A 57,671-nucleotide genomic window follows, 5' to 3' on the forward strand; every position below is an offset into this window, starting at 1 on the left:
AATTTGTCCCCGATGGCTGATTTCATCTTCCATGACATGAAACCAGAGGTAGTAAGGATTGTATTTCACTCCGTTCGGCCAGGAGCGTTCCTCAAACAGCCAATCATCGTCTTTTTCTTTCAAGTATTCAAGCGTCATATCTCTCGTCGTCTCCAGGAGATCCAAATAGTCGTCCACCGTTAAAGAATGGAATTTCGCGCGGGCCCTGCTCCCCAGTTCAAGTGCCGCTCCCCATTCTTCCTCTTCATCCGAAGTTAAATCTCTCTCTTCAAAACCGATGACTTGATGGACAAACTCAATCGCTGCCATATGGGAGAGAAGCATACCAATGGAGTTTCCATCGGTTTCGCACTCATCAAGTTCTTCCTGCGTGAGGTCCGCTACTTCCTGGATCGTCACCGCACGTGCGTGTTCAAGCATACATACGAGTTCCCCGATCTTTTCAGAAAAACCTTTTTCTGATTGAACTTGATAAGAAATCATGAAAACTTCCTCCTCTTCTTTTTTACATTTTCTCAGGTTTTGAGCCCACTTTCTTTGTTTTTTTACAGGCTCCTTAAACATATTCGACACTTTTATGCCTGAACCTTCTTCAAAACTTGGAGACCCTCGAATATTGTAGATATTTTTGTTGTTTAATCTTGTTTAAATGACGGTATATGCTAAGTATGAACAAAGCGGTGATGTCTGTTCGTCAATAACTTGCTAGCTCCATTAAATTCTGAGGAGGAAACAAAAAATGAACATTAAAGTGGGCATTTGGAACAAGTTGACAAACCAAGACAAGATGATCCTATTAAAAGCCGTAAGCCAACACTCTCTTACAAAAAAATCAGCGTAAATATACACAGCCTTCCACAAAACTCTCTTCATTCCATCGCCATACTTTCCATTACAACCCGAAAGCAGCCTCTATAACCTTCTGACAAAACCTGCATAGGCAGGTTTTTTGTCGTTCTCTTCTTTTGTCAATCTCATGTAAAGTTGTGTTCCATTCTACCCTCTCCTGCATAAACCCTTTTTCCAGCGAATAGATAAGTACCGAAGGACAGGGAGCAACGTTTTTCGGTTAAAGGGGGAATGGAACATGAAAGTAGCGATTTTCACAGATACGTATGTACCACAAGTCAATGGAGTCGCTCGTACATTACAACGGTGGACCGGATATCTTGAAAAGAAACGCATCCCTTACAGGGTGTATGCTCCAGACATGAGAAGTAAAGAGGAGTATATCGATCATATCCACAGATTTAACAGCGTCCCATTCTGGCTATACCCAGAATGCCGTCTTGCCCTTCCTAATCTAATCAAAATCAAAAGAGACCTTGAAGTTTTCCGGCCCGACCTGATCCATATCGCCACTCCTTTCAACATCGGACTTGCGGGACTGCATTTCGGTAAGAAGATGGGCATTCCACTCGTGGGTTCTTATCATACGCATTTTGATCAATATTTAGACTATTATAAATTATCTTTCCTCTCCTCTTTTGTCTGGAAATATATGCAATGGTTTCATCAGCCCTTCAAAAAAACCCTTGTCCCTTCCCTTCATACGAAAAGAGAATTAGAGCTTCACGGCCTTCATAATATCGGACTATGGCAGAGGGGTGTGGACCATCAACTCTTTTCTCCCAATCACAATGATGGCAGCGTAAGAAATCAGTTTAAAATCGATGCGCCTATTCTATTAACCTATGTCGGACGCCTTGCGCCGGAAAAAGGATTGGATACCCTCATGAATGTAGCCAAAACCCTCCCCCATCACATGAATAAAAACATTCACTGGCTCATCGTAGGAGACGGACCCTTAAAGAATCACCTTCAATCGGTGGCCCCACAGAACATGACGTTCGCGGGCTATCAGGATGGAGAAAGCCTTGCCCGCATTTACGCATCTTCTACGTTATTCATTTTTCCTTCAGCAACGGAAACATTCGGTAACGTCGTTCTTGAATCCCTCTCCTCCGGAACACCTGTAGTCGCGGCAAACGCAGGTGGAGTGAAAGAAATTGTGAGCCACGGAAAGACAGGCTTATTATGTACACCTTACAATCATCACTCTTTCACTCAAGGAATCTTAGATCTTCTATCTGATCCAGAAAAACTGGCATCGATGAGGAAACAGGCGCGGCAAGAGGCGCTCGATAGATCATGGGAAGAAATCTTCGAACAACTGATCAGAGATTACAAAGATGCGATCGGCGAAGTGAAGCTCGCCTCTTTCGCTTAGGGACAGGAGAAGATGAATATGAAAAAAATCGCTGTCATCGGTACAGGTTACGTCGGATTGGTCACTGGAACGTGCCTTGCGAGTCTCGGTCATAAAGTCACTTGCGTGGATATTGATGAAAAAAGAATATCCTCCTTACAAGATGGACATTGTCCTCTCCATGAGCCCGGCCTCTCACATTTATTGCAATCCAACCTCCTTGAAAACCGCCTGCAATTCTCGACGGTCCTGAAAGAAGCCGTTCAAGGTGCAGAAGCTGTTTTCATCGCCGTCGGAACACCGGAGAACAATGACGGGTCGGCAGATCTCTCTTATGTAAAGAATGCCGTCGAAAACCTCTCCCTCTATATCAACGATGGAACACTGATCATCATCAAAAGTACGGTCCCTCCTGGAACCAATCAAAAAGTACAGTCATGGATGCAGTCTCGTTCTGAACGAACGTTCCATGTCGTCTCCAACCCAGAGTTTCTTAGAGAAGGATCTGCTCTTAATGATTTCTTTTATGGAGACCGCATTGTCATCGGCTCTACAGACTTGAAAGCAGGACAATTCCTTGAAGAGATCTACAGAAAACTCAAAACTCCCCGATTGCTGACAGACCCTTTAAGTGCGGAAATGATCAAATATGCGTCTAATGCTTTTTTAGCGACGAAAATCAGTTTCATTAATGAAATATCTTCTATTTGTGAAAAGTTAGGCGGTGATATAGAGCAAGTAGCACAAGGAATGGGAATGGACAGCCGCATAGGAGAACAATTCCTGCGTGCAGGAATCGGATTTGGCGGATCATGTTTTCCAAAAGACACGAAAGCACTGGTCCAGGTCGCAAAGGAAACCGGTCATCCCTTTAAGCTCCTGTCTACGGTCATGGATGTGAATGAAAGGCAAAAGAACCTTTTAGTTGAAAAAGCATTAAAACGTTATGGAAGCTTGAAAGGGAAGAACGTGGCGGTCCTTGGACTTGCTTTTAAACCGAATACCGATGATATCCGTGAATCTCCGGCCGTTTCGCTGATCCAACGTCTCCAAAAACTCGAAGCCAATCCAACCGCTTATGACCCTGTCGTCAAAAGCATCCCCTTCTGTCCTGTCAGTGATTCAATCCATGAGGTCTTAACAGGTGCCGACATTGCGATGATCTGCACCGAGTGGTCTTCGATTTGTGACTTATCTTTAGACGTATATGAAACGACCATGAAGGAAGCTGTCCTATTTGATGGTCGCAATTGTTACGCACCGGAGGACTTCGAGGGTAGAAACATCGAGTACCATTCTGTAGGGCGGCAAGCGTATGAGGGACTCCGGGAAAATAAACAGACACACAGGCATTAAGCTCTTTTGAGGTCGCTCTTTCTACTCTCTTTCATGCTTGTCTATTTCAGCAATAAGATGTGACTTATTCTAAATGACTTCTGCAAGCATCTTAAAAAATAAGGAAAACCTCAATGGATGTGCTCTTCCATTGGGGTTTTCCTTATTAGATTGCCTCGAAGATGATACTGGATAAGCCTATTCTCTCCCTTATCCAAACATTGTTTTTCCTGAGATGTAACGTAGAAAAGCAATCATTAAGTTTACATAATATTAAACCAGTAAACTGAGTTGGATGAGTTGTCCTCTTATCATAGCGAGGAGTATAATGTTATATTAGTTGATTCATAGGAGGACGACATTATGACATCCAAAGGTACCAACAAAGTGCTGATGGCAGCCCTTTTACTGGCTGGTTCCTTTATTACGATATTAAATCAGACGCTAATGATTACAGCCATTCCTCCCATCATGGATGAGATGAATGTGACAGCGAACTCAGCCCAGTGGCTGACTACCGTATTCATGCTCGTGAACGGTGTGATGATCCCTGTCAGTGCTTTTCTTATTGAACGATTTACAACGAGGCAGCTTTTCATATCTGCCATGAGTGTCTTTGCATTCGGAACGATTCTTGGTGGATTGGCATTGAACTTCCCCCTTCTTCTTTTAGGGAGGGTCGTACAGTCTGCTGGAGCAGGTGTGATGCTTCCATTGATGCAGACGGTCTTTCTCATGATTTTCCCCGTCCATAAACGCGGGGCGGCAATGGGATACATCGGACTTGTCATATCATTTGCACCTGCGATTGGACCGGCACTCAGCGGTTACATTACATCCGCCTACACGTGGAGATATCTATTCTGGATGATTTTACCTTTGGCCATTTTAATTATTATTCTCGCCTACTTCGTCCTGAAAAATGTAACCGAACTATCCTATCCTAAAGTCGATCCGGTTTCCATCATCCTTTCTTCCATAGGTTTCGGAGGACTTTTATACGGTTTCACACTAGCTGGAAACCAGGGATGGACGAGCATCGACACGGTCACCGTTTTGATCATCGGTGCAGTCACGTTGACCTTGTTCATTCGAAGACAGTTACGGATGCACCACCCGATGCTTGAGTTCCGTGTTTTCAAGTACCCGGTTTTTGCGATCACGACCGTCATCGCGATGATTACTTTCTTAGGGTTGATCGGAGCAGAAACTTTGATTCCTTTATACATGCAGGACATGCGTGATTTCTCTGCCTTCGAATCCGGACTCGCCTTGCTTCCGGGAGCGGTCATCACAGCATTCATGTCACCGATCACCGGTCGTATTTTTGATAAAATAGGCGCGCGTCTGCTTGCCGTTGTCGGACTCACGATTATTACAGGGGCTTCGCTCGCCTTTTCATTCTTGAATATCGAAACAACATTCACAGCGATCACTGTCTTATACGCGATCCGGATGTTCGGGTTATCCATGGTCATGATGCCTGTGACGACGGCGGGATTGAACCAACTGCCTAAGAAACTTATTCCACACGGGGCTGCGATGAGCAACACGATGCGGATGGTAGCGGCATCAGTAGGTACAGCGATCCTTGTCACAGTGATGACGACAACCGCTCAATCCGCCGAAAGCAATCCGTCGATCGATCACCCTTCGATTTACGGAGTGAATATCGCATTCTTCATCGTCACGGCTTTGTCCCTTGCCGGTTTGGTTCTCGCTTTCTTCGTCAAACGGACCTATCCTCCTGATGAAGAGCAAGTCAATGAACCTGAAGTAAAAAATGACAATCAAAAAGCAGCAAACCACTAATAAGCAGTGGTCTCTATTCGAGCACTTTCTTTAATAGTGAGGAACTTCTTTTAAAAAAGGAGAACTAAATACACAAAAAGGTTCCCTCATTCGATGAGGGAACCTTTTTGTGTTTAATTGAACAAATGATCTGCTGTATAGTTGGTAAAATCGAGTTCGGTATCTTCCTCTAACAAGTACTTTGAAAGCTCAGATCCAATATAAGGACCGCTTGTCAGACCAGAAGCTCCTAAACCGTTGGCCACCACTACGTTTTCATGACCCGGGACCTTTCCAATGACCGGGGTTGAACCTGGAGTGAAAGGCCGGAATCCGACATTTGTTTTGACATAAGTGGCATCCGCAAGTCCAGGCGCTACACGAAGAGCTTTATCCATCAACTGATGGACAGAACCCGCGGTGACTCTGGTGTCATGCGCCTTTTCTTTCGTCGCGCCAATGACGATCCGCCCTTTCCCGAAAGTGAGAATATAGTGGTTGAACGGCGGAAGCATCACAGGCCAATTCTCCGTGTCGTAGTTTTCCATATCCACATGAACGATCTGCGCTTTTTCAAAGGTCACATGGGGACTCATCCCAATCGGATCGAACAACGTTTTCGTCCATGCCCCGTTAGCAACAACCACCCGGTCAGAAAAGATCTTTTCTCCATGAACATAAACGCCTTCGACACGCTTGTTCTCATAAAGAAATGCAGCATCTCCGTTTATAAAAGTTGCTCCACTTTTCTTGGCTGCCCTTAGTAAAGAGGATGTCACTTCTGCTCCGTTCACTCGAGCTCCTCCTGAAATGTGAAGGGCTCGGTAGTGTTCAGCTACAGGCGGAAACATCTCTTTCGTTTCTTCTGGGGAAAGGCAGGAGATCTCCCCCATTTCCGGGGCCTGCTCTTTTCTTTCAAGCGCAACCTTTCGTTTCTTTTCCAATTTTTCTTCCGTATCGAATATATTGATGGCTCCTACCTGCTTATAGCCGGTTTGTGTTTCGCCAGCCTCTGCAAGCTCCTCCATCAGTGCCGGGTAATATTTCGCCCCACCTGTGACGAGAGGGTACCACACTTTATTGCTTCGGTTTGTAAGCCACGGGCATACGATACCTGCTGCATTCCGAGTCGCCTGTTCCGGATCATTCCGGTCGATGACGATCACTTCTTCCCCTTTTTTCGCGAGATGGTATGCCGTCGAAGCCCCTAATATTCCTGCTCCAATAATAATTGTTTTCAAAGTAACACCTTCTATCCCTGTCATTTCATCTGTTGTTATTGTACATGAACAAAAAGACAGGGTACAGAAAATAACGACTTACTTGATCCCTGTACCCTTTTTTGACAGGTGAAGCTTCAGGTCATGCTTCATCCTGAGCGTGATTAATGGTTCGGGATTGACAGGGTAAGCCTCTGGAGAACGATCAAACTTGAACGATTTAATGAGAGATGAGAGGATGACAAGCATTTCAAGCATGGCGAAGTGCTGGCCGATGCATACGCGGGGCCCGCCACCGAATGGGAGGTACAGATAATCAGGCCCCCCAAGAAGTCGTCCATCCTCAAAGCGTTCTGGAAGGAATTCCTCCGGATAATCAATATACCTCCTGTGCCGGTGCATCAGATAAGGACTGACCATAACGGTCGCCCCTTTTTTAATGAACGTGGATCCAATGTTCACATCTTCTTTGGCACGCCTGCCAAACATCCATGCCGGAGGGTACAAGCGCATACTTTCGAGAATCACTTTTTTCGTATACAAAAGGTTCCCCGTTTCTTCCACGGAAGGCGTATCACTTGAAAGATTTTGTTCGATTTCACTTTCCACTTTCTGATAACAATCGGGGTGCTCCATGAGTAAGTGGAGAGTCCATGTCAATGCCGAGGCTGTCGTTTCATGTCCGGCCAGAAATACGGTCATCACTTCATCGCGAAGCTGCCTGTCATCCATTTTCTTCCCGTTTGCATCTTCAGCGTCCTTCATGACGCTGAGAAGGTGCTCCCCGGAGACCTGAGGCTGATGGATAATGGAATAAACCACCTCGTCCAACTTATCGACTGCATCATCGAACAGCTTGTTCCGAACCGTTTTCCATAAACGTGGCGACTTAAAAACACTACGGATCCTTTCGGTGGCGATTTCCATCGCGGTATCCAGCTGCTGACCCACTTGATCATGATCTGCTCTCACTTCTGTACCGAACATCGTCTCTGTGATGATCTGGAGCGTAAGCCCTCTGATATCTTCGGAAATCAGTCGGTCTCCGTTTTTCCAGAGAGAGGTATGGTCCGTAACGACTCTCCCCATCGTGTCACAATAGCGCTGGATATGCTTCGGAGTAAAGAAAGGCTGGATTTTTCGTCGCTGCCGTTTATGATGCTGCCCTTCGCTTAATAAAAGCCCTTTACCTAAAAGTGGTTCTAACTCCTGAAAAGGCTTCGATTTGTAAAAAGAGTCCGCTTTTCTTACGAGTACTTCTTGAATCAGAGCCGGATGCATCAACATGAACACAGGTCTATGAGCAAACCTGAACCTTGCCACAGGCTTCTGTGTCTCTTCCATTTCCATAAGAAATGCGAGTGGATCCTTTTTGAATGCCGGCAATTGACCAAGTGGTGAACGACTCTTCCATTTATGCATAACGTACCCCCTTCAACCTTCTATTAGAGCGTACTAGAGTCCACCTCATTTTATTCATTCCTTTAAGAAACATAGGAAACTTTCATTGTAGACTGATTCAGCATTATGGGAGGATTCTTGAAGTCTTGATTTCGAGGCGTTTGTGAAATTTTAGGAGGCTACGGGGAAAGGTTCGCTTTCCATGGGGCGGGCGCTGAGCCTCCTTGGACTTCGTCCTGCGGGGTCTCATCTGTCCCGCACACCCCATAGGAGTCTCACCGTTTCCCTCCGCCCCTTTACCATATGTGGTTCTCGAAATCCTTCTTAAATTAAACGACCGTGATTGAATGAAGACCTGATAAACCACACCGATATAGTAGTTTCAACCATAGCAACTGCACGAATAAGGTGAGGGAACAGGGTCTGGGAAACGTCCGCATGAAAAGCGCAGGGAGGCACAAACGTGTATGTTTTTCTACGAACTGATTCAAAACACCGCAAATCGTCGTTTCCCTGACCCCGTATCCATGGCAAGGAATCCATCATTCATTATTTCGACCAAGCAAGGCTTTCTTCAGGGGTTTTCTGAAGGGGCTGCTTGCACTCCCACGGAAAGCGAACTGTTTCCCTGAGCCCCTAAACTCCCACAAACATCTCGAAACGGATTCTTCCACAATCGGAAGCTTTTTCACAAAAGATCGTGGTAGATTTTATGGGGATGGATAGGAAAAGTCGATGGAAGGTTCCATCGACTTTTCAGGGAATGTTTTTGACATAGGTTTGAGCAAGCAGGTCGTGAATGGCTCGTTTGTCTTTTCTAAAACCGATCATAAAAGCACTCACCACAGAAGCGATTCCGAATGTAATCACTCCGAGGAGAAATTTACCGATGACTTCTCTAATAAACATCTGGAATAGACCTACAGGCTGATCTCCTTCTTTCCTGATTTTGATTGTAAGTATTCTTTTCCCTACGACATACCCGCTCCATATCACGGGAAGTACTGTTAAATAACTCACGTAAATGACCTGCCATAACCATCCGTCCGTTACATCCGTGCTCCAATCTCCCTGATACCAAGACCATAAAAGATTCATAGGTACGGTAATGATCAATCCATCCAAAATCAAGGCGAAAAACCGGCTCCAAAATCCAGCTCGTTCCATCAATCCTCCTCCTTTCCATCAGGAAGAATCCTGATCATTTCTATGATGAAATAGCCGATGAGAAAACAGAAAACAAAGGACAGATCAAAAGCTTGTTCAGAGAACAGCGAAACGACGAATACACCCAGGACGACGCCATTGCCTGTCCGTGTTAGATTCTCAAGCGCCTTATGTAACATCAGAATAAGTTTTCGAGCCCTTGGGCCCTTTTCATTGAAGAAATGGTGCCTTGATGGAGCCCTTCATGCCAGATCGTGAAATTCAACACTTCATCCAACGTTCGAAAAACGATTCCCCCACCAAGGTCAAAGGGCTTTCCCCTTCTTCGGATAAGCGTCCTTGGTATGTTTGAATCAAACGATGGATATATCCTTCAGGCATATGCGCTTCTTCCCCTGTAAACCTTGCCAATAAGTTTTCCTGGGAAACGAAGATATGACCGAAATTCCAACGGATGTTATTCAAAAACCCTTCCGGCTTCGCATCCGCTACCTCTTCTGTCGTCACATCGAGCGCTGCAAGGCTCCTTTTTCTGACAAAACGCATCTGTTGAAATAAGCTTTCTTCTTTCACTTTTCCACCACCTTGATAAATTCAGAAAAATCAATCACCTTTACTATAGCATGAACCAAAACAACTATGTATGTTAATCTAGTATAGAAAGAAAGGGAGGAAATCCTATGAATCAAGAGATGAAAATAGGAATTGCACTGATTAGCAGCTTTTTAATATTCATGGTCGGCATATTCCGGCTATTTACAGCTGAACTTCAAGATATACCACTTTTTGTAGCTTACATACTTACAATAACCGGCTTAGTTGGGATCATCACAAATGGTTGGAAGTGGAAAAAACGGGAGAATTAATTCTCCCGTTTTTTAATGTCGATGACCGTAGATCGTTTTGTTGGATTGGTAACGGGTCCGTCAATTTTCATCATCTTTTCTTACCCACAGCTTCCTCGTATTCTCTTTCTACGTAGGTAACGATCGACTCCACAATGGAGGAAGCGGATTGGCTGGTGCTCAGCCTGGGGCTCTGCCCTGACCAAAGCGACATATACTCGGGTCGGTTCTGGCTGGCCGCTTCTTTACGAATCTCTTTCGTCAACATATTTTGTAGGGGATAAGCTAAAAGGTGATGGCCGTCCCCTTTCTCCATTTCTTCGATAAACGAATTCCGAATGCCTCGTGCCGGTTTACCACTGAAGACCGAAGTGACAACGGTGTCGGTTTCCTTTGTATTCAAAATCGCATCTTTATGCTGAGCTTTCGCCCCACTTTCCCGGCAAGTGACAAAGGCCGTTCCCAGCTGGGCGCCTTGTGCTCCCAGGGCAAGAGCGGCCCTAACCCCACGGCCATCCATCATTCCACCGGCCGCAATGACAGGTATCTTCACGTGATCGACCACCTGAGGCACGAGCGACATTGTTCCGATCATGGCTTGATCAAAAGCTCCGGAAAAAGTCCCTCTATGACCGCCCGCTTCACTTCCTTGCGCGACAACCATATCCATTCCATGTTCTTCGTTGATTATTGCTTCTTCCACCGTGGTAGCCGTTCCGATCACAACACGACCCTCTTTTTTCAAGTCCTTGATCACTTCACGCGGCGGTACCCCGAATGTGAAACTGACGACAGGAACTTGTTCTGTCATCAGTACTTCGATTTGTTTTTCAAAAAGAGAAAGGTCCTGCTTCAGAGTCGGTTCTTGTTCAATTCTTAGCTCGGCGCGGTATGGTTCCAACCACTTATTCGCCCCGGCTGTTTCTTCCTCTGTCGCTTGTGGGTATTGAGGGACAAAAACGTTCACACCAAACGTTCGACTTGTGAATCGCTTAATTTCCTTGATGGTATCAACCATAGCTTCGGGGGCCATGTAACCCGCTCCTAAATTCCCTAGCCCTCCAGCATTCGAGACCGCTGAGGCGAGTTCAGACGTCGTCACTCCCCCTGCCATGCCGGCCTGAATGATCGGATAATCGATGTTCAACCGATCAATGACTGTGTTTCCCTTCCACATAGGTTCAACTCCTTTCAAGATAAAAGACGAAACTTCAATCACTTTTACTCTTATCATCTTAACTACTCAAAAAAGGTCATCGTCGAAAACGGTGACCTTTTTATGTTTACTTCACTTTCTCCCATCCGAGCTCATGGGAAGACTTCAAATCAATCGTTGCCGTTTCACTCCAAAAGTTCGTTAACGTATGTTGTGTATGCTCGATAATCTGATCAGCTGTCAAATGCTCATTGGAACATGTGGTATGGGCATCTGATATCAATGTAACACGGTAGCCATGATCAAAAGCGCCTCGGGAAGTAGAGTCAACACAATAATCCGTCTGCGCCCCACATATAAAGTGATGATCCGCTTCAACTTTATCAAGTGTCTTCTTAAGGGATGTATGCACAAAAGCGTTCGGAACCGTTTTGAAGATGACGGCATCTTGTTCCAACGGCTTCTCCAAATCCGGATGCAGCTGCCACCCCTCTGCGCCCCGTTTCATCGGACCTTCCGGATATTCATGCTGAACGTAGATTACCGGAATCTGCTTTTCTCTCGCCCGATGGATTGCTCGATTCATATTGGTGATTTTCTCTTCACACTGATACGCGTTTTCCATGACGGCCTTTTGCACATCAATGACGATTAGAACTTCTTTCCCCATTCGTTCACATCCTTTTTCGTTTGTCCCTAATACTTTTCTCTAAAAGGGTTCAGAGTTCCTTCATAGGGTGTAAGGAGTGGTAGATAGAAGAAAAAACTAGCAACTAGTATTATTCCTATCTACTAAAGATACTTTTTGAACTCTAATTTTCCAATATCCCTTAGGTGCACCTGGTCAGGCCCATCCACGATTCTTAAGGTGCGAGCATTTGCCCAATGTGCAGCTAGAGGGAAGTCTTCCGTAACTCCTGCTCCTCCAAATACTTGGATCGCCCGGTCGATAACATTAAGAGATATGCGAGGAGCTATAACCTTTATCATTGCAATTTCTTTTCTTGCCGCTTTAGCTCCTTCTTGGTCCATTTTCTGTGCAGCATGAAGCGTTAATAACCTTGCTTGATCAATTTCCATTCGGGATTCTGCAACGATTTCCCGAATTACTCCTTTTTCAGCTAGAGGGGTACCAAACGCTTCACGCTCTGCTGCTCGTCTACAAAGAAGTTCAATCGCCCGTTCCGCTGCACCTATGGCTCGCATGCAGTGATGAATTCGCCCTGGGCCTAATCGGGATTGAGCGATTTCAAATCCTTTGCCTTCTTTATAAATGAGATTGGATACCGGAACTCTTACATCATTAAAATGGATTTCTGCATGACCATGAGGAGCATGGTCATAACCGAAAACCGGTAAATGTCGTTTTATTTCTACCCCGGGAGTATCCATAGGAACTAATACCATGGACTGCTGCTCATGACGTGGTCCGTGTGGATCTGTTTTCCCCATAAAAATAGCAATATCACAGCGTGGGTCCATGGCACCCGATGACCACCATTTCTTAGCATTGATGACATATTCGTCACCTTCACGAACAATATGGCTCTGAATATTCGTCGCATCCGATGAAGCTACATCAGGCTCCGTCATTGTAAAGCAAGAACGAATGCTGCCATCCAATAGTGGGTTGAGCCACTTTTCTTTTTGTTCATCCGTCCCATATTTCATCAATACTTCCATATTCCCCGTATCAGGGGCATTACAATTAAAGACTTCAGGTGCAATCAAAGATCGTCCCATAATCTCACATAAATGAGCATAGTCGTAGTTTGATAGAGTTGTACCGTACCCTTCTTCACGATTGAACAGATTCCAGAGTCCATGTTCTTTGGCTCTTTCTTTCAATTCTTCCATGATTGGCGGAATATTCCACCTTGACTCCATCGCGTTTAACTGTTTTTCATATAATTCTTCATTAGGATAGATATACTCTTCCATAAAGGTGATTAGTTTCCCTTGTAATTCTGATGTCTTATTCGATACCGTTGTTAACATGATTCATCACTCCACTTTCTTTATAGTTGATTCAAACTCGAAGAGGGTTTTCACGTGACTGTTGTGCTTTTTTCATTAGGTTTCTAATGCCGACATCCAGACTGGAGAATCGATCATCTTCTATGCTTCCGTTTTTCCAACGATCGTAAATTTGCTGCAAGATGCCTGCAATTTTGTAAAAAGAAAACACGAGGTAGTAATCAATATGAGATAGATCCCTGCCGCTTTTCTCTTCATATAACTTCAGCATCTGTTCACGTGAAAGAAACCCCGGTTGTTCGGTTACGGATGATAGGCCCGTTTCTTCGTCACCTGGCTCTGTCCAATAAGCTAACGTACTTCCTAAATCCGTCAAAGGATCGCCAACCGTACATAGCTCCCAATCAAACACACCGGTGACTTCTCCTGGGTGAGAGGATGAAAACAGCATATTATTCAACTTAAAGTCATTGTGAACAATAGTGGGCTCTGGAGACGAAGGGATGTTTTCAAGCAGCCAGTCTTCGATCTCTTCAACACCTTCTATTTCAGACGTTTTCGCCCGGTTATACCTTTTTATCCATCCATTTACCTGTCTTTCTAAGAACCCTTCAGGCTTCCCAAGGTCCATCAAGTTATTCTCTTTTATATCAATGGAGTGAAGATGAACGAGAGAGTCAATCACTGCTTCAGAAATGACCGGTCGTATCCCATCCATCTTTTCATAACTATCCGGCAGCGTATCGTCAATGACAATGCCATCTTTCACTTCCATTAAATAAAAATGCTTGTCCATTAAGGAAGAATCTTCTTTATATAAGTAAGGTTCAGGAGCCAGCGAAAAGACAGGGTGGATGTTCATCAATAGCTGAAATTCTCTTTCCATATTATGTGCTTTCGGAGGAATTGAACCAAAGGGAGGCCTTCTCAAAACGGCTTCCCAATCTCCCACCCTGATTTTGTAAGTTAAATTGGAATATCCTGCAGAGAATTTCTCTACTTGAAAATCACCTTGGAGATCAGGAAACTGCTCTCTAACCAGATCTTCAATCCCCGCCCAGTTGATTTGTTCTTTATCCTGCTTCGTTAATTCAGCCATCAGCATACAATCCTCCTTCATTTGTAAGCGTTTTCTGCATTCGACCTAAAAAACAAGGAATACAATGGACATAATGACACCGGTGTATAGGAGCGTGATCGTTGCAAATCCCATCATATCTCGAATTCGTAACCCAGCGATAGCAAGCATCGGGATGGCCCAAAATGGCTGGATCATATTTGTCCAAGCATCTCCCCAAGCCACTGCGGTAACGATTTTGGCTGGGTTCACTCCCATTTCTAAAGCGGCAGGAAGCATAATAGGCGCTTGTACCGCCCATTGTCCCCCTCCAGAAGGGATGAACATATTTAACAAACCAGATGATAAAAAGGCAAAGAACGGAAGGGTTTGTTCATTGGCGACACTTGCAATATTCGTAGATATCCATACGGCTAGACCTGAAGCGGTAAGCATCCCCATAATTCCGGCATAAAACGGATATTGCAGGGCGAACTGCCCGACACTTCCCGAAGCTGATTTAATGCCATTTCCAAGTTCTTTGACGTTACTATACAATAGCAAGGCCGCCGTTAGAAACATGAGATTGACGATATTCAAGTCAAGAGAGAATCCATTTTGATAGAATTGAATGCTTAAATACAAGAGTCCCAGCAAGCCCCCTGCCAAAGTGATGAGCCGACTGTTGTCCATTTTGTCATTCGGGTTCATGTTCTCAACACGAATTTGATCATGGGATACATTCGCATCCTTTAACAAAGAAGGGTCGATCGTAACTCGGTCTTCCGGTCGTTTAGGATGGATCAAGTTCATTACAAATGGTAATGTACCGAAAATGACTAAAACTAAGATGAGATTTGTAAGCGAGAACAAGGTATCCGTCGTAGGGATGATGCCAACCATATCTTGAAAATTATGCCCTTCTGTAGCAACAAATAAAGATGGGGTAGAAGAAAGGCCTCCTTCCCAAATGACAAATCCAGAATAACCAGAAGCAACAAGCACACGGTAGTCGACAGTAGGTACTTTTGCACCTACTAAACGAGCCATGATTCCCGCAATAACAAGACCGAGTGCCCAGCTGATCAATGAAGCAATCAGCGCGGAAAAAGTTACGACTAATATGGCTGAAGTCGGTGTTTTACAAAGACCTGCAGCTTTTTCAAGCATATTGGAAACAGGTTTTGTCAGCGCTAACGCATAACTCATCACAAAGGTTGTAATGATTTGGGCAGTAAAGGTTAATAGTGCCCAAAATCCATCCCCCCAATGAAGCACCATGTCAAACGGAGAGCTGTCTGTAAGAAAAACACCGCTTATAAATGCTATAGTTGTCAGAATAACAGCAAAAACAAATGCATCCGGAAGCCATTTTTCTGTTATCTTCGCAAAAAACATTGCTAAGTTAGAAATCAGGTTATTCGATTGCTTCGGTTCTTCCCAATCCATTTTTTTCGCAGTCGGTTCCATTCACTCATCCCCCTTTTTATTTTGCTGTCCAACCACCATCAACATAAAGCGTTTGTCCTGTTAAATAACTAGATTCATCTGAGGCTAGTAAAGCTAATGGGCCTTCTAAATCTTCGAGATGACCTACTCTTTTAACCATGGTTTGATCAATGATATTCTTCAGACGTTCTTCATCGTTCAACCAGCCTTTTGTCATCGGTGTTTTAATGTAGCCAGGTGCAAGACCATTGACCGTAATCCCCTCTTCAGCAAGTTCATGGGCCCATACTTTCGTAAGCTGGTTCATTCCTCCTTTGCTTGCTGCATAGCTCGATTGGAAAATCCCCCCAACACCACCAAAAATGGAGGATATATTAATGATCCGTCCTCCTTTCTTTTGCTCAATCAATTGTTTGGCAACCGCTTGGCCCACAAGGAATACTCCCTTCAAATTAGTGTCAATGACACGTTCCCAATCCTTTCCTTCTACTTCAACTAACGGCTTACGAATATTTGTACCGGCATTATTGACGAGAATATCAACCTGTCCAAACTCATGAACCACTTTCTCGATCCAGGATTCAACACTCTCTTTGTTTGAAACATCAACGGGAGTAGCCAGCACCTCATAACCTTTCTCGGAGAGTTCCTGGCGGGCATATTCAAGATCTTTTTCTCCTCTGCTTGCAATGGCTAGTTTTGCTCCCAATTTCCCTAGACAATGAGCCATACCAAGACCTATCCCTTTACTTCCACCTGTAATCATGGCAACTTTTCCATCTAATTGAAACATACAAAATTCCTCCTCTATTCAATCATTTCTTTTCTTCGGCGTTCACCAGCTGATTCTTCAATATTTTCCCTCCAGGATTTCGGGGCAGTGAACGGATGATTTCTACATATTCAGGCACCTTATAATCGGCCATTTGCTCTTTCATGTAGTTCTTGATATCAGACGCTGATGGTTCGGCACCATCTCTCGGAACAATAAAAGCTTTCACTCGTTCACCAAAAATGGAATCAGGCACCCCGATAATCGCTGCTTCTAATACATCCGGATGACCATAGAGTACGTTTTCAACATCTGCTGAGAACACCTTCTCTCCACCTCGGTTTATCATGTCTTTTTTTCTATCCATCATATAGAAGAACCCTTCTTCATCCATTACAGCCATATCGCCGGACTTCCAATATCCTTGATCAAAAGAAGTCATGTTGGCTTCATCATTTTCCCAATATCCTTGCACAATCATCGGCCCTTTGATATACAGCTCCCCCACGTCACCAGGAGCGACTTCTTCTCCATATTCATTCACAACTTTTAACTCCCCCGTGGGGACAGGCTGCCCTATGGACGCCATTTTTGAATAACCTTTCATCTTCGGCATAATCGTAGCAGGAGAAGTTGTTTCTGTGGCCCCGTATGCATTGTGGAGACTTAAATCAGGAAGCGCTTTCATTAAAGACTCTATCGTACCTTGAGACATTGGCGCGCCTCCAAAAGCTGCAATATCGAGGGAAGTCATATCGGTTGAATCAAATTTTTCGTGACTCATCATCATGATATAGATGGTTGGGACATTAAATAGAAATGTGATGCGTTCCTTATCAATTTGTTCTAGAAATGGTCCCGTTTGATACTTTTTCATTAATACATTGGTACCGCCAATCAATAACATGTAAAAGAGTTGACCAATCAGTCCTGTGACGTGAAATAATGGGACCGCAATCAATGTTCGAACCGGTTCTTTCGCTTGAAATACTTCACGATAATGTAAAGCACTATGGATGACGTTTACATGGCTCCCGACCGCACCTTTGGGATCTCCTGTTGTTCCTGATGTGAACATGATATAAAAAGGATCCTCTTCTTCAATTTCGGGATAACTTGGAGCACTAGATTCTTTTTTTAAAATATCAGCCATTTCATCATAATCATGATCAGATTTATCCGTTAACAGCACTCGTGCTTTGGGATTTTCAGCCTTCCATTGCTGAATGAAGTTTTCAAAAATCTTTTCCCCACATATCATTTTGGCTCCTGATTTGTTCAACATACTTTTTAGTTCTTCTTCTGAAGAACGGATATTTAATGGAACGACTATGATACCTAAATACGCACAAGCGAGAAAGGTTTGGATAAACTCAGGTCGATTCCCAAGTAACAAAGCAAGTCGGTCTCCCTTTCTCAATGAACAGTTTGTCTGTAAATAATCAGCTAACGTGTGTACCTGTTTCTGTAATTCTATATATGTAATTCTTTCTTCATCGTAGACGATGACTTCCCGAGTGGGATATTTCTTAACGGTTTGTTCAAATAGATTTCTGATGTTAGAAGGACGTTGTTTAACAGTATAAACGTTTCTTCCGTGAATCCGTTCTCTTGTCATCTGTCATTCCTCCCTTTATTAAGGTTGTCATCTTATTACATGCAATAATCATGCCAACTCTCTAAAGGTTTAAACATTCCAAATATTCAGTATTCTGTAATTGAAAACATGCTAAACCCGATTCAATTTCGAATCAATTAGGTAAAAAACGAATCAAAAAAAAGAGACGCGAGCGCGTCTCTTTAATCATGAACATATTCTTGATCGGATAATTGGAACTTATTCATTTTCTTTACAAGAGAGGATTGACTTATCCCTAATGCTTCAGCAGCTTTCCTTGTTGTATGATGTTCCCTTAACGCTTCTTTTATCATATCGATTTCCAGCTTTTGGACCATTTTCTTTAGAGTTTTGCTTTTATGACAACGGTCCATTGTGTTTGTTTTAATAGGAAGATCTGAAGCGGTAATTTCATCTTGATCTGAAGTAACCACTGTTCTTTCTATGACATTTTCAAGTTCTCTTATGTTACCTGGCCAATTGTAATTCTCTAATACTGGTATCACACTAGGATTAAGAGTTTTATTCATTTCATATTTTTCATTGATTTGTTCTAAGAAGTAGTAAGCGATCGGTGCAATATCTGATGTACGTTCTCTCAGAGGGGCAATGTGAATAGGGACAACGTTCAGTCTGTAATACAGGTCTTCACGAAACTTCCTTTGTTCGACTAATTGCTCTAAGTTTTGATTCGTCGCAGCAATTATCCTAATATCAAGGGAGATTTGACGTGTACCTCCCACTCTTTGAATCTCATGCTCCTGCAGCGCCCTTAGAAGTTTTACTTGTAGCTCAAACGGCATTTCTCCAATTTCATCAAGAAAGATTGTTCCTCCGTTCGCTCTCTCAAACAAGCCGATTTTCCCATTATTGGCCGCTCCCGTAAAAGCTCCTTTTTCGTAACCGAAAAGCTCTGCTTCCAATAAAGAGGAAGGGATAGCTCCACAATTCACTTTTACATATGCATGATTTCCACGATGGCTATGATTATGAATAAAGTCAGCAAAAACTTCCTTACCAACACCTGATTCTCCCGTCAACATCACGGTAGAATCTACTTTCGCTACTTTTTTTGCCACCGATATAGCCTTGATTATTTCATCACTATTTGTAATCATCCCTTTAAATGATGCTTCCTCTCTCTCTTCTCCCACCACTTGGTTAAACTCATTTAATATTTCATTTGTGACCTCGTGAGAGGCATTCAATTCAAACTTCAAGTAATTTAAGTCCGATAAATCTCTAATATTTGTAACCACGTGGATGATTGATCCGTTCTCATCATACACAGGGCTTCCTGTAGCTAGTACTTCCACTCCATTGACAGTTTGTACAATCGTAACCGCTTTCTTTTGCTGCAGTACTCTGTACGTAACTGAATCAGAAATGATCCCTTCTTTCATGACTTCCTTTAACTCTCTATGTAGCAACTTACGCTTAGGAATTCCTGTAATTCGAGTGTAAGCGTCATTCATCGTCCAACCGACACCATTTGAATCCGCAACGAAAATTCCATCATAACTGGATTGAATAATCGAATCCAGGAGTTTAAATTGTTGTGGTAGTGACGTGTTCTGTGTTGGTTCAGAAAAGAGAAATGATCTATGCATAATTACCCTCCGACCTTCAATGATATCTTCATTATTTGATAAGGATTGTCATTTGTCAAAGTTTTCTGTCATTTAAAAGGAATCTTCAATAGAAATGATTCACTACAAATTACGTTTGCCGCTGAGTATCAGTAAAGGTGTTAGATATATACGGTACATCAAATGTAAGATTCAACTCATCAAAGTTATTTCAGTATCATGGCTTCAACAAGACGATCTTTCCCTGAAAGTCTCATTTTGAGTGCAAATTTTCCAACTCCCGTAGCCTAGACCTTTAAAGGTAAAAGATTTTCGATTACATTATGGAATAAAAAAAGAACCCGCCTTCAAAAGCAGGTTCATGCCATAATATCTTTTTTCATTGACTTCAACTTCCGTTTCATATCTTCTACCATTTCCTTGTCCGAATTCACAGGATAATGATAATGCTGCTGGTAACTTTCATGGCCTTTACCAGTGATGACAACCCAATCTCCCGCTCCACTGTTCACGATCGCCTCTTCAATCGCGAGCGTCCGGTCCGGGATGATCCTGCCCGACGAGTCGCCATATTCTTTCTGCAGGTCTTCCAGAGTGGATACCATTTCATCAAACGTAGCCGTATTCAAGTCATCAAGCGTGAGGATATAATCGTCTGCTCTTATAGCGGAAGCACCTATCATTTCCCCTCTTTTTGATACGTCCCTGTCCCCACGAAAACCGAAGACATGCGTCAGTGACGCGGCTCCTTGTTGCCTTGCCGTATCCAGCACATGTTCAATGCTGTCTGCCGTATGGGCATAATCGATGACGACGGTCGGGCCATTTTCAAATTCGAAGAGTTCGAAACGTCCCCGGATGCCAGGTAAGGAAGTCATCGCCTTTTCCATGTCAGAAAAAGAGAACCCGAGCTGAAGACCGACAGCAAATGCCTCCAATGTGTTGTAGACGTTATGAGTACCTTTAAGCGGGGAAGTTACTTTCCTGTCTTCTTCGCCGTAATGAATGCAGGCTGCGAAATCATCGGTATCGATATCCTTCAGAATGATTTCATTTTCCAGATGGTGGCCGACCTTACAAACGGAAGAACCTTTTTCTTCTAAAAGGTGTGCCAGCTTTTCACCCCATGGATCATCCGTGTTGATGACAGACTTCCCTCCAGGTTTCAACATATGGAATAGCTTCGATTTCGCTTCGAAATAAGATTCCATTGAGTCATGGTAATCCAAATGGTCTTTATATAAGTTGGTAAATACCGCATAGTCGAACTTTACACCCTCAAGGCGGTACTGAGCCAGTCCATGGGAGGAGACCTCCATCACGACGACATCATCCTTGCTTTCAAAGAGAAGCTTTTGCAGCAATGGGGCGCTCGGTGTCGTTTGAATGCCGGGAACGACTTTGTCATTCACCATATAATCGATGGTTCCGAACATCCCGCATGAATAACCGCTCTTTTCACATAGGTGTTTAATTATATGGGATGTCGTCGTTTTCCCGTTCGTCCCTGTCACACCGATCACGATTTTATCGTCAGAAGGGTTTCCGTAAAAAGCCGTCGCGATCAGCCCAAGCGCTTTCCTGCAGCTTTCCGTTTGCAGACAAACCGCTCCGTCGTGCTCCACCTTTTCTTCTGTGACGACGACAGACGCACCTTTTCTGATCGCTTCTTCAATAAAGTCATGACCGTCTACTTGATAGCCTTTGACAGCTACGAAGACATACCCTTCCTCAACGTCCCGTGAGTCGTCTGTGACACCGGTGATGAGCGATTGGGGATCTATTTTCTTTTTCGTTTTTTGGTTGAGTAGTTGCATAATCTGTTCAACGTTCATCGTCGGTATCTCCTTTGATGTATGTTACGTGTCGCATGTCCTATTTTAATGGAAAATACACCAGCACAGGCGGATGTCGAAGAGATGTAAATGAATCTTAATATAATAGTCAATTACATGGAAATCTCTTTACCTATCCTCTTTTCCCTTGCCCGCGAGCTTCCTCGTCAGCGCCATTTCCTTGCTTGAAATATCTGAAAGAATCATGGGTTAGCGCTTTTAACATATGTATTTGAAGCTCCCTTTCCTAAAGGTGAAAGAACCATCCCAAAACCCTTCCCCATCTTTGATCATTTCAAGCGCCCCATTTTCCTCTTTAATGAAAAAAGTGTGGAAAGATTTTTTCGACTCTATCCGATATGGATCCATCTCATGCTGTAACAAACCACCAAAAATCTATCCTAGAAATCCCTGATCATTATAAGGCTGCCATCAGAAGGAAGGATGCGACCACAGCCGCTTCTTCATGAATATTCTCTCCTTATTTTTAGGCCCCTTGCCTTTCTTTACTCTTCTTTTTGTCATAAACCGTTCTGTAATATTTCCTTTCCTCCATTCTGATATGATAACGCTCGGCAAAATCTTCAAGGTCAGCTAAGACTTCCACCGAGTCAAAGTTCACCACACGAATAGGGAAGCCTCTCTTCTTTTTGATGGTTCCAGCAGGTGTCCCCCAGCCGACATCCTTGAAAACAATCTTATGTAGATCCTCGGGGTTAAATCTTTTCCCCCAAACTCTAAAATGAAAAAAACACACGTGGTATTCGATCGTTCGATCCACCTTTAATTGATAAGAAATACCAAAGATAAGAAGTATTACTGCAAAAGATAAAACCGTAAGTATGGTAATCTCCTGTTCACGTAGGTCCGATATGAAAATGGGGGCAAATAAGGGTATGACCCAACGCGGCGGTCTGGCATGATACAAGGAACTCCCCCCTTTCTAAAAATGGAAAAAGTGCATGGAATTCATTATAACATCCCATAATGAAAGTAAATGATAATTCCACCAAAGTTTGGAAAAGGAGTGTTCACACATGAACGAACAGGCAAAAGAGTACTGGGATTCCTACTGGAAAGGAAAAGAAAAACCGGAGAACGTCAAAGCATGGTCATTCGGAACTGCCCCTGATCGCATGGCAAGACTGGTTATGGACGGAGTCAAGACAGCCACATGCTCGGCGCGTCAAGCTTATGAGGTGGAAAAAGAAGCGCTCCCTGAAGTCGGAGAATATAACATCATTTTAAATGGAGAAGATGAACCTGCAGCCATTATCAGAACGACAGAAGTGGAAGTGGTCCCATTTAACGAGGTAACCGAAGCGTTTGCCAGAGCGGAAGGAGAAGGAGACCTTTCCTATAACCATTGGTTAGAGGTTCATAAAAAGTTTTTTAAAAAGGAATCGGAAGAAATCGGTTATGAATACAGCGAAGATATGGAGCTCGTTTGCGAGAGGTTCCAACTTGTGCACGTGAACCCGGATTGAAGGACGGAAATTGCTTCCGTCCTTTTTTCATCCCATACCTCCGGCTGGAGCGCCATGCGGATGGATAATCCAACTAGTCCGACTAAAAATACAATAATGATAGTAATGATGATGACTCTCAATTTATTTCGACTCAAAGTCCAATCCCTCCTCCCCTTCTCTACCCGTTCCTTCAAGCAACTAAGCTTAGACTTTCGACTCTAAACTTTTATGGACAAGGATCGTTTCCGCAGAAAATAAATGGAGGCATAATAAAAAATACAACCAAATATGAAACCTTACAAACCTTCAATCGTAGAAGAGGTGTTCAGAAATACTTGAAGGTTCATTTCATATCATTCGGACATCTCCATATGGTATGGTTGAATTCTGAACAACAGATGGAAAGGAGTTTACATATGAGCAAAAGAATAACGGCAAGTATCATTGCAGCCACGATTTTAATTCTCGCTCTTGTCGTCCAGCTGATCGGAACGGTTTTCACTGGTGATGAAGCAGAGAATGAGACAATGGGCCTTTTCGCAAGCAATGAGAAATTGGAAGAAAAAGTCGTCGAACGAGGATCAGGAAGCAAACGGATTGTTGAGTTGAACTTGGAAGGAGCCATCATCGACAACCCAGGCACAAACCCGAATCCTTTCGGGGGCGGTGGATATCAGCATAACCGCTTTATGAAAAAATTAGAGGCAATCAAAGAAGATGCCTCCATCAAAGGGGTCCACCTGTATGTCAATTCACCAGGTGGCGGCGTCTATGAAAGTGCTGAAATCCATGACAAACTGCTTGAAGTAAAAGAAGCTGGAAAGACGATATACGTTTCCATGGGGAACATGGCCGCTTCCGGCGGGTATTATGTTTCTGCGCCTGCTGACCGCATTTTTGCAAGTAATGATACATTCACAGGTTCTCTTGGTGTCATTATGGAAAGCATCAATTATCAGGAACTGGCCAATGAATATGGTGTGAAGTTCAATACCATCAAAAGTGGAGAGTTCAAAGATATCATGAGCCCGACGAAGGAAATGACCGAAGCGGATAGAGAGATTCTTCAAACACTTGTCGATGAGTCTTACCAGCAGTTCGTCGATGTCATCGTTGAAGGACGTGATATGCCGGAAAGCCGTGTGAAAGAATTGGCAGACGGCCGGATCTATTCAGGGAAACAAGCGGTGGAAAACGGACTGGTCGATGACATCGGATTCCGTGAAGACACGTTGAAGGCACTGAAAAAAGAAATCGGTGGAGATCCGCAGGTGTTCCAATACAAAAATACAATGGGATCCTTCTTCAACCTGCCGCTCGCTGAAAGTTTGATGCCGAATAGTGAAATCCGCTACATCGAAGAATTGATCAGCCAGCGTCAAGGACCACGCATGATGTATATGTACACAGATTAAGGAGGGAACGGTATGGATTACACCAATCATAACGAAAACGATGGGCAGCTATCATCGTTGATCCATCATCAGAGAAATGACCTCCAAAAACTGTTGTTTGCAGGATTCGGTTCAAGATTCCTTGCCTACATCATCGACTTGATCGTCATTTGGAGCGTCAATACCATTGTGACCCGCCCATTGTTGCGACTTGTGAACCTGGAAGACGCAGAGCTTTGGGTACCCATGTTCAGTGCAGCAAACATTACGACATCGATCATCTTTTTCGCTTACTTCATTTTGATGACTAAGTTTTTCCGGGCTACGCTAGGAAAAATGATCTTAGGTTTGTCAGTCGTTTCATTCAAAGGAGAAGCCTTGTCAAACGGGCAAATCCTATTTCGTGAATGCATCGGCCGTTACATCAGCATGGCGATCCTCGGAATTCCTTATCTGGTTGTTGCGTTCACAAAACGCCATCAGGGGATCCATGATCTTTTTGCAGATACATCCGTCATCAAGAATAAATTCAGGAAGCTAAACGATACGATTGAAGAACGGCCGCAAACGGTATAAAAAAGGAACGCCTGCTTCCCATTGGAAGCAGGCGTTTTTACCGTCCTTAACGGTATGGGTCTTGTTTGCCCGTACCGTTCTTTTCCCCTTTTTCACGACGAAGTGCATTCAGGTCTTTCTTACTTTTGTTTTTCGCTTTTTCACCCATGTCGGAAGACCTCCCTTCTCCCCTATTTTGTGAAGTTTGATGAAAATCCATGTAATGAAATAACATCCACAAAATGAAATAGCAGAAGAAACTCCCTTGCTAAAAGAGTAGCCTTACTCCGCAGGAAGATTGGTTTCTTTTACAGGGATATATCCCGTTTCCTCAATCAGTCTCTGCCCCTGGCTCGACAGCATCCACTCGATGAACGGTTCGACGTGAGGATTTTTCGAGCCATTCGTAATCGCATAAAAGTTCCCCGTCAGAGGATAGTCCCCGCTTTTGATATGATGGACACTTGGTACGATTCCATTGATATTCAACAGCTTGATGTTATGTCCTTCCACCATCTTCGTAGCGAAGAACCGATAACTGAATCCTATGCTGTTGCGATGGTTCCGATAATCCGACGCTTTTTCAATCACCCCACCCATTCCGTCGACCCTCTGGTCTTTGGGCGGGTCCATGATGGGGGTTTCTCCCATCATATTTTCCAGTCCTGTTTGACTTCCGCTTCCTTCCGGCCTTTGAAAGGCGATGATTTTTTGATCTCTCCCGCCCACTTGTTCCCAATTCGTAAGGTCACCGGAATAAATCCCTCTCAGCTCGTTCAATGTTAAAGAATCAACCGGATTATCTTTATGTACAAAAAATACGAAAGCTTCTTTACCTATGGCTGTTTTCTCCATCTGTTTCAAGGCCTGCTGCTGTTCCTCGGAAGGTCCAGCCGTAAAAATGATATCCGTTTGAAACTTGGATAAACGCTGATATGCTCCGTTCGTTTTCGAGACGATGACAGGACTTTCACTCCGATCATCATGAACATATGTACCTTCTGGATAAACGGCTTCAGCAAACGCTGCATAAACAGGGTATAAAGCTGTCGCCCCATCTAACTCAGGAAGATTTTCTTCCAAATGCAAGTCAGCAGGCTCTTCCAGGCGCGCAAGGTCAGAACCTTCCTTGTGCGGTTGATAATTGGATAAATCGACTTCTGCATTCGCAATTTCGATGCTTCGTATATACCAGTCATAACTTCCATAGAGGGCAGAAGGAACAAGGAATACCACAACCACCAGAATCCATGTCCACTTTTTGGTGATTTTCTTATGAATGTTCAAAATAAAGTAGTTGACCGTCAAACCGATGGCGATGCACATAAAACCGATGTAGATGTATTCATTTCCTGAGTACAGAATTCGAGTTAAACCATAAACAAACCATCCGACCAATCCAAAGACTACAGTAAAAATCCATGCCGCTACCTTTCTTTTCCCCATATAGATTCTCCTTTCCTTCTTTATGGCATATGTTACCACATAGTTAAGTGTAAATATACACTAAATGAACAATATTACGTCAGTGTAAATAAAAAACAACTGTACATACTATGAAAAAACAGTCGGGATTCGAGGTGAGCACATGGAACAAACGTTAGACATCGATCAAATCCTTCGCGAAAAACAGAAAAACCACCATGTGACCATCAAGAAACTGGACCTTGAAAATCATCCCGTCCACGTCATCTACATACCTGCCATCACGGATACGAAGCAAATCCAGGACGCGATCCTGCTTCCACTTCAAGAGTGGAAGCACAAAGAGAGTCCTCTTCCTCATGCTTTTTCCGCAGAACCTTTGCTGCAGCTGGAGAAGAAAAACGACGTCGATCGCTACCTGCTCGATGGCTTTACCCTTCTTTTAGAACAAACGACGGTCTATGCCGTTGATACAGCCCGGTTCGCCTATCGTTCCATACAAGAACCTGTATCAGAAATGACACTGCGGGGATCGCGTGATGGTTTCATCGAGTCATTGGAACAAAATGTAGCCCTTTTACGTGTTCACCTGAGGACGACAGATTTGAAATTGGAAGAATTCACTGTCGGCACACGGTCCTTCACGAATATTTCCATCGCTTACGTAGATCGTTCTGTGAATGAGGAATTGTTGAAGGATGTCCGGGCAAGGATCAATGCCGTACAGGAAGATTACATTCCTGATGGCGGAGTGATGGAACAATTGCTGGAAAAGAACAACTACTCCCTTTTTCCAGAGATTCAGGAAACAGAGCGGCCGACGAAAGTATCCAGCGCCCTTGTCGAAGGAAAAGTAGCCATTTTCGTAGAAGGGTCTCCTTCTGTACTGCTTGCGCCTACGACACTGAACAGTTTGTTCCAACAGGCCGACGACTACAATTTCAAATGGATTCCAGCCTCCCTTATTCGATTATTGCGGTTCATGGCTGCTTTATTATCGGTCATGCTTCCATCCGTCTATATCTCTTTGATTTCTTATCACCATGGATTGATCCCCACAGATTTGGCGATATCGATTGCGAAAACCCGTGAAGGTGTACCCATTCCATCATTCATGGAAGCTTTAATTATGCAATTGACGATTGAGACTTTAAGGGAAGCCGGTATCCGCTTACCGAAACCGATCGGCCCTGCCGTAAGTATCGTAGGTGCGATCGTCCTGGGCGAAGCGGCTGTAACCGCCGGCATCGTCAGTCCTTTGATGGTCATAGTCGTTTCATTCGCTGCCATCTGTTCATTTACGATTGCCGATTATGCGTTAAGTCTGGCGCTCAGAACCATCAGCTTTGTCATGCTTTTTGCCGCAGCGTTTCTAGGTATTTATGGATTGATTCTAGCTGTCTTCGTTGTCAGCATCCACCTGATCCATCTGCAAAGCTTCACTATCCCATATATGGAACCTTTTACACCTTTCTACGTGAAACGATGGAAGGATTCCTTGATCCGGTTCAAGTTAAAAAAAGGAGGCGGACGCGTTGAGTGATTTAAAACAATTGACGACCCTCCAGCTTGTCGTCGTATTCATATCGTCGATGATCGGCATCGGTATCATCCTCATGCCTCGCGATCTAGCCAAGGCGGTTGCTTCCCAAGACTTGTGGCTGAGTATCCTTTTCGGTGCGATCGCTGTTTCTGTGGTTACCTGTATCTATGTAGCACTAGCCGTCCGCTATCCTGGCCTCACTTTTTTTGAAATGACTTCGATCATCATGGGGAAATTCATAGGCTACATTTTCAACATTCTGTTCACGATCTACAGTCTCGTCATCGCCGCCTATATTTTGAGGGTGATCGGTGGCATTATAAAAAACTATCTGCTCGATTCGACGCCATTGTATGTAGTCGTCGGCTCTTTTCTCCTCGTCAGCATGTATTTAATTTATAACGGGGCGGGGGATATCGTACGTTTTTTCCAACTGTATTTTCCGATTATGCTGTTTATGTTCATCGTCCTTTGCTTATTAAGCATCAAAAATTTCGACGTCAATAATGTCCGCCCCGTCCTGCAAAACAATCTGCTGGTTACGATGAGTGGAGCGAAGATCACGTTCTTCTCCTTTCTCGGCATGGAGCTGTTATTGATCTTCGCTAAATTGATAAAAAAGAAGAAAGCGAAAAAACTGTTGTTCACCATGTGGACGAGTATTGGCTTGACCGCACTCATCTATGTTGCCTTTCACGTGATTTCCATCGGGGTCCTTGGTGTAGAAGAGTTGAAGGAGATCACGTTCCCGACCATTGAAATGGCAAAAAGCATCGAATTTCAAGGTTTCTTTTTCGAGCGTTTTGAACTGGTTTTTCTTTTCGGCTGGTTGACGACAGCGTTCACATCATTCACGGCCTATATGTATACATTGACGCTGGGTTTGAAAAATATGTTCACGCCAAGCCGCTGGTTTTTACCCATCGCTGGCGGCCTGATTTTTGTTTTAACTTTGGTACCTAAAGGGCTTACAGAGGTCTTCCACTACTCGACCCACATTCAAGTGATTTCCGTCATAGCTATTGTCGTTCTGCCCGCACTATTATTACTTGTATCCTTGATCAGGAGGGATACATATGTGGTATAAAATCATCCTTCCCGGTTTGATCATGCTCTTATTGTTAACCGGATGCTGGGACATCAAAGAAATCGAGGACGTTGGAATCATTACAGGCGTGGGGTTGGACGTCAATGAAGAAAACGATGAATTGACCATGATCAACCAGTATGTCGTGCCTGGGAAGATCCCGACACAGCAGGACAGCTCCCAACAAAGTACACCATTTCAAAACATAGCTCTATCGGGAAAGAGTTTTTTTGAAATTATTCGAAATAATTCTTTAGAAAGCAATAGACCACCTAACTATACACACTTGAAATCAATTGTGACATCGACCACCATGTTAGAAAAAGAACGTGCAGACGAAGTCATAGACCTGTTCATCCGCGATCATGAATTCAGGAGGACAACTCCCGTTTTCCTGACAAGAGAGCCTGTTCTTGACGTCCTTAATACGGAGTCAGAAAAGGAAATTTTCCCAGCTATACAAATCAAGTCTCTCAGTGAAAATTATCAAATCAATAATACCAATCCCAACAACCTGACAATTGGCGACATGTCTCAATCTATTTCTGAAAAGAAAAGTTTTCTCATACCCGGAATTACATTGGAAGAAGGAAGAATCAAATTATCAGGGGCCGGGATTATCGAAGCAGAAAGCTCTAATTACGTGGGATGGATAGATACTAAAGATATAGAAGGCGTTCGATATATCTATAATAAAGTACAAGGTGGTTTTATTTACTTGGATGAAAAAGTGATCGATGATGGACCAGTCGTTCTTGAGATTAAAGATTCCAAGACAAAGTATAAAACAAAAGTTAACAAAGATCAGCTGGAGATGACGGTCCAAGTCCATATATCCAGTGTGCTAGCAGAAGATTGGGGCATTGGGAGAAAGGTTTTTCAAAAAGGATGGAAAAAAGAACTCGAGGAAGCTGCGAACCAAGTGAATGAAGAGAAAATGGAACGCGTGTTAAATCTAGCTCAGCAGGAATATCAAATTGATTTTCTCAACCTATCCAAATGGGTGCAAATCCACGAACCGGCGTATTGGAAAAAGCACGAAAAAGAATGGAGCGAGATTTTCACTGATATGAAAATAAAAGTGGAAGTGAAGACCAAAATCACAGACTTCGGCACCCAGAACTTCAATACAGAATAAAGTGGAGGGCTCCCCTCCACTTTATTTATTTCAAAAATAGTTCTTCGACCCCTTTGATGATCTTGAAAGCCCCCGAACTATGATTGGAACAGACCGTTACCATCCATTGATCCTCTGGATAAACGCATGAATGGAAACTGACACCAGGATCATAGCCCATCACATGATAAACTGTCTTTTTGTTAACATCATCCAACCAAAGTCCATATCCATATGAAAGGCCGTCTTTGACTTTTACGTGTTTGGTTAACAACCGTTCAACTTGATCTTCACCCAAAAGTTTTCCATTCAACAAAGCTCTCCAAAACCCAATCATGTCAGGACCTGTAACGAACGATCCTCCATCTGATCCTCCGACAACAGGAACAGTATACACATTCGTCTTCAGAGAACCATCCTCTTCTATGTATCCAAGAGCGGTGTTGCCAGGCAACTGATCCAAACGATAATAACCAGCATCCTGCATACCTGCAGCCTTAAAGATGTTTTCTGTTACATGTGTTGTAAAAGGCTTGTTTACGACTGCTTCAACGACTAACCCTAAAACGATGAACCCTGCATTATTGTAGTGGAATTTCTCTCCCGGCTCGAACATCTTCTCTTTATCACTGAACATGGGCACAAAATCCTCGAGCTTCTCCATCTTGTACATCGGTTTCTCTTCCCACAGTTCTGCAAAGTCATCCATGACGGATTCATCAAAGTAATCCGGAATTCCTGAAGTGTGCGTCAACAAATGGTGGATGGTTACACGTTCATCAATACAAGGAGGGCACGGCTCCAATAGCTGATGGAGAGGAGTATCGTAAGCAAACTTCTTTTGTTCAACGAGTTGAGCGATGGCGACAGCTGTGAACAACTTGCTTCCAGAAGCTACTCCGAATTTTGTATTCTTTTGATTAGGCAGCTTTTCGACAAGGTTTCTGTAACCAAATCCTTTAGAGTAGACGAGTTCCTTTCCTTGTTTAACAACAACGGACCCTGAAAAACCTTCTTTTTCTACTAATTCCCGAATCTTGGCATCCAATCTTTCCATCTCCTTCTCTATTAGTTCTGGTTAATATACGATCGAGCTGTCTTCTCCTTTTTGTTTTACTTAGCAGGTGTAAGGAAACTAGTATTGTAAAAAGGAGTCATTCTTATGGAAGTACTAGCTGTTGTTTTAATCACTATCGGGGTCATTGCTGTCCGAGTAATCAGCTTTTTTTACCCTGATTGGAAAGCGATAAAAGGGGAACATTTGTCAGAACGTAAACGTTTAGGCTTCAGCGTGTTAGGAATTGCCATCTTACTTCTCATGTATCTACTCAGTCAATTCCTCATCAGAATATAGGCCAGTTGCTTTTATTAAGCAATCGTACCTGTCAATCGAAGAACTCACCCAATTATTCAATCGGAAAAATATACACGAAATAATTTAAATACTTGTCTAAGCCTATATTTTCAGCAATGACATTCGAAGGCTTATTTGTCTCCTCACAATCCCAGTATGGAATCACCCCTTTACTTACACAATCGTTTACAACACAGTGGGCTGTCTTCCGGCCTAATTTATTCCCCTGATGCTCCTCTAGTGTTTCGATATCTATTCCGTGGACATTTCCAGCTACAAATCCTGAAAAACATAAGCTCACAATCTTATTTTGGTAGACAATACCGTAATCCATTCCCTTTTGAAAAAAATGCTTGGGAGAAGACCAGAATTCTAATATTTTCGAGAGTAAAAATTCTATGTGTTCAAGAGAATTGTCCTTATTGTCATAAAGTTCTGATTTGATTTCTGCATATGACGATGGGAGAAGACTCTCTCTATCGTCTTCTCCCATCTTGAATGATTACCAATGGCTATGAAATTATTTAATCTCAGCTTTTTTGCTTCAGGAACAACCACCGTATCAATAAAATCATTGATATGGTGATTAAAGGCCTCATTTTCTTCATCTCAAATAAAGAAAAACCCATCATGATTCCCCAGCCAGATCAGTCCTGTTTTAGGAAAATCGGGATCATCTACAAAAATTCGACCTGGGTTGTTCCCTTCAATGACCGCTTTAACTTCAAGATGACCCTCTTCATTTATTAACTTTTCGCATTTATCGAATTCAGTTTTATTGAGCTCACCAATCATTCTTAACCCTCCGATCGGAAAAATATTATGACTTAATTTCATACCAGCCTTTTTACAACATTTCTGCTTGGCTATCACGACTAGTGTTAACCACATTGCAGCTATTGCCCTCCATTCTGAAAGTTATCTAATTTAGATGACCTTACCGCTTAATTCATTTTAAGTATGAAATTTCTGGACATATAAGTTGTCCTTATAATGCTCTATAAAGTTTCCGCCACTTACTTCGGTAATCAATCCTCTCCAAAAAGCATGTGCAGGTTCATTATTTTCTATCTGGGTAATCTCCCATTCACCAGGAAACATTGTAAACAGTTTCCTCGCAACATCTTTGCCATAACCATTCCCCATATATTTAGCTGAAATAAAGTACTCCTGAATTGTATTAGGACTTGAAAATGTAGCACTTTCTACAAGAGCAAATCCAATTAATTCATCCCTTAGCTTAATAAAATAAGCGTGGAAATTATCATTTGTCCAATACTTTTCTAAATCAAAAGGCTTGTAAGATCCATTGTCTTCTAACTTAATATCTGGTATGTATTTGCTAAATTCGTAAATATAAAATTGCATGATATTATGTAATTTAGTCGCTTCTTCTTCTCGAACTTTTTGTAAAGAAACCATAAGCTTACCCCCCTGGATAAATTCACATACTGTACTCCTTCAATTTTTTGGTGCCTTTTTGGTGCCTGACCCCCACTTCGCTAAAGTGGTAACGTAGTGGGCGGAAGGCACCAAAACCTCCCCTCAAAATATGATAGCTCAGGGATTCTAGTTATCTATTCGGTTGTTAATGGGAAAAGTTTCAAATACATAAAAACACGACAAAACGAGCCTTTCTTTTGTGTATAGAAGACTTGCCTTCAAGGTATTAGTTAGTATGTTCGTGGATATCCAATCACTCTTTTTCCCGGACTTTTCTGCATTGAAGGAGTGTATGCTGTTTCCTGTTTATTTATGGATGTAACAACTTAGCCTTATGAATAAAAAAACTATTTAAACTTCTCTTCCTTCGCATACAAAGGAGTGCAATAGTCCATATAGGAAGGCAGCTGTCCTCGCACAATTAAATTGTAGATTTCTTGAACTTTTGACGTCATGGGACCAACCTGACCTCTCCCAATCACTCTTCGATCAATCTCGACTACAGGCTTAATTCCAATAGCTGTTCCTGTTAAAAACACTTCGTCCGCTTCATATAATTCTACCCTTGTAAAACTTTGCTCACGTACTTGTATGTTCATCTCGTCCATTAAGATTTGTGCTGTTGTATCTCTGGTAATCCCCGGAAGAATGTCATCCGATACAGGAGGAGTGTACACATCCCCGCCACGGATAATGAATATATTTGCTGTAGCTTCCTCACTGACATTCCCTTCTTTCGTTAGAAGGATAGCCCCATCATAGCCATTGGTAGTCGCCTCATCATTCGCCAATGCCGAATTCATGTAGCCTGCTGTGGGTTTGGTTTGGGGAGGAATCATATTACTACCTATTCTAGTCCATGAAGAAATACATACCTTTAAATATGGCTTCGGTTCATATTCTGTATAGTGTGTATAGATAGCCAAATGATTGAAAGGATCATTTAAATCAGGTCGCAACGTATTGGCTCCCTTGAAACAAATGGGTCGAATGTAAACATCTTGAGTGACTTGGTTTAAGAGCAGCAATTGTTTTGTTATGGAAGACAATTGTTCTACAGAATAAGGGATGTTAATGAACAAACTCTTTCCGGATCCGTGCAACCTTTTCATGTGATCTTCTAATCGGAAAATAAATAATTCCTCTTTCTCATCGTTCCAAAAAGCTCTTATCCCATCTATGCAGCCCAATCCATAATTAAGACCTTTATTCTTCACACTGACACTCAACATGCGTTCATCTACGAATCGATCTTTATCAAACATAAAGACCACAGCATTCACACCTTTTCACAGAACTTATAATCGAATGATGGTCATGGATAGCCATCAAACACATAATCTCGTATGGAAGAAAAGGATACCATCGTTACAATTTATTTTTGATCTCTTTCATAAAAGCTTCACCCTGTGTACCTATTGATTGACTCTATAACATATGTCTGTTTTAAACGAATTAATACAATCACTAAAAATCATAAATCCTTGCCCGCCTCTTCTGTCCTCCTTGTAAAAGAAAGCTATATACTTGAAAGCAAATATTTCTATGGATGAATTACCGAACCATCTGATTGACGAATCACTAACCTTTGTAAATCACTCGTTTTTGATGCCTGACCCCCACCTAGCTAAAGTGGTAACGTACTGGGGGTCAGGCACCAAAATAAGGCACCAAAATAAAATGAATCAGAATAAAGTCCAAAACTTTTTCTGAAAATTCCATTGATTCTTCACTCATTTTCCTGTATTGTAAATCGCAAGCGAAATAATAAACGCCTAATTTTCAACATGAATGTTCAGTTTGATCCCTAATCCAGGCATACGTCTTACGTAAAGGGCTCAACTGCTGCTTTTCCAAAAACTACATAATAATAAAACTTATCCAGAGAGGTGTAGGGACTGGCCCTTTGATACCTCAGCAACCAGCCATCGGCACGGTGCTAAATCCAGAAGGTAGTAGTGATACCTTGAAGATAAGGAGACTCTTTATACATAAAGGACCCCCTTATCCAAGGAGGTCCTTTATTTTTTTTTGAAGTAGAAGAATGACCGTGGGGCTCAAAAGGATTGAAACAATTCCAGCCCATACCCATCCAGAAAGTCAGCGTGTCTCTGTAAAAAGGGCATTAGCTTTCTTATAAATGAATGACTCTTAAAAAAAGGAAAGGTTGTGGAATGAAATGAAACGATCATTAGAACAAAGATTACAGGATGGACCCGTTATTTGTGGAGAAGGATACTTATTTGAATTGGAGCGCCGCGGCTATTTACAGGCGGGTTCTTTTGTACCTGAAGTAGCTCTCGATAACCCCCAGGCACTAAAACAGACGTATCGTGACTATATGCTCGCAGGCTCCGACGTCGTCTTAGCCTTTACCTATAACGGCCACCGCGAGAAAATGAGAATCATAGGCAAAGAGGATTTATTAGAGCCTCTTAACCGTCAGGCCATACGTCTAGCCAAAGAGGTTGCCGAGGAGCACCCTGAGGAAGAAGCACTCGTAGCCGGGAACATTTCCAACACGAACCTGTTCAACCCGGATGATCCTGAAGCTGTTGAAAAAACAAGAAGCATGTTTGCGGAGATGATCGGATGGTGTAAGGAAGAAGGCGTAGATTTTGTGAACGGAGAAACCTTCTATTACTATGAAGAAGCGCTGATCGCTCTCGAAGAAATTCAAAAACAAGATCTCCCTGCCGTGATCACATTCGGTTTAATGGGTGAAAATATTCTGCGAGATGGCTACGAAGTAGAAGAAGCCTGCCGCTTATTAAAAGAAAAAGGCGCCCTTGTAGTCGGGATGAACTGCTTCCGCGGACCAGCAACGATGCAGCCGTATGTAGAGAAGATCCGTCATACGGTGGACGGTTATGTAGGTGCTCTTCCCATTCCATACCGCACGACGGAAGAACACCCTACCTTCTTCAACCTGCCGGACGGTGGCTGTGCTTGTACACTACCAACGGAAACAACGTTCCCAACGTCCCTGGATCCGCTCTATACGAACAGGTATGAGCTTGCGGAATGGGCTAAAGAAGCGCACAGCATTGGTGTAAACTACCTGGGACTCTGCTGTGGAGCTTCTCCGGCTATGCTTCGTGAAGTGGCAGAAACCGTCGGCCGTACAGCTGTAAACTCCACGTATTCCCCGGATATGAAGAAACACTTCCTGTTCGGCAGTGACGACACACTGCAGGATCACATTACAAATTACAAGACGAAAGCATAACTCAAACGCCTGTCCCAAAATAGGGACAGGCGTTTTTCATAGATTCATTCTTTTTTGAGCGTGACAGGTATTGGTATCTTTTATTGTAATAATCGAAATTAAGACAAACCAATGATCCCTCTTATACTTTGGATTTAGAGTCATATACAGGGTAGTCACTATACATATGTAATAAAGAGGATTGCTCTTTTATGCAATAGGTAAGTGCTGAAGTTACCGCCGGGCTTTTCGCCTGCTGGAGCCAGTGGAATACTTCTTATTACTCCTACACTATGAACCTAAACTAATCTATGCTCTAGTATTTGGTAAATATCTACATACAATTCAATCAAAATAATGATACGAGGAATTGAGGCAGATTATACAAATTGTTTCAAAATACCGCTTGAAGAGGAAAAGAAGATCATTTTGGAGTATGAGTAGATGAAGAAGAGGATTCGAGAGGAAATCAAATTTTAAAGAAAAAATAAGGATTGGAATAGTATAAATCTATTTAAATCTCTGATTGATACGATCCAATCCTTCTACTTTCGATTTTTCTACATTCAATTCCCTTTTTAATAAAACATTTTCTGCTGTCATCCCTGCTAATATAGAAACTCCAATAAGCGTTCTTAATGCGTCTGGCTCAGAGATTATATAGGTAACGGCGAAAACTGAAGCTGCCGCCCCAATAAGGAAGTCAGCCAGAAATCCTAAATAAATCCCCCTGGGACGTGCTCTTTTTTTAGGGAAGATCAACACTTTTCCATTTCTCATTAAATGAGAGACAATGCCTGTCATCCCTCCAATACACCCAGCAATAATTAGCGTATTCATAAGAAATTTTCCCCCTAGACTAAAAAAGCGGCGGTTGGTAGAAACTTAGAAACATACGCTACTATGCACTAAATCCTCAACCAAGCTCGCCGCTCCGTTTAAGTCTGTTATTTTTTTAAATACAAATGTCCCACTATAATGAACACCTTAGCTACAGTTTACACTATTATTATCAGAAAATAAATACTATTTTTCAAAAAAATGTCTGGAATAACAACTTATGTCAGCTTAGACGATGGATTTTATTTAACCATTCATGGATCTGATCTTCATAATACCTAACTTCCTTTTTCGATGTAGAATCAACTAAATCCTTTCTCAATTGTTGATATTCTTCCAATTGGGGCTTGGTTATGGGAAGCTCATTGGTTGATTGAAGATTGTCTAAGTACATTTGGATTTCTCCAAAATAATAGCGGCTTTCCTCTATCGATTCAGCATTTTTAAAGGAATTCATAAGATCGTCATAGGTTTCTTTTTCTTTTTCGTTCATCATAATCAATCGTCGGCACCTCCTCTGGATTTTACTGAACGGGCGCATAACACTGAAAAGAAAATACCACGAAAAAGCAAGATTCCCTTCTAAAACTAAATGTATTTTGTCATGAACACCGATTTATACTTCATACCCATTATACAAGATTTTCTAACGGATATTGTTAGTCCCTTACAAATTTTCTCACATTTTAAATAAGAAGCTATGTATTCATAAGAATAAAAAAGTACACTTCCCTAACAGAGAAAGTTCACCAGATATAGAATGTAACTTTTGAATGTGTCCCCAGCCTTATCCGTATTTCGTATGTAATGCCGATTCATCATATAAATGACAAGCAATTCAGTGTACAAGGAAAAAACCACTCCCTTGAATGAAAGGAGTGGATTTAATACATGAGAACAACATTTCTTAAACAGTGTAGCAGCATTCCTTATTCAAAAGACTCTGCCACTGTGATCAGATCATCTTTTGATAAGCCGTCTACCTTCCCTTTCCATTCATACATGATCGATCCATCTTTCCACATCAACCGTTGAGTCTCCCCTTCGTTCCCAGCATATTGCCCTGTTTGGTCACCGATCGATACCTCTTCTGTCTCTATGTCCTGAGAGGAGATTTCGCCATCCTTAACAGTCATCAATTCCATCGTTTCATTCGTTTCAGCATGAAAGATGAAGGTTAGTACGGTATCCTTTTGCTCCATAACTCCAGCTTCTATTTCTACACCGTCCACTTCAAAAGGCATGATTGTCGGATACTTAGGCTGATAGGCTTCATCCTCAGTCCGACTCACTAACTTGGAACGGTCGTATTCGAATAGTCCATCCTCTGTTTCAACGGCCGTATCGAAAGCGTGCAATAGTGTTTGAATGTCATTGTAGTGGATTCGAGTAATTTTCCCCTCTTCGTTCGTATTCACTCTTCCACTGACATCCGCTGTTTCACCATTGCTTATAAGGATTTGCATCTCAAAATCATAAGCGGTTTCTGTTTCCTCGCTCTGCTCAACGCTCATATTGCCAATTTCCATCTGAACATCGTTTCCATACGCCTTTTGGTGAAAGCTGCTAAGCAGATTGGTGTCCACCGCCTGAGTCATAAACTCTTCTGTGAAATAAGACTCGAATTGGGCCATGTAGTAGTTAGAAATTCCTTCATAATTATCCTCTTCATACAAACGTTCTAATTCTTTTTCAGGTCCTGAGAATATTTGCTCCAGTACCTTTGTGAGATCACCCTCCGTCGTATTTTCCTCTTCCGTATTTTCACCCGAAGACTGGGTAGATGCGCAGCCGGCTGTAATAAAGAGCGTAATCGCAATAAATAGAAATTTTTTCATCATAAAGATAACCTCCGTTCTGCCTTCTTTACTACAAGTACGATTACGAACGAAGTAAGTTTCAAAAAATGGTAATAAAATAGAAATTACCTGTGAAAAAACTCCTTTTTCGCTATACGTTCTCAAAACTGGGCTTCCATTTCATAAAAATCCATAAATCGAATAAATCCCATATCCCCACTTCGGTTACGAAGATAGCTCCTTGATCACCAAAACTGTAGACTCAAGATATTCCACTTAAAATATTTGTACAGAAAAGTTTTTGTATAAAGACTTATGAAGTTAATTTTGGTGCATGACCCCCACCTGGCTTGGTTACTAAGCCCCCCCCTGGTTGACGGGAAGATCCTTTGTTGGTATACTTAAAATTAATTATTCTTGTTCGTTTACGATTGAAAGCAAAAGTAACTAGTAAGTCACTTTCGTCTGGAATGAATATGCAGAGCAATAATAGTAATACATTGTGGATCAGTTCCACGCAGGAGGTAACAATTTATGTTACAAGGTAATGTTAAATGGTTTAACGAAAGTAAAGGTTTTGGTTTTATTGAAGTAGAAGGGCAAGATGATGTATTCGTTCATTTCTCTGCTATTCAAGGCGAAGGTTTCAAAACATTAGAAGAAAACGAGACAGTTTCCTTTGAAATTGTTGAAGGTAACCGTGGACCACAAGCTGCTAACGTTCAAAAATAATCGTTACTAGTTAAAAAAGAGACTTCCGAATTCGGAAGTCTCTTTTTTTATAGATGGGCTTTGGTTAGGTAAGATTTAGAATTCAATTCAGAACTGGGAATATTATTTCTTTTAGTAAAACTTATATTCCCACCGAGAAGAACAGCTTCAATACCGAATCATCATAAATGCACAAAACTCCCAAGACGCGTTATTCTATAAACGCGCTTCTGCATCTTTGTAAAAATGCTTCTATCGAGGCGTCACGTTGAATTCTTTGGTGCAAAGCCTCTCGAAACAGCTAAGGACTTCACGTTTTTTAGAGGTTTTTTGAAGACACTTGTCTTAATAAGAGTCTTACTCCAGTTTTGCCCCCATTAGCGAAAGGCTTGAATTCATGATAAAAATTAGGTATCTGGCTCTCACCCTTCTAATTCAATTCTTTATACATAATCACATGAGGACCAATTGGAGGATAATCAAAAACGTCACCAAAAGGCTTAAAACCCAGCTTTTCATAATATTTCTGGACAGAAGTTCTTCCTTTACACCAAAGGAGGTCAGCTTTAAGGTTTTTCAAATTCTTCTCAGCGAAATTTACTACTTCTCTTCCCGCCCCCATACCTCTAAACTCTTCCACAGTAGCCATAGCCCTTAATCTGTATTGATTAGAGCTTTGAAATTCAGGATGTGATTCAAGATAAAAAGAAGCCACACTTATCAAGCCCTTATCATTAAACGCCCCGATATGAAAAGCATCATCGTCATGATCTGTATTATATTGACATGCTTCGAACGGTTGATGAGGTCTAAGTATTTTGTGTCTAAGATTATAAATTTGTTCTGCTTTCACTCTTTGTACTTTCAACTTGATTACCTCCTATTAACAGTTGAGTTTTGTATTCTTATATTGGTAAAGAGAATTTTATCCTTGCTACAGAAAAGCCCCCGTTTATGTAAGACTCAGATTCGAGATATCTCTTACTCCTCTATTACTATCGCACCCGTTAACACAACAAGGTAAGATTTAATCTTCATTATTCTCTTCTTTATAGTAGTCACCTTCCGTAAATTTATCATAATTTCCATCATGTTCTCTTTTTACTATAACAACTCTACCATCTTCGTTTGAGGTGTATATTTCTTCACCAACTTCTAAAATATTGGATGAAAAATTATCTTTTGGCACTACTTCTTTATCTACTTTTTTATTAACTTCTCCAATTTTATCTGCGACTGTAAAATTATTATTTTCAATATCACCTTGCCAAGTGTACTGTTTTTCATCAATTATTAAATATCCACTATAAGAACTTTCCGAACTTCCACTATTACAACCAGACAACACAACTAAAACAAAAGTAGGTATTAGTATAGATAGAATAACTTTTCTAAGCATAACAACGCCCCCTTTACTGAATGAGACGATGGAATTTATAATAAGTTTCAAATTAATAGTCCTTGTTGTACTATTCTGCTCCCTCATCATGCTCTGTTCATTACTTACAAAGCGAAGATCGTAGAAGGTGCTATACAAATATTACATAAAGATGAGATAGATGAAATTAAGTGGATAGATATAAATACCGCAAATAAACTAATGCCTTACCATGCTGGCGGGGTAGAAAGTTTGCTTAAATCATATGCTCCGTATACATTCCAAGGTTAAGAGTTCGTTTGATAGTTCGGATATAATATCTTGAAGTCAAGTCTTAAAGAAACAGGGTATTTCTTATATAAGTGAGACATTTAGATGATTGAATTTGAAAGGTGAGTACATAGAAAAGTGAAATTTGAGACCCAAAGGTTAAAGTTTCGTAAGTACAATGATGAGGATTTCGATTACTTATTCTCTTTATTATCAGATCCCAAAATGGTTAGGTATATAGGTGATGGAAATACAAAAGACACCAACAGCACCAATAACTTTTTAAAGAGGATTTATAGCACATATGATGTTGACAACTGGGAGCTGTCTCGATAAGAACGGTACAGGTATTGGTCGGATACCATACTGCTCTTTTGTGCAATTAAGATCAAGTGATGAAATAACTATTAGGTATCACATCGTCGTTCATGTACTGCTATGGTTTTAACATATCCTTTGTAGCGTTCCATTTTTCTTGCAACTCTCTTATTATTGAGGACCATGGCTGCTCTATCGGAACAGGTTGGTCGATTGGTATTTGGTGGTTAATGGACACCTGCGTCCTTCCGATAGTAATCAAAAGACTGCTAAAGTCTATCTTACCTTCTTGAAAATCAAAATAAGGCTTCACTAAACGTGTGTGGATGACCCTAATTGAATCATCAATAGAACGTATCTTATCATAATCCTCTCTTATTAATTCAATAATATATAAGTTGTTGAAATAATAATCATATTCATCCACCCATTTAATCACATCGTCCACCAATGATCCATAATGGAAGAGAAAATAATCTTTATTAAGTTTGTCAACTTGACCAATTGATTTTTCTAAGTGACTAATCGTGACGAGTTGTTTATATAGAGTGGGGACTCCCCTTTCAATGGAACCCAGGGTTTTGTTAAATCCATTCAGCATCTGAATACGTATTAAGGTTTGTTTATGTTTCTGCTCCTCCACTGCGCGTATTTGTTCTTCAAACATACTAGCTTGAATATCGGCGCTTTGCTTTGTAGCCTTCCAAACAAAATAAGTAAAGACCCCAGTCACAGTACCCGCCACCAAAGTTTCAAATAGTGATTGAACTGTAATGACTTCTCTAGTGAGAATTGAAAACAACCCAGATAAGATTAATAAAAAAAACAAAATAGCAGAAAAAAGAGCAGTCAACGAGACAATATCCTTAGAAATCTTACGGGCTTTCATTTACATATTCCTTTCGACAATACGTGATATTTATGTTTTTTTGTTGGTTTGACATCGCTAAATAACACTGTCCTTTTCTCAAAAGTTCGAGACACCTAGAATCGCTCTACTACTACTAAAGTGCTCGTTTGTTTGATTAGTTAATTCCCTTTATTATCCTATAACTCTTCGAATGAAATTAAAAGGAATAAAGAGAATTGGTAGATTCTAAGCAGATAAGGGCGCATAAAACCGGAACGGGAATCCGCTCCGGTTTTTTTTTTTGAAATAACTATTAGGTATCACATCGTCGTTCATCTTGATTATCTGTTGTCACATCGAGAACTTTGTTAAAGAGACTCAGTGTTTCGTGGTTGAATAGAGGACCTATCTCATCTTTGGAGTTGTTATCAGGGGATGCGCTATTCAGTCCCACAGCTCTATGAAAAATTCAACCTCTATCATCTACCGCTTTAGCAATCCAAGCCCCACCGTCATGAGCAGCTTCCCTCCACAGGAATAAGGGTAAACATCTACGTCCACCTCTCGGGGTTCACCAATCAACATAGATGTTGTTTTTGAGGAGATAGCCCCTTCGGAGCGACAACCTAAATAACTAGAAGTTTCTTTGCAAGTCATCCGCGATGGACGCGGCCTTTGCGTGATACCGGTGCGTCTTATTAATTAGGAAAAGCCCCCTTTACTTGAAGACTTGATATCATGATAGCTCATTAAATTTTCTTATTTTCAACCTCGAATTCTTTCATTAAACTTTAATTGGCACAGATATTCGCTTTCTTGCCTCAACTAACCCGCTTTTTACAATATAACATTCTACATAATGGTTACCTTTAAAAGATGTTGGTTCAGAGTGCGTTTTCCCACCCTCGAAGATTTGTCCCCTAATGCTATCTTGTTCTTTCGCAACTTCTCCTTCGTTTTTCACCTTCCAAAAGACTTTATAGGGATCAGGAACATCTGTGTCAGAAATGTAGAATTCTAAAGAGTAGCCTGGTAATAAAAGTTCTCTTCTTCTCAAAATCATACTAAGCACCCCTATCCTCTTCCCTCTATGGGTCACTGCACAGTCAATTTCCAAGCGATATTTTTTTAGGGAACTCCCGAAATAATGAGTGATGAATTCCTCTGTTTCTCGATAGTTTAGACTCTCTTGTGATGAAGTGTAAGACGCATGGGCTTTTTTCAATGCACCAGCTTCACTTAAGGATTCTTTTTGCTCTGTCCAGTATGAATGGTTAAAAAAACCCTCCCATGCTTCTATGGCTTTTACATGTGTGCAATCCGGTTCAAATAGGATGTCTAGTTTTGATAATTGATCAGAAAGGCGATTATACAAATTCGTCATCTTATCGTTATCGCTGCTAACGAGGTTTAAGCTCTTTGAAGAATCTGTAGGGTTTTTGACCTCTTTGTTCCATAGTAATCGATTCTTAATTTCTTTAAGGGAATAATAGAACCGCTCATCTATTCTTTCATATTCCTGGATTTTTTCTTCTGCCAAGACACTTAAAATTAAACCTCCAGGCATTTTCTTCCAATTTCCCGGTCTTGATTTACTAAACATCTTAAGCAAGCGTATGATTTCACGCAACCTATAATTGTGGTTTTTGTTTTGCTGATTGAACCACTTTGTAATGGACCGTGGGTCTCTCTCTCTCCACTCTAGTCCACCACCATGCTCATAAGTATATTCATCCTCTCCCTCTTTTTTAGAGCGTCGGTAAATTGCAAAATCAATATGGTATCCATCGGCATATTCAATACGAACACAATTGGCCTTTGCTTCTGGCTGAACATTAAATTGTGTTGTTTTCTTTTTTAATGCCTCCACAAGAAAGTTCTTTGTAGCGATAGGTCCTGATGGTATTGCGTCCTTTTCAAAGATAATTGCTACATCAATATCATAATCATTGCTTTCGTTTTGAGTTACAGTGAACATAGCGACGCTTCCTTGTACGACAGGTTCTTCTGCCAACTTGTAATCTCTTCCTTTTTCTTCGTTATATTCAATCAGCCCGTCTTTCAACCTTCGCACATTCAAATTTTTCTTTTCAACTAAGTTGGACCGTTCATCATTAGATAAAACTACATGGTTTCTGTAGAAGGTGTTAAATTTAGAGCTTAAATCGTACATAATTTTCTCTCCTTTCAGGTTATTTAAATTTGTATAACTAATTACTTGTTCTATTTGCATTATTTTTAATGGACTTCGTTCCTCAGGATCCTCTCTATTTCTTTTCAGTTTGTATATGTTCTTCCTCACTTTGAGTAAAAATTTGCATATTAATGTTTTCTGAATCACTAGTTTCTTGAATCTTTAATCCCCACGGATATTTAATAGTACGCTCTCGATTAAAATTATAAATTCTCACTTCAGGGTCATTTCTTGTAAGTGTTCCTCCAAAGCTATGTACGAGGGAAGTTTGTGCTGAAATAAAGATATGAATAGTTTTGACCTCGCGATGTTCACTTTTTATGTCATCCAATAACGATCGAAATTCTGCTGTATAATCTGCTAGTTGTTCCTTACATACAATTGCATGTCGCATACATTTTCTTAATTTCAAATGATACATGGGCTTACCATACACTTTAAGTCCTTTTAATTGTTCAGGATAAATCTCTTCAGTTAGTGAAACACAGATAGATATATCGGATGCCTGATTAGCATCCACCTCCAAACTCTTATGAAGTAGCAATGGAGGATACTCGTCAACGGATTGAGGTAATGAGACCCACTTTCGAGTATTTTCGTTCCATTCTGAGAATATTATATCTCGTTTATCTGACAGCTGGTATCCAAGTAAGAAAACAAATGGAATGTGTGCAATACCTTCATAATGCAAAGTCGGTTCATCCCACCTCTCAAGAATATAATTTACATCTTTGATAACACCTTTTTGCTTTAGTAAAGACCTTTTAATCCATTCGATTTCGCTTTCAAAATCCTTTTTTCGTTGATCTAAAACCACATAAGATATACGCTTCGGATTTTTAGAAATTTCGTTTTTTTCGCTTGAGTTTATTGAATATTGTTTTATGATTGCCTTAGTTTTTTCTGTAGCATTTTGTTCAATTCTTACCATATGTTTATTGGCAAGGTACACACCCCAAACTATTAAACATAGTCCCACTAACGTAGCAATTATGGCCTGGCTTTGATCAAGCCAAGTAACTTTTGCTGAAGTTCTTGCCAATAAGCTTATTATGAAAGGTAGCCAGGGAGAACCTATCAGTGCTGCACCAGTTGTAATAGCTATGATTGGAAGTTTCACCCTTGCTCTATTAATTAGGAATATTTGAAAATAAGGTAAGGCTCTATATTTAAAAAATCGTTTAAACTGAATCAATAAACTTCCTCCTTCGAAGAACAGACAACATGGTTTTATATTTCTTATCCACTCTTGAGAATTATCGACTGATAATGGGTTAACTAAATCCATTGAAGAGTAATTCTCTAGATAATAATTTAAATAATTTCTCTTATATGGGTTTGTCCTTGCTAGCTACTACCCAGTTTTTCTGCATAAAGTAATCTTTTCAATCCATAGGAATACGAATCAGTTAAACGAAAAGTTTCAATTTTCGTATTATTATCTCGAAACTGAGTCTTCAACTAAACTGCCCGTTTGCGGAAGACTCAGTTTCAAGATATATAACTCATCTTCCTTTTTATAAACAAAGTATTAATAATCCCTTCCATCAAAAAATAAAAAATCACTAGCTGTTTTTTGTAACTATCTTTATAACAATGATCTAATATTTCCAGGCAATTCCACAGGCAATATGTGATTGAATTTCAAGGCTCAAGTTTCTATGAAAGGCCTGGGTTTGAAGGAGTACAGTAAAATATTCAATAAGCTTACCGGGAATAAAGCGATGTACAGATAAAATGAAACAGGATCACCACCCAGACCAAACTCATCCACGATATACCCACTGCTATAAAGGCAGACACTCCCGATGATCAAGCTCATCGATGTGACGAAGAAGAGCGTCCATCCACTCACCTTCTCTTCCTTCTGGAAAATGAGGAAAATCGTAACAAGAATCGATACAAGCACTAATAATATGAATACGGGCCTCAACATAACAAAAGTTTCCATAAAATCCCTCCCACCATTAGCTTATCAAAGGAATCATCCCAGTGGTAGACGCTATCTTTTGATTTCAAAAACGGAAACTCGTAGACTTGAATGAAGAACAGTTAAAGGAGTGAAGTTCATGGCACAAGAAATCAAAGGAAAAATCGCTTATGTGACCGGAGCTGGTCGCGGCATCGGACGGGCTACGGCTTTGCAGATGGCGAAAGAAGGAGTCCATGTCGGGCTGATCGCAAGGACAGAAAGCCGTCTTGAAGACGTAGCCGAGGAAGCACGTTCCTACGGAGTCCAGGCAGCTGTAGCTACCGCTGACATTTCCGACATCGACCAAGTAGAAAGAGCGATCCAGCAGTTAAAAGAAGAGCTTGGTGAAGCGGACATTCTCATCAACAACGCAGGCATCGGTGTGTACGGAAAATTCCTTGAACTGGAGCCAGAAGAATGGAAACGAACGTTTGAGGTGAATGTATACGGTACATATCATGTCACGAGAGCGGTCCTGCCAATGATGAAGGAAAAGAACCAAGGGGACATCATCAATATTTCATCAAGCAGCGGCCTTAAAGGCACCGCCGGCTCCACGGCTTATAGTGGATCAAAGTTCGCACTTCAAGGCATGATGGAAGCCTTGATGCAGGAAGTGAGAAGGGACAACATCCGCGTCTTCACATTGAATCCGAGTCTCGTCGCTACAGAACTCGCTCTAGGCGAAGACATGGAAGGACAGGATAAAGAGAAGTACATGCAGCCGGAGGACCTTGCTGAATACATGGTCTCTCAATTGAAATTACACCCTCGTATTTTCATCAAGCAGTCTCTTCAATGGGCGACCAATCCTTTTTAAGTTTTATCCTGGCAGCATCAACAACTCTTTTACATTGAAGATAATAAAAAATCAAGGAAACGAAAAACGCTTGGATTTAAATATCCAGGCGTTTTCTTTTTCTACACTTCAACGATAGATCCAGACTGTTCGATTTTAAAAAGTTCAACCAGTAAAATAATCTTTGTAATAAATGATTGTGATGACAAGTGCTACCAGCGTATATCCGATAGCGGTATAAAATACTACTGTGGGGTTGAATTTCTGTTTTTCCTCTTCGATCTTCAATCCAGTCCGGGCCTGGACCCCCAACCTGACCGTATTGGAAGCGAAACCACCTTTTGAATTAAAGAACCACACGATGGTCATGACGACAACGCCAACCAAAAAGGAATACTCAATAAATTCACCACTAAAAAAAGAAGCGACTCCGTAATTGATCAGTACCATGACAAAGACAGTAACGATTGCCCAAATGATATTCTTTCCTATCATCATCCCCTCCAACTATGTATCTTATTGACTGCTTTATTTACTTTACGAAGGAAAAGACGGAAAGTTTTAAATTTTTTCATAAAATCATTGAGGATAATAACCTATCAAAGAAGAAGAAAAGTCAAAACCATAAGTGCTTTACAGTGCCGTATTTTACGATTCATCCCGCCCCATTGAGAAATTACCATAAAAAAAGGCTGACGAATGGACGTCAGCCTTCCTTTCTATTCTTTCATCCACTGTGGTTTCCCGAAACCTTTGAATTCTTCATCGATGATCTTTTCAAACTCCTCTGACTCCACAACTTCTTTAATATCTTTCACAAACTGTGCATCAAGATCTTCCGTCTTCACGGCTACACGGTTACGGTAATCATCAGGCATGTCTTCCAAAGCCAGCGCATTCAGGAGATCCATTCCCGCAGCCAATGCGTAGTTTCCTGGAACCATGGACAAATCTTCGCTATCGACTAGACGCGGCAGTTGACCAGCTTCCACTTCGACAAACTCGATATCCTTTTTATTCTTCGTAATATCATTCAATGATGCGCGTAATGGATCGACACTGTCATCTACCTCAACAAGACCTTCATCCTCAAGCACAATCAATGCACGAGCAAGGTTTGTCGGATCGTTCGGTACTCCCATCGTGCTTCCTTCTTCAATACTTGCGATATCCTCGTATGTATTGGAATAGATCCCCATCGGCGCTGTCGGTACAATGATAACTTCAGATAGATCCAGGTTGTTTTCCTTCGCAAACGACTCTAAATAAATTTTATGCTGAAAAAGGTTTGCATCCAAATCCCCATTGGCAAGGGCTTTGTTGGGCTGGACATAGTCCGTGAATTCCTTGTTCGTCACTTCGTATCCCTTTTCCTCTAATAGTGGAGCAATCGCTTTCGTGACCATATCGCTGTATGGTCCGGCAGTAGCTCCAAATCGGATCGTTTCTTTTCCAGAAGCATCTGCACTTTCTTCTTCCTCCCCGCACGCAGCGAGAAATGCGATCGATAATAAAGTGGCACATAACAAAATGATTTTTTTCATGATGGTTCCTCCTAAATATGATTCAATTCTTTTTCACAGTTTTTGCAATGTAATCGCCGGTGTATTGCACGATTTGGACGAGGACAATAAGCAGGATGACGGTCGTGAACATGACAAAGTTATCGTAGCGGTAGTAACCATATCGAATCGCCAAGTCCCCGATTCCGCCTCCTCCGATAGCTCCTGCCATGGCGGAATATCCAATTAAACTGATAGCTGTGATCGTCAAACCGCTGATCAGCCCGGGCTTAATTTCCGGAAAAATGATATCCTTGATGATCAGCCAAGGGGAAGCTCCGCAGGCAATGGCTGCTTCAATCACCCCTTTGTCAATATCGCGAGCCGATGATTCTACAATTCTTGCGTAAAAAGGAATTGCCGCTACAGAGAGGGCTACGGAAGCCGCAACCGGCCCTGTGGTTGTCCCGATTAATAAGTTTGTAAAAGGAAACAAGAAGACAAGTAGAATAATGAACGGGACCGAACGAATCAAGTTCACCACAACACCCACAATGCTTTTAATGGTTCGATTCTCCAGAAATAAATCACGGTCCGTCACAAACAAGAGCAGCCCGAGCGGAAGACCTGCGATTAAAGCAACGACCAGTCCAATGCCTACCATGATCAGTGTTTCCAGAAAAGATTTATTCAGCTCTGGCCAGAGATTGATCAGCTGATCGATCATCTTGCAGCACCTCCACTTCTCCAAGCTTTTCTTTCAAATCTTGTATGGCACAGTGGACAACTTTTTGTTCTCCTGTCAATTCCATCACAAAGGTACCGAGAGCCTGGTCTTGAATGTAATCGATCTTCCCATGCAGAATATTGGCCCGTACGTTATACCCCTGTAAGAGATCTGACACAATCGATTCGTTGGCCGAGTCCCCTTTGAACGTCATATGTACGATGGTCCCTTTCCTTTCTGAAAGGATCTTATCCGGGATACGGAAATCGATCACCGTTTGGATGAAGCGTTTCGTCAATTCGTTTTCAGGAGCAGCGAAGATTTCGTATGTAGAACCCTGCTCAACAATTTTCCCGTCTTCCATAACGGCGCAACGGTCGCAGATTTCCTTGACGACCTCCATCTCATGGGTGATCAGGACGATGGTAAGGCCGAGTTCACGATTGATCCTTTTCAACAGGTTCAAAATTGATTGCGTCGTATTCGGATCAAGTGCTGAGGTCGCTTCATCACACAAAAGCACCTTAGGATCATTGGCAAGCGCTCTCGCAATGCTCACCCTCTGCTTCTGTCCTCCACTCAACTGGGCCGGATACTGATCAGCTTTATCTGAGAGACCGACAAGCTCCAATAATTCCTGTGCCCTTCTTTTTCTTTCCTGGCGGTTGACGCCGGACGCCTTTAGAGCGAATGCCACATTTTCCAATACGGTTTTCGCCATCGCGAGGTGAAATCCTTGAAAGATCATTCCGATCGATTGTCTGGCCTTCCTCAAGTCCCTGGAATTCAATGTCATGAGATCGATTCCATCGACCATGACCTTCCCTTCTGTCGGGCGTTCCAAAATGTTCATGCATCGTAAAAGGGTGCTCTTCCCAGCCCCGCTGTACCCGACGACTCCAAAAATCTCACCTTTCTTGATATCCAATGAGACGTCATCGACTCCGATCACGGTTTTCCCCTTGGATTGATAGACTTTGCTCAGTTGTTCCAATGAAATCATCGGCTTCCTCCCTGATAATATAAGTTCCAACAAAAAAACTCCCGCCCTTTACGGGAGAGAGTTTCGCATGAAAGACTGCCAAACTCTTATCTCCCAGAATAGGAACATTCTGCAGGATGTAGCACCACTCCATATGGAAGGTTGCTGTGATATCTACGGGCCTTTTCCCTCCATCACTCTCGATAAGAATTTTCGTTTATGTTTTAACACTTTAACGCATGTGAAAGGGTTTGTAAATAATTTTCTCAATTTTTTAAATTATATTTTTTCAACATTGACATTCGATTTTAAGGTATGGATAATAATGGGCATATCTTGAAAGGGGGATTGAGATGGAGTCTATAAATGTTCAAGGATCTCCGAACTTTTACAAGTGTGAACCCGGTATACTGAAAGAATTACCAGAACTTATCAAAGATGAGCCGTTCAAACATGGGACCATCATCCACGGGAAGGATTCATGGGCCATGGCCGAATCATATATGCCGGAATTTCCGTTTAGCATGGGAACCATTTCGTATGACGGGGAATGTACCCATCAGGAAGTGGAAAGGATCAAGGAAAACGTCTCTCCTATTACGAACGTCCTGATCGGCGTCGGAGGCGGAAAAATTCTCGACCTCACTAAAGCGTGCGGCGAGGCGCTTGATCTTCCAGTCATCCTGATCCCTACACTCGTATCCAATTGTGCAGCCTGGACACCGTTGAGTGTGTTTTATGATGAAAATGGCAATTTCATTGAATATACGATATTCAAAAGAAGTACATACATGGTCATCGTAGACCCTGACATGCTCGTTCATGCTCCCGTCGAATATCTCCGTGCGGGAATTGGAGATACGATTGCCAAATGGTATGAAGCTGATGTTTTGACAAGACATATAAAAGAAAAGCCTGTCCCTTTAGAAATGGCACTTCATGCTGCAAAACTGTGTAGAGACATTCTATTCCAGGAAGGAAAAGATGCCGTGCATGCCAATGAAAAAGGTCATTGCACGTCCGCCTTCACACGTGTCGCTGAAACGATCATAATGGCAGGAGGTATGGTCGGAGGATTTGGTGATGGTTACGGAAGAATATCCGGTGCGCACTCCATCCACAATGGGCTGACCAAAGTGCCGGGGACTCATATGTTTTTGCATGGAGAGAAAGTAGCTTACGGCATTCTCGTCCAATTGGCACTCGAAGGAAAAACAGAACAAATAAAGCAGCTGATTCCTTTTTACAAATCCATGCGGCTGCCTTTATCACTGAAGGATCTGGATGCTGATTCAACGGAGGATATAGAGACCATTTCCTACTATTCCACACGTCCAAGTGAATCGATCCACCTTATGGGAATTCATGATCAAACGCAGGTGAGAGAAGCGATCCTAGCCGTTGAAAATAGCTTAGCCTCATTGTAAAAGGCTAAGCTATCATGCGGGCTAAGTAAATTCCGCTCGCGGCCGCTTGAGACAGGGAATGCGTTTCCCCGGAACAGTCCCCGATCAAGTACAAACCTGACAGCTCGGTTTCAAAATGCTCATCCGTAAAAATCTTCGCTTCATAAAATTTACTGTCCACCCCATAAAGGATGGTATCCCGATTGATCTCCTCGCCAAGCAGCCCTTCCAACGCTTCAAAAAACTCAAGCAGTGCCTCTATATAAAGGGGCGGAACTTCTTTGCATAGATCTCCCGCTTCTGCTTCAAGCGAGGGTTGAATAACACCTTCGGAAAGATGGTCCGACGGTTTTCCCTCCAATAAATCTCCTAACTTTTGCGCCACAATCCTGCCCTGCCCTTGATTGATACCGCCAATCACATGATGGGCTTCTGCCATGGCCTCCGCTTGATTTTTAAAGTGCCGCGGAACGAAAAGGGTAAAATTCAAATTATGACTCGGTTCTTCTTCGTTCTGATTCTGTCCATCCGGCATCACCAGACCATGCTGATACTTGCGTATGATTCTTCCATGTGGATTCATGCAGTAAGTGGTCGCGGAGAAGCGTTCGGTTATGTAATGCAGCTTCGTTTCAAACGTTTCCTGAAGGATGGCATTGAGCTGATTGCCGCGCATCTCCACTCGTACCCCTAGATCCAAGCGTGTCTCCCCCGCCTTCAATCCTAATTCTGCTGTCATGGATTTCAGCCAGTCACTCCCACTCATGCCTGTAGCGAAGACAACCTTCCTGCTTTGGAACCGTCCGTGATTTGTATCGATCGAAAACAAACCTTCTTCTTTTGTGACACTTGTAACATCTGCTTCGAAAGTGAAGGTCATCTGTGCATACATATCCTCGTACATGCTTTGAAAAATCCGACGAGCGAGCCGTGTCCCCAAATGCCGCACTTCTGTTGAAAAAACTCGTAAGGAGTGCTCCGCTGCTTTCTTGGAAAGATTTCCATTTTTAGTACTGTATTTCTCTACAAGGCCACCTCCATAGGAGCATAAAAGGTCATCCACTTCGTCCATGAGCGCAAGTGTTGCCTTTTCACCGATCTTCCTTCCGAGCTGTCCACCGAAGTCGTTCGTATAATTGAATTTCCCTTCTGATTTTCCGAGTCCTGCAAATCCTACGTACCGATCGCACGGACCTTCACAAGTGCACGCTTCCTGGTGTAATCCACACGTCCGTTCAGCCAGGGGCTTTCCTTTATCGATTACATGGATGTTCAAATCCGGATGTTCCTTAGCCAACGTATAAGCAAGGAACACACCACTGACGCCGGCACCAATGATCGTCACGTCATACACAGGATCACGCCCCTTTTTCACGGACTTTGGCATAGATGCACGTATCGGTTAATCGCTTTCCATCGACAGAGAGATCGTCGTTGCGAAGGGTTCCTTCCAATTCGAAACCGAGCGATTCCGGAATGGCGCGGCTTCTTTTATTTTCAGATTCGCAGCGGATTTCCACCCGTGCTCCTCCTAAATCATTCAACGCGTACGCCGTCAATGCCTCCACCGCTTCCCGCATGTATCCTTTTCCACTGTGGGCCGTATCCATCCAGTACCCAAGTTCAAACTTCGGCACGTCCCAGTCCATTCGATGAAAACCTGTCGAACCGACGAACGTCCGGTCCTCTTTCAGAAAAACGAGATACCTTAAATTCTGCCGCAGCAAAAATTTCGCATGCGCTTCCCTTGCGTTTGATTCTGTGTCTTCGACGGTCGGCGTTTCCTGAACGAATCCGAGCCATGGTTTCAGTTCATTCACAGATCTTTGAATCGCTGCATTGACCGCTGTTCCATCTCCGGGCTCCGGCATTTTCAGGATCAGCCGTTCTGTTTCTATGTGTGTTTTGACGTCTCGCATTACTGGATTCATAGTCCCATCCCCTTGTGTTTCGATTTCATCCTTACCCTCTATCAAACAAGAATTCCTATTTTTTTGCAACAACTATATTCAAACCTTTCTAAATTTTTGTATAATAGACGGAAATTCACGTATGAAGGAGGGATCGGATGACGAGAAACCGTGCGTTTATCATGATATTTCTTGGCGCATCCCTGTGGGGCATCATCGGTCTGTTTGTAAACGAATTGTACGAGTATGGGTTGTCCCCCATTCAAGTCGTCGCTCTCCGAGTGACTTCGGCGATGATCATGCTGTTCAGCTGCATCCTCGTTTCCAATAGAAAGCTTTTGAAAATAAAACCAGCAGACTCGCGCTATTTTTTCGGAACAGGGGTCATCAGCATCGCCTTGTTCAACTGGTGCCTGTTCAGCGCGATCGAAGCGACTTCGATGTCGATCGCCTTCGTCCTCCTTTATACAGCGCCTGTATTCGTGACTATTTTTTCAAGGATATTCTTCAAAGAAGCTTGGACAGGGCGAAAGCTGATCGCTCTTTTTACAACTTTTATCGGATGTACATTCGTCATCGGATTACTTCCGGAACTTCAAGCCTCCTTGTCACTGGCCGGCCTTTTATTCGGACTTGGCTCCGGACTGTTTTACGCTCTCTACAGCATTTTCGGGAAGGTCGTTTTGAAAAAGTATCCTTCATTGACGGTGACCTTATATACTTTTGTTTTTGCAACCTTTGCGGTGGTTCCTTTCAGCCGTCTATGGAACAATGCGGCTATCCTGACTGACATCCGCGTCTGGCTGCTCGTTCTCGGTTTGGGACTTATCTCGACCGTTTTGCCATTCCTCCTATACACGATAGGCCTCGAGCATGTGGAGTCGAGCCGGGCTTCCATCGTAGCCACCATCGAACCGGTCGTCGCGACGCTCGTTGGTTACTTCGTTTATGCGGAGATCATGACGATCTATCAATATGCAGGGGTCGTGCTCGTCCTTTTATCGGTGATCATTGTGCAGGAGGCGAAAAAGAAGCCTGCGCAGCATAGGGAAAAGTCCGCTTCTTGATCGTTAAGTCCCTTTGAGGTGGCGTTAGGGCACTTTGGCTTATCGTTAGGACACTATCGCCCTCCGTTAAGTCACTTTCGAATACGGATTAAAAAACCAGCTCCTCAGAAAAGGAGCTGGTTTCTCTTTATTTCGTATGAATGACAACCGTCGTCAATGGATCGATGGTAATCCCATCCTTGCTTAGCTCGAAACCGGATGGATCTTTCACTTTTTTACGTCCAGCTTCGTCATTGTCGACGAGCACTTTTCCTTTTTTCAAATCAGCATCAAGCGTCAACGTACGTTCTTTGTCATCGGCGTTGATGAACACGTAGTAGCTACCTTTCGCTTTCTTGCCAGGATCGACCGCTTTATAAGCAAGCATCAAGTCCGTCTCCTGGATTTCAGGTGCATCCAAAAGCGTTACGTTTTCTTCGACCGCTTCTTCAGAGCCGAGGCGGAAAGCATCTGTCCAGCGTCTCAGTTCGATCAAGCCTTTGGTATATTCCATCGTTTCCTGTTGGATACTCGGCTGTGATACAGCCTGCCAGTCGAACTGATTGATCACATCGGTAGAATCGTAGGAATCATGGATGAAGTAAGGATCCTCAAACGGGTTCCCGTTTTCATCGACCATATATGTGGACTTCGCTTCTGGAACGCCATCACCTTTCCACTGCTTCGTGCGGCCGTATTCCTGACCGGCATGAAGGAAGGAGATTCCCTGGCTTGTCAGAATCATAGAATTACCGAGGCGGATCCGCTTTTGGATTTCTTCTTCATGCTTCGCCGGATCTTTTTTAATCGACTGTGCGATGACATCATGAAGCGTCAAGTTGTCATGCGCTGCGATGTACTGCACGATATCGCCCGGGTCATCTTCCGTCACATTTCCAGGCTGTCCTTTGATGTTGTTGAAAATGGTATCAATGTTACGAGCGCCGCCCGTGATGAAACGCGGTTCCCCTTCACTTCCGAAACCGGATTTCAGTTCATTCCTGATTTCATCAGAAAAGACCGCGGCTCCGTCCGTTTCATCCATCCAATCCTGGTCGGCAGGTTGAACACCTTCTCCACCGTTATCACCGGCATATGTTCTCCAACCTTCTCCGAGCATCAGAATGTCAGGGTTTAAAGCTTCCGCGGCATCGTATGCGGCTTGGACACTTTCGGCATCCAAGTCACCCATCAAGTCGAAGCGGAATCCGTCCACTTTGAATTCATCCACCCAGTATTCGATGGAATCGACCATAAGCTTGCGGGACATTTCGTGCGTCGTCCCTACTTTTCCTCCGCCGTAACCTGTTTTGGTATTTCCTTCCTCGTCCATGAAATGATAATAGTTCGGGACAAGGTCTTCCAGAATGCTCACTTTGGCTGTGTGGTTATACACGACATCCAATATGACGCCCATCTTGCGTTTGTGAATTTCCTTGATCAACTGCTTGAACTCTTTGATTCTTTCTTCCGGATCTTCCGGACGCTCGGAATACATGCCGGAAAGAGCGAAGTAGCTGTGAGGGTCATAGCCCCAGTTGTAATTGTTTCCTGAAGAGGAATACTCACGCTCACGTGTGCTGCTGTCGAGCTCGTCACCAAAATAGTACTTCATGACAGGCAGCAATTGGATGTGCGTCACACCAAGTTCTTGCACATAATCGAGCTTTTCTACAAAAGCATCGAACGTGCCGAACTGCGAATTCAATTCCCCTTCGATACTTGGATCAGAAGTGAAGTCGCGTACGTGTGCTTCCCAAATGATCGCATCTTCACGCTTTTCATAGCCTTTGATTTTGGCAAAATCAAGTTTTGGCCCGATGTCAGAAGGATCGACAATCGCCGCTTTTCCTACATCATCGTTATCCTCATTGTTCGAAGCCGCCATGGATTTGGCATAAGGATCGAGAGCAAGCTTTTCTTCGCCATAAGCTTCGATTTTGTATTGATAATAGTAGCTGTTGAGGTCTTTGATTCCTGTATTCGATTCATCCAGCGTCACAGACCAGACGCCATTCTCCCCTTTTTCCATAGCGATGTCATGATTCACGACTTCATACTGATCGTCTTTATCATAAAGGACGACAGAAACGTCGGTTGCGATCGGAGACCAAAGCTTCAGTTCAGCTGTACCATCGTCGTTTAACGTCGCTCCGAGGTCGTCCCCATCATAAGCGAACCTTTCATCCATCAGCTTCCAGTCGACAATCACCTTCGTTTCTTCTTCTCCATACTGGATTGTGTACGTTTGAGTGAGATCGAGAGCTTCTGTCGTTTGAAGGCGAACGTCTTGTCCATCCACCTCAGCAGACGCAATCTCGACACGTTCTCCATCCGCTCCCTTAAGCACAAAATCGGAACGATCCGCACTTTCCTCAACCTGGCTCATCTTCGCTGAAATGAGCGTGTCGTTCTTGATTTTCGCCGACTCTACGTAAGTGGTCAACACGGGTTCTTCCAAATAGACTTCCTCCTTACCTTGGACCAGCCAGAATTCTGTTTCACCTGTCGTTGGAAAACTTCTGTCATTCGGAGTATCTTTCATATCTCCCTTATGTACGATGAAGTTCAATCCGTTCTTGATGTCGATGACCGGGATCTCCACGGACATGCCGAAGTCAGTTTCATTCGTAAACTCCACCGGGTCCGACCAATCCGTCCCTTGTTCAATCGCAGGATTGGAACCGTCCTGATTCCATAAGTGCAAGCCCCATCCTTCATAATTTCCATCTAAACGTTTGTAATGAATGGTAACGGTTTCATTTGTTTCCGCAAAAGTCTTCGTTGAACTGACCGACGAAAAAGATGTCGGAACCGCCAACAAAAACACAAGTACGACGCTGATGACAACTTTCCACCACTGTCTCCTTATCCTCAAATCATTCTCCTCCTTTAATAGGTATCTGAGTGCGATGCACGCTGATTAGTGCAAACGCTTTCACAAACCAATA

At 42.5% G+C, this 57,671-nt stretch carries 51 protein-coding genes, 1 pseudogene and 2 riboswitches (1 of these 54 running past the window's edge); of the genes and pseudogenes, 16 read left to right on the forward strand and 36 right to left on the reverse strand.

The features are described from left to right. A protein-coding gene (locus tag DYE48_RS11530; RefSeq protein ID WP_115823857.1) for a DinB family protein crosses the window boundary here: on the reverse strand, positions 1 to 483 show its 5' portion. It extends 51 nt beyond the left edge of the window; only the first 483 of its 534 coding nucleotides appear in the window; it begins with the start codon at positions 481 to 483; the stop codon falls past the left edge of the window. Positions 484 to 1,087: 604 nt separating this feature from the next. Here DYE48_RS11530 and DYE48_RS11535 point away from each other — a divergent pair. From DYE48_RS11535 to DYE48_RS11545, 3 genes are all read left to right on the forward strand, one after another. Next, the gene (locus DYE48_RS11535) at positions 1,088 to 2,230 is read left to right on the forward strand and encodes a glycosyltransferase family 4 protein (RefSeq protein WP_115823759.1); all 1,143 of its coding nucleotides are present in this window, start codon (positions 1,088 to 1,090) and stop codon (positions 2,228 to 2,230) included. A gap of 18 nt (positions 2,231 to 2,248) precedes the next feature. Next, entirely contained in the window at positions 2,249 to 3,565 is a 1,317-nt protein-coding gene (locus DYE48_RS11540) for a UDP-glucose dehydrogenase family protein (protein ID WP_115823760.1), read from the forward strand. A 342-nt stretch (positions 3,566 to 3,907) separates the two neighbouring features. Then, positions 3,908 to 5,356 carry a DHA2 family efflux MFS transporter permease subunit gene (locus tag DYE48_RS11545; RefSeq protein ID WP_115823761.1) on the forward strand — a complete coding sequence of 483 codons (1,449 nt, stop codon included), beginning with the start codon at positions 3,908 to 3,910 and terminating at the stop codon, positions 5,354 to 5,356. 113 nt (positions 5,357 to 5,469) lie between these two features. On the opposite strand, the gene DYE48_RS11550 is transcribed toward DYE48_RS11545, so the two are convergent. The 4 genes from DYE48_RS11550 to DYE48_RS11570 all read right to left on the reverse strand — a co-directional run bounded on the left by DYE48_RS11550 (position 5,470) and on the right by DYE48_RS11570 (position 9,696). Next, the gene (locus DYE48_RS11550) at positions 5,470 to 6,576 is read right to left on the reverse strand and encodes an NAD(P)/FAD-dependent oxidoreductase (protein WP_208639654.1); all 1,107 of its coding nucleotides are present in this window, start codon (positions 6,574 to 6,576) and stop codon (positions 5,470 to 5,472) included. Positions 6,577 to 6,654: 78 nt separating this feature from the next. After that, positions 6,655 to 7,977, reverse strand: a complete 1,323-nt coding sequence (locus DYE48_RS11555) for a cytochrome P450 (RefSeq protein ID WP_115823763.1) — start codon at positions 7,975 to 7,977, stop codon at positions 6,655 to 6,657. Between the two features lie 735 nt (positions 7,978 to 8,712). Further along, positions 8,713 to 9,123 carry an RDD family protein gene (locus tag DYE48_RS11560; protein WP_115823764.1) on the reverse strand — a complete coding sequence of 137 codons (411 nt, stop codon included), beginning with the start codon at positions 9,121 to 9,123 and terminating at the stop codon, positions 8,713 to 8,715. A 261-nt stretch (positions 9,124 to 9,384) separates the two neighbouring features. Further along, positions 9,385 to 9,696: a DinB family protein gene (locus tag DYE48_RS11570; RefSeq protein WP_115823766.1), complete on the reverse strand. Its 312-nt coding sequence runs from the start codon at positions 9,694 to 9,696 to the stop codon at positions 9,385 to 9,387. 107 nt (positions 9,697 to 9,803) lie between these two features. On the opposite strand from DYE48_RS11570, the gene DYE48_RS11575 reads away from it, so the two are divergent. Next, entirely contained in the window at positions 9,804 to 9,989 is a 186-nt protein-coding gene (locus tag DYE48_RS11575) for a hypothetical protein (RefSeq protein WP_115823767.1), read from the forward strand. Between the two features lie 70 nt (positions 9,990 to 10,059). Here the strand turns inward: DYE48_RS11575 and DYE48_RS11580 are convergent, their stop codons facing one another. From DYE48_RS11580 to DYE48_RS11625, 10 genes are all read right to left on the reverse strand, one after another. Further along, positions 10,060 to 11,145 carry an NAD(P)H-dependent flavin oxidoreductase gene (locus DYE48_RS11580; protein ID WP_115823768.1) on the reverse strand — a complete coding sequence of 362 codons (1,086 nt, stop codon included), beginning with the start codon at positions 11,143 to 11,145 and terminating at the stop codon, positions 10,060 to 10,062. Between the two features lie 106 nt (positions 11,146 to 11,251). Continuing rightward, complete coding sequence (locus DYE48_RS11585) at positions 11,252 to 11,794, reverse strand: cysteine hydrolase family protein (protein ID WP_115823769.1); 543 nt, start codon at positions 11,792 to 11,794, stop codon at positions 11,252 to 11,254. Between the two features lie 122 nt (positions 11,795 to 11,916). Continuing rightward, complete coding sequence (locus DYE48_RS11590; RefSeq protein WP_115823770.1) at positions 11,917 to 13,122, reverse strand: acyl-CoA dehydrogenase family protein; 1,206 nt, start codon at positions 13,120 to 13,122, stop codon at positions 11,917 to 11,919. 31 nt (positions 13,123 to 13,153) lie between these two features. Continuing rightward, positions 13,154 to 14,200 carry a phosphotransferase family protein gene (locus tag DYE48_RS11595; RefSeq protein ID WP_115823858.1) on the reverse strand — a complete coding sequence of 349 codons (1,047 nt, stop codon included), beginning with the start codon at positions 14,198 to 14,200 and terminating at the stop codon, positions 13,154 to 13,156. A 45-nt stretch (positions 14,201 to 14,245) separates the two neighbouring features. After that, complete coding sequence (locus DYE48_RS11600; protein WP_115823771.1) at positions 14,246 to 15,628, reverse strand: short-chain fatty acid transporter; 1,383 nt, start codon at positions 15,626 to 15,628, stop codon at positions 14,246 to 14,248. A 16-nt stretch (positions 15,629 to 15,644) separates the two neighbouring features. Continuing rightward, entirely contained in the window at positions 15,645 to 16,400 is a 756-nt protein-coding gene (locus DYE48_RS11605; protein ID WP_115823772.1) for an SDR family NAD(P)-dependent oxidoreductase, read from the reverse strand. A 22-nt stretch (positions 16,401 to 16,422) separates the two neighbouring features. After that, the gene (locus DYE48_RS11610; protein ID WP_115823773.1) at positions 16,423 to 17,997 is read right to left on the reverse strand and encodes a class I adenylate-forming enzyme family protein; all 1,575 of its coding nucleotides are present in this window, start codon (positions 17,995 to 17,997) and stop codon (positions 16,423 to 16,425) included. Between the two features lie 182 nt (positions 17,998 to 18,179). Next, entirely contained in the window at positions 18,180 to 19,607 is a 1,428-nt protein-coding gene (locus tag DYE48_RS11615) for a sigma-54 interaction domain-containing protein (RefSeq protein WP_115823774.1), read from the reverse strand. A 338-nt stretch (positions 19,608 to 19,945) separates the two neighbouring features. Continuing rightward, the gene (locus DYE48_RS11620) at positions 19,946 to 21,421 is read right to left on the reverse strand and encodes a UDP-N-acetylmuramoyl-L-alanyl-D-glutamate--2,6-diaminopimelate ligase (RefSeq protein ID WP_115823775.1); all 1,476 of its coding nucleotides are present in this window, start codon (positions 21,419 to 21,421) and stop codon (positions 19,946 to 19,948) included. 487 nt (positions 21,422 to 21,908) lie between these two features. Then, complete coding sequence (locus DYE48_RS11625) at positions 21,909 to 22,349, reverse strand: hypothetical protein (protein ID WP_115823776.1); 441 nt, start codon at positions 22,347 to 22,349, stop codon at positions 21,909 to 21,911. Positions 22,350 to 22,458: 109 nt separating this feature from the next. On the opposite strand from DYE48_RS11625, the gene DYE48_RS11630 reads away from it, so the two are divergent. From DYE48_RS11630 to DYE48_RS11640, 3 genes are all read left to right on the forward strand, one after another. Further along, positions 22,459 to 22,908 carry an ASCH domain-containing protein gene (locus DYE48_RS11630; protein ID WP_115823777.1) on the forward strand — a complete coding sequence of 150 codons (450 nt, stop codon included), beginning with the start codon at positions 22,459 to 22,461 and terminating at the stop codon, positions 22,906 to 22,908. A gap of 398 nt (positions 22,909 to 23,306) precedes the next feature. Further along, the gene (sppA, locus tag DYE48_RS11635) at positions 23,307 to 24,305 is read left to right on the forward strand and encodes a signal peptide peptidase SppA (protein WP_115823778.1); all 999 of its coding nucleotides are present in this window, start codon (positions 23,307 to 23,309) and stop codon (positions 24,303 to 24,305) included. Between the two features lie 12 nt (positions 24,306 to 24,317). Further along, a complete protein-coding gene (locus DYE48_RS11640) occupies positions 24,318 to 24,860 on the forward strand; it encodes an RDD family protein (RefSeq protein ID WP_115823779.1) in 543 nt (180 codons plus the stop codon). Positions 24,861 to 25,121: 261 nt separating this feature from the next. Here the strand turns inward: DYE48_RS11640 and DYE48_RS11645 are convergent, their stop codons facing one another. Continuing rightward, a complete protein-coding gene (locus DYE48_RS11645; protein ID WP_115823780.1) occupies positions 25,122 to 26,285 on the reverse strand; it encodes a substrate-binding domain-containing protein in 1,164 nt (387 codons plus the stop codon). Positions 26,286 to 26,427: 142 nt separating this feature from the next. Between DYE48_RS11645 and DYE48_RS11650 the strand changes: the two genes are divergently transcribed. Genes DYE48_RS11650 through DYE48_RS11660 form a run of 3 tightly spaced genes read left to right on the forward strand, consistent with a single transcriptional unit; the run spans position 26,428 to position 30,032 of the window. Further along, positions 26,428 to 27,807, forward strand: coding sequence for a spore germination protein (locus DYE48_RS11650; protein WP_115823781.1), 1,380 nt, complete (start codon positions 26,428 to 26,430; stop codon positions 27,805 to 27,807). After that, positions 27,800 to 28,894: a GerAB/ArcD/ProY family transporter gene (locus DYE48_RS11655; RefSeq protein WP_115823782.1), complete on the forward strand. Its 1,095-nt coding sequence runs from the start codon at positions 27,800 to 27,802 to the stop codon at positions 28,892 to 28,894. The genes DYE48_RS11650 and DYE48_RS11655 overlap by 8 nt, the downstream gene beginning before the upstream one ends. Then, positions 28,884 to 30,032 carry a Ger(x)C family spore germination protein gene (locus tag DYE48_RS11660; protein ID WP_115823783.1) on the forward strand — a complete coding sequence of 383 codons (1,149 nt, stop codon included), beginning with the start codon at positions 28,884 to 28,886 and terminating at the stop codon, positions 30,030 to 30,032. Before DYE48_RS11655 ends, DYE48_RS11660 begins: the two co-directional genes overlap by 11 nt. A 25-nt stretch (positions 30,033 to 30,057) precedes the next feature. On the opposite strand, the gene DYE48_RS11665 is transcribed toward DYE48_RS11660, so the two are convergent. After that, complete coding sequence (locus DYE48_RS11665; protein WP_115823784.1) at positions 30,058 to 31,068, reverse strand: serine hydrolase domain-containing protein; 1,011 nt, start codon at positions 31,066 to 31,068, stop codon at positions 30,058 to 30,060. A 105-nt stretch (positions 31,069 to 31,173) separates the two neighbouring features. Between DYE48_RS11665 and DYE48_RS11670 the strand changes: the two genes are divergently transcribed. After that, positions 31,174 to 31,365, forward strand: a complete 192-nt coding sequence (locus DYE48_RS11670) for a hypothetical protein (RefSeq protein WP_115823785.1) — start codon at positions 31,174 to 31,176, stop codon at positions 31,363 to 31,365. 52 nt (positions 31,366 to 31,417) lie between these two features. Here DYE48_RS11670 and DYE48_RS11675 read toward each other — a convergent pair. The 3 genes and pseudogenes from DYE48_RS11675 to DYE48_RS11685 all read right to left on the reverse strand — a co-directional run bounded on the left by DYE48_RS11675 (position 31,418) and on the right by DYE48_RS11685 (position 34,073). After that, positions 31,418 to 32,160, reverse strand: a pseudogene (locus DYE48_RS11675) (GNAT family N-acetyltransferase). Between the two features lie 159 nt (positions 32,161 to 32,319). Next, positions 32,320 to 32,787: a GNAT family N-acetyltransferase gene (locus DYE48_RS11680; protein ID WP_115823786.1), complete on the reverse strand. Its 468-nt coding sequence runs from the start codon at positions 32,785 to 32,787 to the stop codon at positions 32,320 to 32,322. Positions 32,788 to 33,155: 368 nt separating this feature from the next. Next, positions 33,156 to 34,073: a branched-chain amino acid transaminase gene (locus DYE48_RS11685; RefSeq protein ID WP_244199418.1), complete on the reverse strand. Its 918-nt coding sequence runs from the start codon at positions 34,071 to 34,073 to the stop codon at positions 33,156 to 33,158. Positions 34,074 to 34,682: 609 nt separating this feature from the next. Continuing rightward, positions 34,683 to 34,787, forward strand: a riboswitch (SAM riboswitch). Between the two features lie 200 nt (positions 34,788 to 34,987). On the opposite strand from DYE48_RS11685, the gene DYE48_RS11690 reads away from it, so the two are divergent. Then, positions 34,988 to 36,037 carry a homocysteine S-methyltransferase family protein gene (locus tag DYE48_RS11690; protein ID WP_115823788.1) on the forward strand — a complete coding sequence of 350 codons (1,050 nt, stop codon included), beginning with the start codon at positions 34,988 to 34,990 and terminating at the stop codon, positions 36,035 to 36,037. Positions 36,038 to 36,526: 489 nt separating this feature from the next. Here the strand turns inward: DYE48_RS11690 and DYE48_RS11695 are convergent, their stop codons facing one another. From DYE48_RS11695 to DYE48_RS11705, 3 genes are all read right to left on the reverse strand, one after another. Next, a complete protein-coding gene (locus tag DYE48_RS11695; protein ID WP_115823789.1) occupies positions 36,527 to 36,856 on the reverse strand; it encodes a DUF4257 domain-containing protein in 330 nt (109 codons plus the stop codon). 223 nt (positions 36,857 to 37,079) lie between these two features. Then, on the reverse strand, positions 37,080 to 37,358 hold the full coding sequence (locus DYE48_RS11700; protein ID WP_115823790.1) for a hypothetical protein: 279 nt from the start codon (positions 37,356 to 37,358) through the stop codon (positions 37,080 to 37,082). A gap of 427 nt (positions 37,359 to 37,785) precedes the next feature. Then, positions 37,786 to 38,697 carry a DUF4367 domain-containing protein gene (locus DYE48_RS11705; RefSeq protein ID WP_115823791.1) on the reverse strand — a complete coding sequence of 304 codons (912 nt, stop codon included), beginning with the start codon at positions 38,695 to 38,697 and terminating at the stop codon, positions 37,786 to 37,788. A gap of 492 nt (positions 38,698 to 39,189) precedes the next feature. Here DYE48_RS11705 and DYE48_RS11710 point away from each other — a divergent pair, with 492 nt between their 5' ends. After that, the gene (locus DYE48_RS11710; protein WP_035543224.1) at positions 39,190 to 39,387 is read left to right on the forward strand and encodes a cold-shock protein; all 198 of its coding nucleotides are present in this window, start codon (positions 39,190 to 39,192) and stop codon (positions 39,385 to 39,387) included. A gap of 409 nt (positions 39,388 to 39,796) precedes the next feature. Here DYE48_RS11710 and DYE48_RS11715 read toward each other — a convergent pair whose 3' ends face one another. The 6 genes from DYE48_RS11715 to DYE48_RS11740 all read right to left on the reverse strand — a co-directional run bounded on the left by DYE48_RS11715 (position 39,797) and on the right by DYE48_RS11740 (position 46,327). Then, positions 39,797 to 40,234, reverse strand: a complete 438-nt coding sequence (locus tag DYE48_RS11715) for a GNAT family N-acetyltransferase (protein ID WP_115823792.1) — start codon at positions 40,232 to 40,234, stop codon at positions 39,797 to 39,799. 159 nt (positions 40,235 to 40,393) lie between these two features. Continuing rightward, complete coding sequence (locus DYE48_RS11720; RefSeq protein ID WP_115823793.1) at positions 40,394 to 40,765, reverse strand: hypothetical protein; 372 nt, start codon at positions 40,763 to 40,765, stop codon at positions 40,394 to 40,396. A 685-nt stretch (positions 40,766 to 41,450) separates the two neighbouring features. Further along, on the reverse strand, positions 41,451 to 42,221 hold the full coding sequence (locus tag DYE48_RS11725; protein ID WP_115823794.1) for a hypothetical protein: 771 nt from the start codon (positions 42,219 to 42,221) through the stop codon (positions 41,451 to 41,453). Between the two features lie 745 nt (positions 42,222 to 42,966). Continuing rightward, positions 42,967 to 44,355 carry a nucleotide-binding domain-containing protein gene (locus tag DYE48_RS11730; RefSeq protein ID WP_115823795.1) on the reverse strand — a complete coding sequence of 463 codons (1,389 nt, stop codon included), beginning with the start codon at positions 44,353 to 44,355 and terminating at the stop codon, positions 42,967 to 42,969. A 94-nt stretch (positions 44,356 to 44,449) separates the two neighbouring features. Next, the gene (locus DYE48_RS11735; protein WP_167449501.1) at positions 44,450 to 45,571 is read right to left on the reverse strand and encodes an SAVED domain-containing protein; all 1,122 of its coding nucleotides are present in this window, start codon (positions 45,569 to 45,571) and stop codon (positions 44,450 to 44,452) included. A 456-nt stretch (positions 45,572 to 46,027) separates the two neighbouring features. Beyond that, on the reverse strand, positions 46,028 to 46,327 hold the full coding sequence (locus DYE48_RS11740) for a hypothetical protein (RefSeq protein ID WP_115823797.1): 300 nt from the start codon (positions 46,325 to 46,327) through the stop codon (positions 46,028 to 46,030). Between the two features lie 118 nt (positions 46,328 to 46,445). Between DYE48_RS11740 and DYE48_RS11745 the strand changes: the two genes are divergently transcribed. Then, positions 46,446 to 47,168: a 3-ketoacyl-ACP reductase gene (locus tag DYE48_RS11745; protein ID WP_089653050.1), complete on the forward strand. Its 723-nt coding sequence runs from the start codon at positions 46,446 to 46,448 to the stop codon at positions 47,166 to 47,168. A gap of 144 nt (positions 47,169 to 47,312) precedes the next feature. Here DYE48_RS11745 and DYE48_RS11750 read toward each other — a convergent pair whose 3' ends face one another. From DYE48_RS11750 to DYE48_RS11765, 4 genes are all read right to left on the reverse strand, one after another. Continuing rightward, entirely contained in the window at positions 47,313 to 47,642 is a 330-nt protein-coding gene (locus DYE48_RS11750; RefSeq protein WP_115823798.1) for a hypothetical protein, read from the reverse strand. Positions 47,643 to 47,866: 224 nt separating this feature from the next. Further along, positions 47,867 to 48,691 (reverse strand): MetQ/NlpA family ABC transporter substrate-binding protein, encoded by an 825-nt coding sequence (locus DYE48_RS11755; RefSeq protein WP_115823799.1) that lies wholly within the window; start codon positions 48,689 to 48,691, stop codon positions 47,867 to 47,869. Positions 48,692 to 48,713: 22 nt separating this feature from the next. After that, positions 48,714 to 49,376: a methionine ABC transporter permease gene (locus DYE48_RS11760; protein ID WP_115823800.1), complete on the reverse strand. Its 663-nt coding sequence runs from the start codon at positions 49,374 to 49,376 to the stop codon at positions 48,714 to 48,716. After that, positions 49,336 to 50,379 (reverse strand): methionine ABC transporter ATP-binding protein, encoded by a 1,044-nt coding sequence (locus DYE48_RS11765; protein ID WP_115823801.1) that lies wholly within the window; start codon positions 50,377 to 50,379, stop codon positions 49,336 to 49,338. The genes DYE48_RS11760 and DYE48_RS11765 overlap by 41 nt, the downstream gene beginning before the upstream one ends. 83 nt (positions 50,380 to 50,462) lie before the next feature. Continuing rightward, positions 50,463 to 50,568, reverse strand: a riboswitch (SAM riboswitch). Positions 50,569 to 50,711: 143 nt separating this feature from the next. Between DYE48_RS11765 and DYE48_RS11770 the strand changes: the two genes are divergently transcribed. Further along, positions 50,712 to 51,785, forward strand: coding sequence for an iron-containing alcohol dehydrogenase family protein (locus tag DYE48_RS11770; RefSeq protein ID WP_115823802.1), 1,074 nt, complete (start codon positions 50,712 to 50,714; stop codon positions 51,783 to 51,785). A gap of 4 nt (positions 51,786 to 51,789) precedes the next feature. Here DYE48_RS11770 and DYE48_RS11775 read toward each other — a convergent pair whose 3' ends face one another. Together DYE48_RS11775 and DYE48_RS11780 are read right to left on the reverse strand one after the other, a co-directional pair. After that, positions 51,790 to 53,118 carry an FAD-binding oxidoreductase/lyase gene (locus DYE48_RS11775; RefSeq protein WP_115823803.1) on the reverse strand — a complete coding sequence of 443 codons (1,329 nt, stop codon included), beginning with the start codon at positions 53,116 to 53,118 and terminating at the stop codon, positions 51,790 to 51,792. Positions 53,119 to 53,122: 4 nt separating this feature from the next. After that, positions 53,123 to 53,695 (reverse strand): GNAT family N-acetyltransferase, encoded by a 573-nt coding sequence (locus tag DYE48_RS11780; RefSeq protein WP_089653077.1) that lies wholly within the window; start codon positions 53,693 to 53,695, stop codon positions 53,123 to 53,125. A 137-nt stretch (positions 53,696 to 53,832) separates the two neighbouring features. Here DYE48_RS11780 and DYE48_RS11785 point away from each other — a divergent pair, with 137 nt between their 5' ends. Then, a complete protein-coding gene (locus DYE48_RS11785) occupies positions 53,833 to 54,741 on the forward strand; it encodes a DMT family transporter (RefSeq protein ID WP_115823804.1) in 909 nt (302 codons plus the stop codon). Between the two features lie 127 nt (positions 54,742 to 54,868). Here DYE48_RS11785 and DYE48_RS11790 read toward each other — a convergent pair whose 3' ends face one another. Beyond that, the gene (locus tag DYE48_RS11790) at positions 54,869 to 57,598 is read right to left on the reverse strand and encodes a pullulanase (protein WP_115823805.1); all 2,730 of its coding nucleotides are present in this window, start codon (positions 57,596 to 57,598) and stop codon (positions 54,869 to 54,871) included. Between the last annotated feature and the right edge of the window lie 73 nt (positions 57,599 to 57,671).

Source organism: Halobacillus trueperi (assembly GCF_003386945.1).
In the GTDB taxonomy this organism is placed as follows: domain Bacteria; phylum Bacillota; class Bacilli; order Bacillales; family Halobacillaceae; genus Halobacillus; species Halobacillus aidingensis.

Bases quoted from the DNA above. Each gene is read 5' to 3' on its own strand.
- DYE48_RS11740 (WP_115823797.1), bottom strand. From the start codon at position 46,327: ATGGAAACTTTTGTTATGTTGAGGCCCGTATTCATATTATTAGTGCTT.
- DYE48_RS11645 (WP_115823780.1), bottom strand. From the start codon at position 26,285: ATGGGGAAAAGAAAGGTAGCGGCATGGATTTTTACTGTAGTCTTTGGA.
- DYE48_RS11615 (WP_115823774.1), bottom strand. From the start codon at position 19,607: ATGCATAGATCATTTCTCTTTTCTGAACCAACACAGAACACGTCACTA.
- DYE48_RS11580 (WP_115823768.1), bottom strand. From the start codon at position 11,145: ATGTGGAAGGGAAACACAGTCATTGATCGGTTGAACATCGATTATCCG.
- DYE48_RS11540 (WP_115823760.1), top strand. From the start codon at position 2,249: ATGAAAAAAATCGCTGTCATCGGTACAGGTTACGTCGGATTGGTCACT.
- DYE48_RS11650 (WP_115823781.1), top strand. From the start codon at position 26,428: ATGGAACAAACGTTAGACATCGATCAAATCCTTCGCGAAAAACAGAAA.
- DYE48_RS11695 (WP_115823789.1), bottom strand. From the start codon at position 36,856: ATGAATACGCTAATTATTGCTGGGTGTATTGGAGGGATGACAGGCATT.
- DYE48_RS11690 (WP_115823788.1), top strand. From the start codon at position 34,988: ATGAAACGATCATTAGAACAAAGATTACAGGATGGACCCGTTATTTGT.
- DYE48_RS11710 (WP_035543224.1), top strand. From the start codon at position 39,190: ATGTTACAAGGTAATGTTAAATGGTTTAACGAAAGTAAAGGTTTTGGT.
- DYE48_RS11770 (WP_115823802.1), top strand. From the start codon at position 50,712: ATGGAGTCTATAAATGTTCAAGGATCTCCGAACTTTTACAAGTGTGAA.
- DYE48_RS11725 (WP_115823794.1), bottom strand. From the start codon at position 42,221: ATGAAAGCCCGTAAGATTTCTAAGGATATTGTCTCGTTGACTGCTCTT.
- DYE48_RS11575 (WP_115823767.1), top strand. From the start codon at position 9,804: ATGAATCAAGAGATGAAAATAGGAATTGCACTGATTAGCAGCTTTTTA.
- DYE48_RS11745 (WP_089653050.1), top strand. From the start codon at position 46,446: ATGGCACAAGAAATCAAAGGAAAAATCGCTTATGTGACCGGAGCTGGT.
- DYE48_RS11780 (WP_089653077.1), bottom strand. From the start codon at position 53,695: ATGAATCCAGTAATGCGAGACGTCAAAACACACATAGAAACAGAACGG.
- DYE48_RS11620 (WP_115823775.1), bottom strand. From the start codon at position 21,421: ATGAACGTTGAACAGATTATGCAACTACTCAACCAAAAAACGAAAAAG.
- DYE48_RS11755 (WP_115823799.1), bottom strand. From the start codon at position 48,691: ATGAAAAAAATCATTTTGTTATGTGCCACTTTATTATCGATCGCATTT.
- DYE48_RS11750 (WP_115823798.1), bottom strand. From the start codon at position 47,642: ATGATAGGAAAGAATATCATTTGGGCAATCGTTACTGTCTTTGTCATG.
- DYE48_RS11660 (WP_115823783.1), top strand. From the start codon at position 28,884: ATGTGGTATAAAATCATCCTTCCCGGTTTGATCATGCTCTTATTGTTA.
- DYE48_RS11545 (WP_115823761.1), top strand. From the start codon at position 3,908: ATGACATCCAAAGGTACCAACAAAGTGCTGATGGCAGCCCTTTTACTG.
- DYE48_RS11560 (WP_115823764.1), bottom strand. From the start codon at position 9,123: ATGGAACGAGCTGGATTTTGGAGCCGGTTTTTCGCCTTGATTTTGGAT.
- DYE48_RS11665 (WP_115823784.1), bottom strand. From the start codon at position 31,068: ATGGAAAGATTGGATGCCAAGATTCGGGAATTAGTAGAAAAAGAAGGT.
- DYE48_RS11730 (WP_115823795.1), bottom strand. From the start codon at position 44,355: ATGTACGATTTAAGCTCTAAATTTAACACCTTCTACAGAAACCATGTA.
- DYE48_RS11555 (WP_115823763.1), bottom strand. From the start codon at position 7,977: ATGCATAAATGGAAGAGTCGTTCACCACTTGGTCAATTGCCGGCATTC.
- DYE48_RS11585 (WP_115823769.1), bottom strand. From the start codon at position 11,794: ATGGGGAAAGAAGTTCTAATCGTCATTGATGTGCAAAAGGCCGTCATG.
- DYE48_RS11705 (WP_115823791.1), bottom strand. From the start codon at position 38,697: ATGATGAAAAAATTTCTATTTATTGCGATTACGCTCTTTATTACAGCC.
- DYE48_RS11595 (WP_115823858.1), bottom strand. From the start codon at position 14,200: ATGGCTGAATTAACGAAGCAGGATAAAGAACAAATCAACTGGGCGGGG.
- DYE48_RS11605 (WP_115823772.1), bottom strand. From the start codon at position 16,400: ATGTTTCAATTAGATGGAAAAGTTGCCATGATTACAGGTGGAAGTAAA.
- DYE48_RS11610 (WP_115823773.1), bottom strand. From the start codon at position 17,997: ATGACAAGAGAACGGATTCACGGAAGAAACGTTTATACTGTTAAACAA.
- DYE48_RS11600 (WP_115823771.1), bottom strand. From the start codon at position 15,628: ATGGAACCGACTGCGAAAAAAATGGATTGGGAAGAACCGAAGCAATCG.
- DYE48_RS11785 (WP_115823804.1), top strand. From the start codon at position 53,833: ATGACGAGAAACCGTGCGTTTATCATGATATTTCTTGGCGCATCCCTG.
- DYE48_RS11670 (WP_115823785.1), top strand. From the start codon at position 31,174: ATGGAAGTACTAGCTGTTGTTTTAATCACTATCGGGGTCATTGCTGTC.
- DYE48_RS11720 (WP_115823793.1), bottom strand. From the start codon at position 40,765: ATGCTTAGAAAAGTTATTCTATCTATACTAATACCTACTTTTGTTTTA.
- DYE48_RS11760 (WP_115823800.1), bottom strand. From the start codon at position 49,376: ATGATCGATCAGCTGATCAATCTCTGGCCAGAGCTGAATAAATCTTTT.
- DYE48_RS11640 (WP_115823779.1), top strand. From the start codon at position 24,318: ATGGATTACACCAATCATAACGAAAACGATGGGCAGCTATCATCGTTG.
- DYE48_RS11685 (WP_244199418.1), bottom strand. From the start codon at position 34,073: ATGTTTGATAAAGATCGATTCGTAGATGAACGCATGTTGAGTGTCAGT.
- DYE48_RS11630 (WP_115823777.1), top strand. From the start codon at position 22,459: ATGAACGAACAGGCAAAAGAGTACTGGGATTCCTACTGGAAAGGAAAA.
- DYE48_RS11765 (WP_115823801.1), bottom strand. From the start codon at position 50,379: ATGATTTCATTGGAACAACTGAGCAAAGTCTATCAATCCAAGGGGAAA.
- DYE48_RS11590 (WP_115823770.1), bottom strand. From the start codon at position 13,122: ATGTTAACAACGGTATCGAATAAGACATCAGAATTACAAGGGAAACTA.
- DYE48_RS11535 (WP_115823759.1), top strand. From the start codon at position 1,088: ATGAAAGTAGCGATTTTCACAGATACGTATGTACCACAAGTCAATGGA.
- DYE48_RS11680 (WP_115823786.1), bottom strand. From the start codon at position 32,787: ATGGTTTCTTTACAAAAAGTTCGAGAAGAAGAAGCGACTAAATTACAT.
- sppA (WP_115823778.1), top strand. From the start codon at position 23,307: ATGAGCAAAAGAATAACGGCAAGTATCATTGCAGCCACGATTTTAATT.